The organism is Rhodococcus sp. UFZ-B548 (genome assembly GCF_903819475.1).
Classification (GTDB): Bacteria; Actinomycetota; Actinomycetes; order Mycobacteriales; family Mycobacteriaceae; genus Rhodococcus_F; species Rhodococcus_F erythropolis.
The window spans coordinates 1-49,066 of sequence record NZ_CAIJDS010000057.1; the positions used below are offsets into that span (position 1 = coordinate 1).

Annotated in this window: 55 protein-coding genes, 1 pseudogene and 1 riboswitch; of the genes and pseudogenes, 37 read left to right on the forward strand and 19 right to left on the reverse strand. The window is 61.2% G+C overall.

The features are described from left to right. Nucleotides 1–131: 131 nt before the first annotated feature. Nucleotides 132–347: a BldC family transcriptional regulator gene (locus tag H7C86_RS31340; protein ID WP_019747227.1), complete on the reverse strand. Its 216-nt coding sequence runs from the start codon at nt 345–347 to the stop codon at nt 132–134. 111 nt (nt 348–458) lie between these two features. Between H7C86_RS31340 and H7C86_RS31345 the strand changes: the two genes are divergently transcribed. Continuing rightward, complete coding sequence (locus H7C86_RS31345) at nt 459–866, forward strand: RidA family protein (protein ID WP_019747226.1); 408 nt, start codon at nt 459–461, stop codon at nt 864–866. Between the two features lie 22 nt (nt 867–888). Here H7C86_RS31345 and H7C86_RS31350 read toward each other — a convergent pair whose 3' ends face one another. Beyond that, nucleotides 889–1,158, reverse strand: coding sequence for a DUF4235 domain-containing protein (locus H7C86_RS31350; RefSeq protein ID WP_070387172.1), 270 nt, complete (start codon nt 1,156–1,158; stop codon nt 889–891). 187 nt (nt 1,159–1,345) lie between these two features. Between H7C86_RS31350 and H7C86_RS31355 the strand changes: the two genes are divergently transcribed. Further along, entirely contained in the window at nt 1,346–1,561 is a 216-nt protein-coding gene (locus tag H7C86_RS31355; protein WP_019747225.1) for a hypothetical protein, read from the forward strand. Between the two features lie 7 nt (nt 1,562–1,568). On the opposite strand, the gene H7C86_RS31360 is transcribed toward H7C86_RS31355, so the two are convergent. The 4 genes from H7C86_RS31360 to H7C86_RS31375 all read right to left on the reverse strand — a co-directional run bounded on the left by H7C86_RS31360 (nt 1,569) and on the right by H7C86_RS31375 (nt 4,125). After that, nucleotides 1,569–2,726, reverse strand: coding sequence for an AI-2E family transporter (locus H7C86_RS31360; RefSeq protein WP_029254636.1), 1,158 nt, complete (start codon nt 2,724–2,726; stop codon nt 1,569–1,571). 64 nt (nt 2,727–2,790) lie between these two features. Then, nucleotides 2,791–3,267, reverse strand: a complete 477-nt coding sequence (locus tag H7C86_RS31365; RefSeq protein ID WP_031332956.1) for a hypothetical protein — start codon at nt 3,265–3,267, stop codon at nt 2,791–2,793. A gap of 136 nt (nt 3,268–3,403) precedes the next feature. Next, nucleotides 3,404–3,559 (reverse strand): DUF6131 family protein, encoded by a 156-nt coding sequence (locus H7C86_RS31370; RefSeq protein ID WP_003945564.1) that lies wholly within the window; start codon nt 3,557–3,559, stop codon nt 3,404–3,406. Nucleotides 3,560–3,723: 164 nt separating this feature from the next. Beyond that, nucleotides 3,724–4,125 carry a nuclear transport factor 2 family protein gene (locus H7C86_RS31375; protein WP_182262929.1) on the reverse strand — a complete coding sequence of 134 codons (402 nt, stop codon included), beginning with the start codon at nt 4,123–4,125 and terminating at the stop codon, nt 3,724–3,726. 99 nt (nt 4,126–4,224) lie between these two features. On the opposite strand from H7C86_RS31375, the gene H7C86_RS31380 reads away from it, so the two are divergent. Continuing rightward, nucleotides 4,225–5,565 carry a DUF1254 domain-containing protein gene (locus H7C86_RS31380; protein ID WP_182262930.1) on the forward strand — a complete coding sequence of 447 codons (1,341 nt, stop codon included), beginning with the start codon at nt 4,225–4,227 and terminating at the stop codon, nt 5,563–5,565. Between the two features lie 52 nt (nt 5,566–5,617). Here H7C86_RS31380 and H7C86_RS31385 read toward each other — a convergent pair whose 3' ends face one another. Further along, the gene (locus H7C86_RS31385; RefSeq protein ID WP_020968659.1) at nt 5,618–6,409 is read right to left on the reverse strand and encodes an SDR family NAD(P)-dependent oxidoreductase; all 792 of its coding nucleotides are present in this window, start codon (nt 6,407–6,409) and stop codon (nt 5,618–5,620) included. A 482-nt stretch (nt 6,410–6,891) separates the two neighbouring features. Here H7C86_RS31385 and H7C86_RS31390 point away from each other — a divergent pair, with 482 nt between their 5' ends. The 5 genes from H7C86_RS31390 to H7C86_RS31410 all read left to right on the forward strand — a co-directional run bounded on the left by H7C86_RS31390 (nt 6,892) and on the right by H7C86_RS31410 (nt 11,602). Continuing rightward, complete coding sequence (locus H7C86_RS31390) at nt 6,892–7,749, forward strand: siderophore-interacting protein (RefSeq protein WP_019747219.1); 858 nt, start codon at nt 6,892–6,894, stop codon at nt 7,747–7,749. A gap of 40 nt (nt 7,750–7,789) precedes the next feature. Beyond that, a riboswitch (cobalamin riboswitch) is annotated at nt 7,790–7,971 on the forward strand. A 57-nt stretch (nt 7,972–8,028) separates the two neighbouring features. Further along, entirely contained in the window at nt 8,029–9,042 is a 1,014-nt protein-coding gene (locus H7C86_RS31395; RefSeq protein ID WP_182262931.1) for an ABC transporter substrate-binding protein, read from the forward strand. Beyond that, the gene (locus H7C86_RS31400) at nt 9,043–9,795 is read left to right on the forward strand and encodes a trans-aconitate 2-methyltransferase (protein ID WP_020906482.1); all 753 of its coding nucleotides are present in this window, start codon (nt 9,043–9,045) and stop codon (nt 9,793–9,795) included. Further along, the gene (locus tag H7C86_RS31405) at nt 9,792–10,832 is read left to right on the forward strand and encodes an iron ABC transporter permease (protein ID WP_020906481.1); all 1,041 of its coding nucleotides are present in this window, start codon (nt 9,792–9,794) and stop codon (nt 10,830–10,832) included. The genes H7C86_RS31400 and H7C86_RS31405 overlap by 4 nt, the downstream gene beginning before the upstream one ends. Continuing rightward, a complete protein-coding gene (locus H7C86_RS31410; protein WP_019747215.1) occupies nt 10,829–11,602 on the forward strand; it encodes an ABC transporter ATP-binding protein in 774 nt (257 codons plus the stop codon). Before H7C86_RS31405 ends, H7C86_RS31410 begins: the two co-directional genes overlap by 4 nt. 15 nt (nt 11,603–11,617) lie before the next feature. Here H7C86_RS31410 and H7C86_RS31415 read toward each other — a convergent pair whose 3' ends face one another. Beyond that, nucleotides 11,618–13,978 (reverse strand): arylsulfatase, encoded by a 2,361-nt coding sequence (locus H7C86_RS31415; protein ID WP_182262932.1) that lies wholly within the window; start codon nt 13,976–13,978, stop codon nt 11,618–11,620. Between the two features lie 177 nt (nt 13,979–14,155). Here H7C86_RS31415 and H7C86_RS31420 point away from each other — a divergent pair, with 177 nt between their 5' ends. From H7C86_RS31420 to H7C86_RS31430, 3 genes are all read left to right on the forward strand, one after another. Then, nucleotides 14,156–15,133: an HAD family phosphatase gene (locus H7C86_RS31420; RefSeq protein ID WP_020968653.1), complete on the forward strand. Its 978-nt coding sequence runs from the start codon at nt 14,156–14,158 to the stop codon at nt 15,131–15,133. 12 nt (nt 15,134–15,145) lie between these two features. After that, nucleotides 15,146–16,012 carry a hypothetical protein gene (locus H7C86_RS31425; RefSeq protein ID WP_047889162.1) on the forward strand — a complete coding sequence of 289 codons (867 nt, stop codon included), beginning with the start codon at nt 15,146–15,148 and terminating at the stop codon, nt 16,010–16,012. Nucleotides 16,013–16,087: 75 nt separating this feature from the next. Continuing rightward, nucleotides 16,088–16,351 (forward strand): PPOX class F420-dependent oxidoreductase, encoded by a 264-nt coding sequence (locus tag H7C86_RS31430; RefSeq protein ID WP_308115618.1) that lies wholly within the window; start codon nt 16,088–16,090, stop codon nt 16,349–16,351. A gap of 18 nt (nt 16,352–16,369) precedes the next feature. Here the strand turns inward: H7C86_RS31430 and H7C86_RS31435 are convergent, their stop codons facing one another. Continuing rightward, nucleotides 16,370–17,746: a wax ester/triacylglycerol synthase family O-acyltransferase gene (locus H7C86_RS31435; RefSeq protein WP_020906476.1), complete on the reverse strand. Its 1,377-nt coding sequence runs from the start codon at nt 17,744–17,746 to the stop codon at nt 16,370–16,372. A 369-nt stretch (nt 17,747–18,115) separates the two neighbouring features. Between H7C86_RS31435 and H7C86_RS31440 the strand changes: the two genes are divergently transcribed. The 3 genes from H7C86_RS31440 to H7C86_RS31450 all read left to right on the forward strand — a co-directional run bounded on the left by H7C86_RS31440 (nt 18,116) and on the right by H7C86_RS31450 (nt 20,511). After that, the gene (locus tag H7C86_RS31440) at nt 18,116–18,988 is read left to right on the forward strand and encodes a hypothetical protein (RefSeq protein ID WP_182262933.1); all 873 of its coding nucleotides are present in this window, start codon (nt 18,116–18,118) and stop codon (nt 18,986–18,988) included. A 94-nt stretch (nt 18,989–19,082) separates the two neighbouring features. Further along, entirely contained in the window at nt 19,083–19,847 is a 765-nt protein-coding gene (locus tag H7C86_RS31445) for a hypothetical protein (RefSeq protein WP_259349353.1), read from the forward strand. A gap of 49 nt (nt 19,848–19,896) precedes the next feature. Then, nucleotides 19,897–20,511 (forward strand): hypothetical protein, encoded by a 615-nt coding sequence (locus H7C86_RS31450; protein WP_020968648.1) that lies wholly within the window; start codon nt 19,897–19,899, stop codon nt 20,509–20,511. Nucleotides 20,512–20,786: 275 nt separating this feature from the next. On the opposite strand, the pseudogene H7C86_RS38005 reads toward H7C86_RS31450, so the two are convergent. After that, nucleotides 20,787–21,095 (reverse strand): annotated as a pseudogene (locus tag H7C86_RS38005) (MarR family winged helix-turn-helix transcriptional regulator); the annotation flags it as partial. 62 nt (nt 21,096–21,157) lie between these two features. On the opposite strand from H7C86_RS38005, the gene H7C86_RS31460 reads away from it, so the two are divergent. Together H7C86_RS31460 and H7C86_RS31465 are read left to right on the forward strand one after the other, a co-directional pair. Further along, entirely contained in the window at nt 21,158–22,033 is an 876-nt protein-coding gene (locus H7C86_RS31460) for a haloalkane dehalogenase (RefSeq protein ID WP_142005965.1), read from the forward strand. A gap of 168 nt (nt 22,034–22,201) precedes the next feature. Further along, a complete protein-coding gene (locus H7C86_RS31465; RefSeq protein WP_182262935.1) occupies nt 22,202–22,840 on the forward strand; it encodes a PAS and ANTAR domain-containing protein in 639 nt (212 codons plus the stop codon). A gap of 150 nt (nt 22,841–22,990) precedes the next feature. Here the strand turns inward: H7C86_RS31465 and H7C86_RS31470 are convergent, their stop codons facing one another. Continuing rightward, a complete protein-coding gene (locus H7C86_RS31470; RefSeq protein WP_019747202.1) occupies nt 22,991–23,137 on the reverse strand; it encodes a hypothetical protein in 147 nt (48 codons plus the stop codon). Between the two features lie 185 nt (nt 23,138–23,322). Between H7C86_RS31470 and H7C86_RS31475 the strand changes: the two genes are divergently transcribed. The 4 genes from H7C86_RS31475 to H7C86_RS31490 are packed head-to-tail and all read left to right on the forward strand — an operon-like array spanning nt 23,323 to nt 26,493. Further along, nucleotides 23,323–24,510, forward strand: a complete 1,188-nt coding sequence (locus H7C86_RS31475; protein WP_019747201.1) for a zinc-dependent alcohol dehydrogenase — start codon at nt 23,323–23,325, stop codon at nt 24,508–24,510. Nucleotides 24,511–24,559: 49 nt separating this feature from the next. Next, a complete protein-coding gene (locus H7C86_RS31480; RefSeq protein ID WP_182262936.1) occupies nt 24,560–25,087 on the forward strand; it encodes an SRPBCC family protein in 528 nt (175 codons plus the stop codon). Nucleotides 25,088–25,138: 51 nt separating this feature from the next. Beyond that, nucleotides 25,139–25,714 carry a TetR/AcrR family transcriptional regulator gene (locus H7C86_RS31485; protein WP_019747199.1) on the forward strand — a complete coding sequence of 192 codons (576 nt, stop codon included), beginning with the start codon at nt 25,139–25,141 and terminating at the stop codon, nt 25,712–25,714. An 8-nt stretch (nt 25,715–25,722) separates the two neighbouring features. Then, nucleotides 25,723–26,493 carry a glucose 1-dehydrogenase gene (locus H7C86_RS31490; RefSeq protein ID WP_003945779.1) on the forward strand — a complete coding sequence of 257 codons (771 nt, stop codon included), beginning with the start codon at nt 25,723–25,725 and terminating at the stop codon, nt 26,491–26,493. A 44-nt stretch (nt 26,494–26,537) separates the two neighbouring features. On the opposite strand, the gene H7C86_RS31495 is transcribed toward H7C86_RS31490, so the two are convergent. After that, nucleotides 26,538–27,023 carry an RNA polymerase subunit sigma gene (locus H7C86_RS31495; RefSeq protein WP_021333191.1) on the reverse strand — a complete coding sequence of 162 codons (486 nt, stop codon included), beginning with the start codon at nt 27,021–27,023 and terminating at the stop codon, nt 26,538–26,540. 47 nt (nt 27,024–27,070) lie between these two features. Next, nucleotides 27,071–27,409, reverse strand: coding sequence for a hypothetical protein (locus tag H7C86_RS31500; protein WP_021333190.1), 339 nt, complete (start codon nt 27,407–27,409; stop codon nt 27,071–27,073). Between the two features lie 285 nt (nt 27,410–27,694). On the opposite strand from H7C86_RS31500, the gene H7C86_RS31505 reads away from it, so the two are divergent. From H7C86_RS31505 to H7C86_RS31520, 4 genes are all read left to right on the forward strand, one after another. Continuing rightward, nucleotides 27,695–28,582 carry a class I SAM-dependent methyltransferase gene (locus tag H7C86_RS31505; RefSeq protein WP_182262937.1) on the forward strand — a complete coding sequence of 296 codons (888 nt, stop codon included), beginning with the start codon at nt 27,695–27,697 and terminating at the stop codon, nt 28,580–28,582. A 184-nt stretch (nt 28,583–28,766) separates the two neighbouring features. Continuing rightward, entirely contained in the window at nt 28,767–30,173 is a 1,407-nt protein-coding gene (locus H7C86_RS31510; protein WP_182262938.1) for a serine hydrolase, read from the forward strand. A 257-nt stretch (nt 30,174–30,430) separates the two neighbouring features. Continuing rightward, nucleotides 30,431–30,817: a hypothetical protein gene (locus tag H7C86_RS31515; RefSeq protein ID WP_182262939.1), complete on the forward strand. Its 387-nt coding sequence runs from the start codon at nt 30,431–30,433 to the stop codon at nt 30,815–30,817. A 517-nt stretch (nt 30,818–31,334) separates the two neighbouring features. Next, complete coding sequence (locus H7C86_RS31520; protein ID WP_097387773.1) at nt 31,335–32,504, forward strand: glutamate--cysteine ligase; 1,170 nt, start codon at nt 31,335–31,337, stop codon at nt 32,502–32,504. On the opposite strand, the gene H7C86_RS31525 is transcribed toward H7C86_RS31520, so the two are convergent. Continuing rightward, nucleotides 32,498–32,653 carry a DUF6131 family protein gene (locus H7C86_RS31525; protein WP_003945912.1) on the reverse strand — a complete coding sequence of 52 codons (156 nt, stop codon included), beginning with the start codon at nt 32,651–32,653 and terminating at the stop codon, nt 32,498–32,500. The genes H7C86_RS31520 and H7C86_RS31525 overlap by 7 nt on opposite strands. 145 nt (nt 32,654–32,798) lie before the next feature. On the opposite strand from H7C86_RS31525, the gene H7C86_RS31530 reads away from it, so the two are divergent. From H7C86_RS31530 to H7C86_RS31540, 3 genes are all read left to right on the forward strand, one after another. Beyond that, the gene (locus H7C86_RS31530) at nt 32,799–33,002 is read left to right on the forward strand and encodes a hypothetical protein (RefSeq protein ID WP_003945456.1); all 204 of its coding nucleotides are present in this window, start codon (nt 32,799–32,801) and stop codon (nt 33,000–33,002) included. A 77-nt stretch (nt 33,003–33,079) separates the two neighbouring features. Next, nucleotides 33,080–34,162 carry a M48 family metallopeptidase gene (locus H7C86_RS31535; RefSeq protein WP_019747189.1) on the forward strand — a complete coding sequence of 361 codons (1,083 nt, stop codon included), beginning with the start codon at nt 33,080–33,082 and terminating at the stop codon, nt 34,160–34,162. 201 nt (nt 34,163–34,363) lie between these two features. Further along, nucleotides 34,364–35,398: a hypothetical protein gene (locus tag H7C86_RS31540; RefSeq protein WP_019747188.1), complete on the forward strand. Its 1,035-nt coding sequence runs from the start codon at nt 34,364–34,366 to the stop codon at nt 35,396–35,398. 37 nt (nt 35,399–35,435) lie between these two features. On the opposite strand, the gene H7C86_RS31545 is transcribed toward H7C86_RS31540, so the two are convergent. Next, nucleotides 35,436–36,602, reverse strand: a complete 1,167-nt coding sequence (locus H7C86_RS31545; protein WP_182262940.1) for a MinD/ParA family protein — start codon at nt 36,600–36,602, stop codon at nt 35,436–35,438. A 385-nt stretch (nt 36,603–36,987) separates the two neighbouring features. Next, the gene (locus tag H7C86_RS31550) at nt 36,988–37,332 is read right to left on the reverse strand and encodes a hypothetical protein (RefSeq protein WP_020968637.1); all 345 of its coding nucleotides are present in this window, start codon (nt 37,330–37,332) and stop codon (nt 36,988–36,990) included. 214 nt (nt 37,333–37,546) lie between these two features. On the opposite strand from H7C86_RS31550, the gene H7C86_RS31555 reads away from it, so the two are divergent. From H7C86_RS31555 to H7C86_RS31570, 4 genes are all read left to right on the forward strand, one after another. Continuing rightward, a complete protein-coding gene (locus H7C86_RS31555; protein WP_182262941.1) occupies nt 37,547–38,077 on the forward strand; it encodes a hypothetical protein in 531 nt (176 codons plus the stop codon). Between the two features lie 108 nt (nt 38,078–38,185). After that, nucleotides 38,186–39,616, forward strand: a complete 1,431-nt coding sequence (locus H7C86_RS31560) for a PepSY domain-containing protein (protein ID WP_030537604.1) — start codon at nt 38,186–38,188, stop codon at nt 39,614–39,616. A gap of 25 nt (nt 39,617–39,641) precedes the next feature. After that, nucleotides 39,642–40,142 (forward strand): copper chaperone PCu(A)C, encoded by a 501-nt coding sequence (locus H7C86_RS31565; protein ID WP_019747182.1) that lies wholly within the window; start codon nt 39,642–39,644, stop codon nt 40,140–40,142. Continuing rightward, nucleotides 40,135–41,352 carry a Dyp-type peroxidase gene (locus tag H7C86_RS31570; RefSeq protein WP_182262942.1) on the forward strand — a complete coding sequence of 406 codons (1,218 nt, stop codon included), beginning with the start codon at nt 40,135–40,137 and terminating at the stop codon, nt 41,350–41,352. Before H7C86_RS31565 ends, H7C86_RS31570 begins: the two co-directional genes overlap by 8 nt. Nucleotides 41,353–41,432: 80 nt before the next feature. On the opposite strand, the gene H7C86_RS31575 is transcribed toward H7C86_RS31570, so the two are convergent. Both H7C86_RS31575 and H7C86_RS31580 read right to left on the reverse strand, forming a co-directional pair. Continuing rightward, nucleotides 41,433–42,569: a GIY-YIG nuclease family protein gene (locus H7C86_RS31575; protein WP_021343094.1), complete on the reverse strand. Its 1,137-nt coding sequence runs from the start codon at nt 42,567–42,569 to the stop codon at nt 41,433–41,435. Nucleotides 42,570–42,614: 45 nt separating this feature from the next. After that, on the reverse strand, nt 42,615–43,202 hold the full coding sequence (locus tag H7C86_RS31580; protein ID WP_225320295.1) for a TetR/AcrR family transcriptional regulator: 588 nt from the start codon (nt 43,200–43,202) through the stop codon (nt 42,615–42,617). A gap of 178 nt (nt 43,203–43,380) precedes the next feature. Here H7C86_RS31580 and H7C86_RS31585 point away from each other — a divergent pair, with 178 nt between their 5' ends. From H7C86_RS31585 to H7C86_RS31595, 3 genes are all read left to right on the forward strand, one after another. Further along, nucleotides 43,381–44,946 carry an LVIVD repeat-containing protein gene (locus H7C86_RS31585; protein ID WP_020968633.1) on the forward strand — a complete coding sequence of 522 codons (1,566 nt, stop codon included), beginning with the start codon at nt 43,381–43,383 and terminating at the stop codon, nt 44,944–44,946. Further along, complete coding sequence (locus tag H7C86_RS31590; protein ID WP_060938319.1) at nt 44,943–45,599, forward strand: DUF305 domain-containing protein; 657 nt, start codon at nt 44,943–44,945, stop codon at nt 45,597–45,599. Before H7C86_RS31585 ends, H7C86_RS31590 begins: the two co-directional genes overlap by 4 nt. Before the next feature lie 63 nt (nt 45,600–45,662). Continuing rightward, nucleotides 45,663–46,586 carry a DUF2797 domain-containing protein gene (locus H7C86_RS31595; protein WP_182262943.1) on the forward strand — a complete coding sequence of 308 codons (924 nt, stop codon included), beginning with the start codon at nt 45,663–45,665 and terminating at the stop codon, nt 46,584–46,586. A 7-nt stretch (nt 46,587–46,593) separates the two neighbouring features. Here H7C86_RS31595 and H7C86_RS31600 read toward each other — a convergent pair whose 3' ends face one another. Further along, nucleotides 46,594–47,064 carry a hypothetical protein gene (locus tag H7C86_RS31600; protein ID WP_029254609.1) on the reverse strand — a complete coding sequence of 157 codons (471 nt, stop codon included), beginning with the start codon at nt 47,062–47,064 and terminating at the stop codon, nt 46,594–46,596. Nucleotides 47,065–47,768: 704 nt separating this feature from the next. On the opposite strand from H7C86_RS31600, the gene H7C86_RS37550 reads away from it, so the two are divergent. The 3 genes from H7C86_RS37550 (at nt 47,769) to H7C86_RS38010 (ending at nt 49,032) form a co-directional block, all read left to right on the forward strand. Further along, entirely contained in the window at nt 47,769–48,137 is a 369-nt protein-coding gene (locus H7C86_RS37550; protein WP_020906454.1) for a hypothetical protein, read from the forward strand. 22 nt (nt 48,138–48,159) lie between these two features. Then, entirely contained in the window at nt 48,160–48,615 is a 456-nt protein-coding gene (locus H7C86_RS31610; RefSeq protein ID WP_182262944.1) for a pyridoxamine 5'-phosphate oxidase family protein, read from the forward strand. A 78-nt stretch (nt 48,616–48,693) separates the two neighbouring features. After that, nucleotides 48,694–49,032: a hypothetical protein gene (locus tag H7C86_RS38010; protein ID WP_261779306.1), complete on the forward strand. Its 339-nt coding sequence runs from the start codon at nt 48,694–48,696 to the stop codon at nt 49,030–49,032. Nucleotides 49,033–49,066: the final 34 nt, after the last annotated feature.

A 49,066-nucleotide genomic window follows, 5' to 3' on the forward strand; every position in this document is an offset into this window, starting at 1 on the left:
CACTCTGCGGCGGCGGCGGACAAGGCGACGCACTCATCATCCGCGTCCCCAAGGCGTAATTACTTCATCCTGACCAGACAGGTCGCCGAGCCCTCATCGTGCTCGGCGACCTGTCTGTTTCATGTCGGAGGCTAGTTCGGATCAAGCGTCGTCGAGCGGTTGCGCAACAATGTCTCGATCTCCGAACGTCGGTATCTCCGATGTCCGCCAAGCGTTCTCAGAGTGCCGACCTTGCCCTCCCTCGCCCACCTGGACACCGTGGTCCTGTCGACATGGAACAGTGCGGCAACCTGTTTGGTTGTCAGCCATTCGTCGACAGATGCTGCGTGCTCTTCTTCTCGGCTCATTGACAGTGATTCGTAGCCGTAGCGCGGATGGATGGGTCCGACAATGAATTGGCAACCCCTGGCACGCTGTGAAAGACTCGCTGCAAAACTTTACTATTCCTTGGGGAAAATATGTCGAAGTCGGTAACTCTGATCCGTTCCACATCACTCTCATCGGTCGCTGAATACGCCTATGCAGCAACGGCTCCCGCCGAGGCTCGACTGATCTTCCTGGCCGGATCCTGCCCGTTGAACGAGGACGGCTCCACTGCCGCCATCGGCGACTACGCAGGACAGGCAGCCAAGGCCGTCGACAACCTGAGAACAGCTCTCTCGGACGCGGGCGCGTCCATCACCGACGTGATCAACACCCGCGTCCTGGTGGCGTCGAGCAATCAAGCCGACCTCGTTGCGGCGTGGGAGGTAGTCCGCGACGCGTTCGGTGATCACGACGCCCCAAGCACTCTGATGGGTGTGACCGTTCTCGGTTACGACGATCAACTGGTCGAGATCGAGGCAATCGCGGCCGTCGTCGACTGAACTCGAACCGAACCGGGCGTTCCTACCGGGGATCTTCGTGAGCAAGGGCCTGGTAGCCCTTTGCCCCCGCACGATCCACAGCGGCTCGCACAACAGCGAAGATGGCTCCCTGCAGGGCGGCGGCGATCAGGACTTCCTTACTCGACCTGCTCAAATCTTTTGGCTCGGGCGCATTCTTGTCGTCACCGATGCGCTTCCACACCTGCTGGAAGACGGCACCGGCCAAAAGCCCGCCGAGGACGCTCGTCGCCAGTGAGAGTGGCTTGTACATCGCTTTCGATACTGCGCTCATTGCGCGGATCCTCCATGGTTCGATTCGTACCGCCTGAGCGGGCTGACCGACTCTCACTACCCCACAGGCGAACTGTCGAAACATTGCACCGGCGCGGCGCGAAGTTGACTGTCGCACGTTATGTTCCACGGTTTGCCATTTCGCGGGCCGGGTAGGATCGTCTTAGCGAAAGAAGGTTGTGTAAGTCATGGAAAACTACAGAATCGAACTACCGGACGGTACTACGGTGATGGAAGATTTCGTCTCGGATCGCGCCGCCATCGCATACGCGGTCGATCTGAATCACGGGTGTAGCGAGAAAGTATCGGTATTCCGTATCACCGACGAAGGGGAAACCATCCCGACTCGGATGTGCCCCAAGCCGAATCCTGGTTCGCGGCGTCGCGCGCGAAGCGTCCGATAGAAACCCGTCAAGAAGCGTCGAGGCGGGGGAAGAGCGTTTCTCTTGCGAGCAACAGCAAGGCCGCAGCGACCGGAATCGCCAGCAACGCACCGACAATACCGAGCAACGCTCCGCCCAACAGGACCGCGACCACAGTCACCAACGCCGGGACCGCTACCGTCTTCCCGATGATCTTCGGAACGAGCAGGTAGTCCTCGAGCAGACGTAACGCGATGAAGAATGCAACTGTCGCCAATGCCGTTGGGACAGAGACTGTCAGGGAGACCAGGGCGACGATAACCCCTGCAATCGTGGAACCGACTATCGGGATCAGATCGAGCAGAGCGACCAGCAGCGCCAGGATCAACGGGTACGGCACGTCGAAGATCAACAACCACGCGAAGGTGCACACTGCGGTGATCACGGAGATTAGAACATTGCCGAGGACGTACCCACCCACACCTGCCAGTATCTGATCACCGATGGCGATTGCTCGGGGCCGCCGCGAATGTGGCACCAGCCGATACAGATTCGTGCGGATTCGTGGATAGTCGATCAAGAAGTACGTCGTCAGTACAGCAACGATTCCGGCGTCGGCGACTGCGCTGAACACCGCCCGCCCCGCACCAAGCAAACCCGTCGCGAGCGCAGAACCCGAACCATCCAGTTGTGTGGTGAGGTGCTGCTCGAGGTGATACTTCTCATCGAGGTCGTTGACGATCGGGTACCGGTCACGAATGTGTGTCAGGAGTTCGGGAGCGTGCGATGCAAACTGACGTCCCTGCTCGACCAGCGGGGTGATCGCAGCAACGAGAAACAGCGCCAACATCACTGCAATTCCGAGGAGTACCACGGTGACTGCGATCCAGCGCCGGAAATGTCTCCGCTCCAGCCAGACGATCATCGGTTCGATGCCCACCGCGAGAAACAGCGCGACCACGATCAGGATCAGCATGCCTCGCGCCGCAAGCAGCACTTCGATCACCGCATAAGTCACGGCAACTCCGGCCGCGGCGCTCAGACCGATGAAGAACGGTGACCGACGGTCGAATCTCGGTCCGGGCTCACCCAGCGGCCGGACAGGCGTCGCCAATGCTGCGGCTTCGCGTTCCGCTTCCGCCATCGGATCTACGGCTTGGACTTCACTTTCGGAGTCCGGTGAACGGTCTGCGGAACTGGGATCCATTCAAGCCACCTCACGATCCGCGCGACTTCCCGGCACGGGAGTGAGTACCCGTGCCGTAGTCGGATCAACCTCGAGGCCTCTCCGCTCCGCTTCGGGTCAGTGCCAGCCCGGTTCCCACAACTCCGATGATCGACACTGCGATGGCGATACTGGGCCAACCGTCGCTCTGCCAGTAGACGTCGTCGAGAGTGATCAGCAACGCGGCCTCGTCGACGATGAGCCCGAGTGCAATACCCAACGCGATGCCCATCCATGTTCGTGCGCGAGGGCTTCGGTCTACGAGGCCGAAGATCGCCACCCCGGCCAACAGGAGGATTCCCCACAGGTAATGGTGAAGGTGCGTCCCACCGGCACTGATGTCGCCGACGTCCCTGGTGTCGATCTGGATCAACCAGGTCACCAGACGTGCTCCACCGAACGTCAGTGTGAAGGCCACCCACGCCAACACCAAACCGCGGCGTGATTCGTCAACTTGATTCCATCTGCGAGGAAACCTGAATCTCTCCGCAGGTTTCTCTTCCGCATGATCTCGAGAAAGCATCCTTCATGTTTACCCGACGCAGCTCAGAGCGATACTTTCGGGTGGAGACACCGAAAATCAATTGGAGAACGAAAAAGCGGTACTCGATCTCCGAAGAGATCAGGTACCGCCTTCTCAGCTACTCGCGCAGTATCGATCAATACCAGACTTTTCGTCCGCCCACTGCACGCCCGGTAGCACCGAGGATGGACAAAACTGCACCTACGACGACCAAAATGATGCCGACGGTGGTCAGAATGCTCAACCCCGTGAAAAAGCCGATCAACGCCAGAATAATGCCGAGAACAATCATGTGAGAACCTCATCCGGTATGCGTATAGAAATGATCTACTCAACTGACGCTACTACAAAAACTTCACAATCAAGAAATCCCATAATTGACATCATAAATACGAAACTCGTATTACTACCCAATAATGTCGGCGTTAAAACATTGGTCTTTCTTTTTCTTATCCCTCACGGTTCGATGTCTTCGATCTTGGCCTCGACGGCCGGCGTGATGTGGCTCAACACGCAGCGCCAACGACCGTCTTGCCGGGCGAACACGTCGGTGGTCCACTCGTCGGCGTCGTACTGCCTTCCGTCGTAGTGCGCAGTATTCGTGATCCGCGTGGTGAAAAGCGCAACGTCACCGAAGAAACGCACGCGAGCGCGCCCGACGCGATCCATCGCCGAATGAGTCAGGTCGCCAGAGGCCACGAAGCCCAGAAACTCCGCCTTGGTGGACACCCCGGACTCCGAGACGATCACCCAGTCGTCGGCCATGAAGTCGCCGATCCGTTCGGCGTCGTTCGAGCACATCGCGACGTTCCACTCGTCTGCAGTTGCAGTCAGCACCGCTGTTTCCTGATCCGACATGGCCTCTCCCTCTACCGTCGTCACCCTCGGCGGGTGATGCCTCGACGGCAGGGTTCCCGCAAGGTGGACGTCGAACCGACGAACTACGAGAGGGCAGAGATGACAGACACCAGTCGCACCGAGCTTGCAGCTCAGGCGTACATCTACGGATTTCCCCTCGTTTTCAATCTCGACCAGGTCCATCGGTACGTTCACGACGGTGTCGGAGCGAACCCCGCCGCACCTTTCAACACCTTCAGTCACGCCCGCACACTCGCCGGCCCGGCAGATACTTTTGTCACGATCAACAACGACACCGTGTATTCCATGGCGCAGATCGACCTTTCTGTCGGCCCCGTTGCGCTGCACGTCCCCGATACCGATGGCCGTTACTACGTCCTCCAGTTCGTCGACGCCTGGACAAACAATTTCGCTTACGTCGGGCACCGTGCCACCGGCACCAAGAGCGGAGACTTCCTTCTCGTCCCACCCACCTGGACCGGAACCCCGACCGCCCAGACCACAGTGATCAGATTTCCCACGACCGTTGCATCGATCGTCGGTCGGTGGGCGTGCGGCGGCGACGACGACCTCCCCGCCGTGCACGCCTTGCAGGACGCCACCACCCTGACCGTCGTCGACTCCGCCGGGGCTCCGGCCGGTCTACCGGTCCCCGACTCCGAGGTCAGCCAGGACCTCCTCTTCCTCGAGAAACTCCGCATCTGGTCGCAGGCCTTTCCGCCGGCCCCGCGCGATCGAGAACTCCAGGATTCGTTCTCACCGATCGGAGTCACCGAGCACGGGGCCTCTCCCTATGTATCGCTGTCTGCCGACGACGCTGCGGCGCTCGCAGACGGGTTGACCGACGGAGAGAAGAATCTGCACGAAGCACTCACGCACGGCTCCAGCCCCGAGGCCAACGGTTGGAAGCTGACTTTCCACGCCTTCGACTACAACCTCGACTACTTCGAGGTCGGTGCAATCGACGATCCACAATTCAAGATCGCCGATCCCAGGTTGCGAATCATCGAACGAGCGGCGGCGGCCAAGGGCGGGCTGTGGGGCAACCACCCCTACGAAGCGGCGTACATCATGACCTACGTCGACGATCAGGGAACGCAATTGAACGGAAACCGCACCTACACGATCAGACTCGACCCCACTCCGCCGGTGAGCGCCTTCTGGTCGCTGACGATGTACTCGGTGCCGGACTTCTTCCTCGTGGCGAACCCCATCGACCGATACTCGATCGGCGACCGCACTCCCGGCATCGTCCACGACGCCGACGGTGCGTTGACGATCACAATCAGTCACGAGGAGCCGAAAGATGCCACGGCGAAGGCGAACTGGCTCCCCTGCCCGCGCGGAGACTTCCGACCGGTCCTGAGAATGTACGAACCTTCGCCCGCCGTACTCGATCAGTCCTACGTCGTCCCCGCTATCACTCGCTCGCGAGAATGACGGCTCACGTCTGACGGCCTGCCCCAGGCCAGGCCGTCAGACGGACACAGAATCAGGCGTGAGTGCCGCCGTCCACACGGATCTCCGTGCCGGTGATGAAGGCACCATCGTCGGATGCCAGCATCGCGATAACTCCCGCAACACTTTCCGGCCCGGCCATGGGAGCACCACCGGACTCCAGATCAGTGCTCAGAATTGGCGACAGCTTGCCGAAGAGCGACCAGTCGGTGTCTTCCGGCAGGTACGACGCCGTGGTGTCGGTGATCCCGCTCTTCACACTGCCCGGAGCTACCGCGACGGCGCGCAGACCCTGCTTGCCGTATTCGAGAGCCAGTGCGTGAGTGAAGGACTGGATTCCTCCCTTACTCGCCGCATATGCGGCCATGTACGGGTGCGCGAAGGCTGCGGAGGTGGAGCTGAAATTCACCACCACTGCGTTGCCGGTGGCCAGGAGAGCTGGCAGTGCCTGACGAGTGACGAGGAAGGTGCCGGTCAAGTTCACGGAGATCACCCGATTCCACAAGTCCAGTGAGGTCTCGTGGGTGTGCCCGCCTCGCAATATCCCGGCGGCGTTGACCAGTACGTCCAATCCCCCGAGAGCCGAAATTGCCTGACCCACAACCGTGATGACGGAACTCTCGTCACCGATATCGACGACGACGGTGTCGAGACGACCCTCCGTCGAGGCATGTTCAGCCGACCTCCGGGTGTCTGCCAGACCCTTCTCGGAGATGTCGGCAGCGACCACGCGGCCACCTTCGGCGAGCAACCGCAGCGCGGTGGCCTGCCCGATTCCCGATCCTGCGCCGGTGACGAGAATACGACGACCTTCGAAACGATTCATTGCTGTGTACCTTTCACGAAAACGAGTTGGCTGGTAATCCAGGCTCGGCGGCGCCGACACTCACAACTCACCCGCGAGAAACTTCAGGTACGGGAAATACGCAGCACTGCAACAGGTGTGGCACTGCGAAATCTCAGCGAGGTAATGCTCGCCGAAGTGGCGAATGTCAGACGGATCCGGCCGGTGCGGCCAAGGCTCTTTCGATCCAGACAAGACCAGAGGGGCGGCGGTCGATCGCCTTACGCCCCCGGCGGAATGTCGCTACGCCGAATCGGGCCGTGCGCAGTGCACGGCCGGAATCGAGAGTACAGCGGCGTATGGACATCACAGGCACCGTAGCAGCGCGAGTACAAGTCGCTCAAACGCGTTGTTCGCGACGCAGGTTTGATTCAGGTAATCAGATGTCACTTCTGGACAACTGTGCCGACTTAGGCAGCACTAACCTGATGGCATCTCGAAAACCCGATCCAGGAGCACAGTCGATGACACATGCAGACGCCACGAGCACAACAACTCCCCGGGCGAGCGTCCTACGAACCGCTGACCACAATCGCGGACTCAACGACGTTCTCGCCGTCGTCGAAGCAATGGAGCGACCGAGCGACCACCTGCTGCGGATCACGGCTCGTTTGACGGAGTCGACCGACGATCCGACCTGGTCACGCCCGAACGTCACCGTACGAATGAATCTCGGGCCCAATTTCGACGACGCTTCGCGTGTGTACACGGTGCGTTCCTACGATTCCGCCACCGGATCGATCGTCATCGACGTGGTCCTGCACGGACAGACCAGCCCGATGATGAGGTGGGCAGCGGCGTTGACCATCGGTGACACCTTCGGTCTCACCGGTCCGCGACCACACTTCTTGGTCCCCGACGTTCCAGGTCGACGGATCGCACTTTTTCTGGACGGCACCGCAATACCTGCGCTGTACTCGATCATCGAGCAGCTACCTACCGACGTGGTCGGAATCGGCTGGGTCACAACAGATGACGAGGTCGCTTTCGCCGAACTGCCCGCCCTCCCCGGCCTGGAGCTTCACCGCGTGAGCGCAGATCTCGCCGAGCCCGACGGCCCACTGGCGGTACGAGCACGCGAGCTCGCCGATCCCGCGAGCTACGTCGTGTGGGGAGCCGGTGAACGCAACGAGATGCGCGCAATCCGTAAGCACTTTCGGTCGACCGTCGGACTCGACAAGGACGACGTCGCGATATTCGGTTACTGGAAGCGCGGCATCAGCAACACCGAAATCGACCTCCGTCGGCGCGAGAACTACGAGCGAATCCTCGCCGGCGGTGGAACCCTGACCGACATCGACGACCTGGCCATCGAGATCTGATCGCGTACACCGGCCGACCTGACCGGCCGTGCACTGCGGTGATAAGTTCCTCTGTGCCAGCGGACCTCCACACAGGGGGTCAGGGAATCCGGTGTGAATCCGGAACTGACGCGCAGCGGTGAGGGTGACCGCCCGGGCTTACGCCACTGGATGAAAATCTGGGAAGGCGCTCGGGTGGGGCGATCTCGAGTCCGAATACCGGCTGGCAGCAGGGGTCAACAGGCGCCTGTTCACACGGTAACGGGCTCCGCGAACGAGCCCCTGCGAGAACGAGATTCCATGCGTCTGTCCAGACTTCGCCTACCCGCCGCTACCGTCGCGGCCTTGTTGAGCGCGTCGTTGGTTGCCTGCTCCTCCGACGACAGTGCTGCCCGACAATCCAACTCTTCCGAACAATCGCGCGTGACAGTCCAGAACTGTGGCCGAGACGTCACGGTGGAGCGACCGATCGAACGGGCGATCGCGGTAAATCAGCCTGCGGCCGAAATGCTGTTCGCACTGGGAGTGCAGGACCGGATGGCCGGCTACGCCATGAGCGACGACGACGTACTCCCCGAGTTACGTGAGGCACGCGGTCAGGTTCAAGCTTTCGACACCGAGTTCCCGTCCTTCGAGAGTGTCCTCGAACGCGAACCGGACATGGTCTACACGACCTTCAATTACACGTTCACCTCGGAAGGCATCGCCGACCGGACCAAGTTCACCGACCTCGGGGTCGCGACGTACCAGTCGCCCAGCGAGTGCACCGGTCAGGATGCCGAGCAGAGCAAGGCCCTCACACTCGACGACTTGTACGCCGAAATCGGCGACGTGGCAACACTGTTCGACGTCAAGGACAAAGGAGTCGAGCTGACCGAGAGTTTGAAGGATCGCGCGGCCACCGCCACGGCGTCGCTGGGAGCCGAAAACGTGACGCTGGCGTGGTGGTATGCAGCCACGAAGACTCCGTACTTCGCCGGGTGCTGCGGTGCACCGGGAATCATGACCGACGCGGTGGGCGCGAAGAACGCCTTCGACTACAACAAACAGTACTGGCCCGAAATCGGTTGGGAGAGTGTGCTCGATCGAGACCCGACCGTGCTGGTGCTCGCAGATCTCGACCGCGGCGGAGACGGCGACAGTGCCGCAGACAAGATCGCGTTCCTCGAATCGGACCCGGTCGCCAGCAAGCTCACCGCAGTGAAGAACAAGCGTTACATCATCCTCGAGGGAACGACGATGGATCCCTCGATCCGCAATGTCGGTGGCATCGAACAGCTCTCCGACGGGCTGCGCCAGTTGGGTGTGGTCTAGATGTCCGCGGAGATCAGTGAACTGGTGCGTCAGTGGGACGACCAGCAGGCGGCATACATCGCCGACCGCGAAAAGCGATTCGACGCGATTCTCGACGTTCTCGAATTGCAGTACGCGCACACCCCGTTCACGGTTGTCGACCTGGCCTGCGGACCGGGCTCACTGAGCGCCCGGATCCTCGAGAAGTTCAAGCACGCGAGCGTTGTGGGGATCGATTACGACCCGATGCTGCTGGAAGTCGCCCGTCAGTCGTCGACTCGTTTCGGTGACCGACTGCAGCTGGTCGACGCAGACCTGCTGAGCACCGATTGGCCGACTTCGGTGACTGCACCGGTGCAGGCGATAGTGTCGACAACAGCGCTGCACTGGTTACAACCACAACAGCTCGTCGAGGTGTACCGGCAGTGCCGCGAACTGCTGAGCCCTGACGGAGTCCTGCTCAACGGTGATCACTTCCGCTTCGACAGCCGCTCCCCCGTCATCGGTCGATGGGCGAAGGCTCACGACGAGCAGACGCAACGCTCCGCCTTTGCTGCCGGCGCTCCCGAGTGGGACAGCTGGTGGGAGGAGTTGCGGGCAACTCCCGGCATCGGACCACTGACCGACGAGCGAGAGCGCAGATTCGCCGGACGCGACGCTACCGCGCCCACTGCCGTCGACTTCCAGTTGGCGGCGCTCGCGCAAGCAGGTTTTCGAGAGTCGGGAACGGTCTGGCAACTGTTCGACGACTACGTGGTCTACGGCGTGAGATGACGACAAGAGTTCGCCTGCGTGACAACCCGACGACCGTCACCCTGCTGTGGGTGATCGGTGTTGTCACGCTGGCCGGGTCGGCCGCCGTGGCGATCACGTTGGGGCCGGCCGGTCTGTCGGTCGGTGAGGTGGCCTCGATCGTCGTCGGCCATCTCGGCGGTACCGCGGCGGACGTCACCCCTATCCGCGACGGCATCGTGTGGGATCTTCGTCTGCCACGTACTCTGCTCGCCGCGCTCTGCGGTGCGGGCCTCGGGCTGTGCGGGGCGATCATGCAGTCTCTGCTTCGCAATCCACTGGCTGATCCATTTGTCCTCGGTATCTCGTCCGGCGCCTCGACCGGTGCCGTACTGATCGTGATCCTCGGAGTGGGGTCGGGGGTGATCGGCTTGTCGAGCGGCGCTTTCATCGGCGCGGTGATCTCCTTCGCCCTTGTGTTGCTGCTCGCCCATGCGGCCGGCGGCACGCCGGATCGGGTGATCCTGGCCGGAGTCGCCGCGACCCAACTGTTCTCGGCGCTCACCTCGTTCATCGTGATCACCTCGGCCGATCCCGAGCAGACTCGCGGCGTGATGTTCTGGCTCCTGGGCTCACTCGGCGGCGCCGACTGGCTCGACGTCGCGCTCTGCGCTGCGGTGGTCGCCGTCGGCCTCGTGGTCTGTCTGACTCACTCCCGCGCACTCGACGCCTTTGCCTTCGGCGAGGACGCGGCGTCGTCGCTGGGGGTGAACGTGTGGCGGGTGCGCGTGACCCTGTTGTTGGCAACAGCTTTGATGACGGCGGTGATCGTGAGCGTCGCAGGCGCCATTGGCTTTGTGGGCCTCGTCCTCCCGCATGCGGCACGGGCTCTCGTCGGTCCGAGCCATCGGCGACTGCTGCCCGCGTCCGCACTGATCGGCTCGATCTTCCTGGTCTGGGTCGACGCCGTGGCACGTACAGCCATTGCGCCGCAGGAACTCCCGGCCGGTGTGGTAACCGCGTTGGTCGGTGTGCCTGCGTTTGCCGTCATCCTCTGGAGACGAAAGGCCAGGCCATGACACTCGAAGCGGCCGGCGTCAGCTGGCGGGTCGGCGGGGCGCTCATAGTCGACGCCCTCGACGTGTCCCCCACCGTCGGAAGTACGGTGGGGCTTCTCGGCCCCAACGGTTCGGGAAAATCGACACTGCTGAAACTGCTTGCCGGGCAGAACCGTCCGACAATCGGGGAGGTGACTCTGGACCGAACTCCGTTGCCTGATTGGAAACGCCGAGATGTCGCGCGTCGGATTGCCACCGTCGATCAGCACAGCAACACGGAGATCGACCTGACGGTAGCCGAGGTCGTCGAATTGGGACGCACCCCGCACCGCGGATTGTGGGGCGGGCATTCAGGTTCCGACCGCGACGCCGTCCGCGCGGCGATCGAACACACCAACCTCTCCGGGATGCTCGACCGGTCGTGGCACACCCTGTCCGGCGGGGAACGCCAACGCGTGCAGATCGCGCGCGCCCTCGCTCAGGAACCTCACGAGTTGCTGCTCGACGAACCGACCAATCACCTGGACATCAACCATCAACTCGAATTGCTCGCGCTCGTGCGTCGCCTGCCCACCACCACGATCATGGCATTGCACGATCTGAATCTGGCCGCCATGTTCTGCGATTCGATAGTGATGCTGAACCGTGGCTCCATCGTTGCCCACGGAAGCCCGACCGAGGTCCTCACCGCCGACCTGATAGCCGAGGTCTACCAGGTCGATGCCGAAGTCCGCCTGGACGGTCCCGGCGGAGTACCCACCGTGAGATACCTTCCACCCAGCTCGGATTAGACGCGCGCAGATCTGTCATTCACGCGAGAGCATCGCCACTGCTTCGCGTTCGAGGTCGACGTACGGTTCCCCACTGACGTCGATCGCCACCCGGCTGAGCGTTCCACCGGTAAACGCCCATGGTGAGGTACCCGGGTAGTCGTCGGTCACAGGCTCCCCGCTGTCACGGCCAGCATTGAGCCCTTCGCCGCCGCCGATGCTGAACTTGCCTGGCTGAGTGCGGATTCTGCCCTCACCGACTTTACGATCGCCGTAGTAGAGGCCGAGCACCCCGTGCGCAGTGCCCGGCGGATCCTCACCTTCCTTGTCGAAAGTTGCTGCCAAGATTACATTTTCGCCGATGGGAAGGTCTTCGGTGGCATCGATCTTCTGCTGTTCACTGCCGAGGAAGTTGTACACGTAATGCAGTCGGTTGTCCTTGACGTACAGCGAGTGACCACCGAACCTGCCGCCATGCGAGAACAGCACACCGGCCGCACCCGGTTCGGCCAAGTCGACAACTGCCCCGATCGAGTATGAACGATTACGAAGGTTGACAGCGACGGCTTCCGGTACCTCGGCTCCCCCTGGACGGTAGACGTACCGGTTGCGCGGCGGAGCCAGCTGGGGACGAGGTGTGGTGAGGAGTTCGACACCGGACCGATCATCCAGTGGCAGAGCTTGATTGGCGCCGGCCTCGTGGAACCACAACCCCACGAGCTCGGCGAGCCTGCCGGGTTCTTCGCCGGCAAGGTTCCGGAGCTCGGCTCGGTCCACCTCCGTGTGGTAGAGCTCCCAGGTGTCTTCCGAGAAATGACCCCACCCGCTCAGAGTCGGGTGCGTGGTGACGGCCTTCCACCCGTCACGCCAAATCCCTCGTCCTCCGAGCATCGAATAGAACTGGGTGTGCTTGGCGGTGGGGATGTTGCCTGCGTCGAAGCTGTACCGCATGCTCACGCCTTGGATCGGGTGCTGGGTGTATCCCTTCACCGTGTCGGGCAAGTCGACACCGACGCAGTCGAGCAGAGTCGGGACGACGTCGATGGCATGGTGGTACTGATCTCGAATCTCACCTCGGGCGTCGATGCCCTCCGGCCACGAGATGATGCAGGGGTCGCAGGTTCCGCCGTTGAACGAGTACCGCTTCCACATCTTGAAGGGCGTGTTGAACGCCATCGCCCACCCGTTGGGATAGTGGTTGTACGTCTCGGTGCTGCCCAACTCGTCCAGCTTTGCCAGGTTCTCGGCGAGGTCGTCGGGTACCCCGTTCGCGATTTTGTTCTCGTTGACTGAACCGTCGGGTCCGCCCTCACCACTGGCACCGTTGTCGGAAACCACCACGATGATCGTGTTGTCCAGCTGCTCGATTTCTTCGAGGTATTCGAGCAGGCGTCCGATCTGATCGTCGCAGTGCGAGAGGAAGCCCGCGTACACCTCCGCCATCCGTGAGAACAGTCGTTGCTCGTCAGCGGACAGGGTGTCCCAGGGGCGGGTGAAATCCAGCGGCGGGAACGGTTCGCCGCCAGGTCCGGTGCGGGTGTCAGGAGTGCCTATCGGGTTGAGTGAGGGCAGAGTCGTGTCGTTCGGGACAAGTCCCATGTCCTTCTGCCTCGCCAGAATCTCATCCCGCATGGCTTCGTACCCTGCGTCGAACCTGCCTGCGTAGCGATCGGCCCATTCGCGGGGCGCGTGATGTGGAGCGTGTGCGCACCCGGGTGCGTAGTAGAGAAATACAGGCCGGTCCGGAGCTATCGACTTCACGTCGCCGATGTATTCGAGCGCTCTGTCGGTGATGTCGACGCTGAAGTGATACCCCTCTTCCGGCGTCGACGGCTGTTCGACGGGGTGGTTGTCGTGGACGAGGTCGGGATACCACTGATTGGTCTCGGCACCGAGAAAGCCGTAGAACCGCTCGAATCCGCGACCGACCGGCCAATTCCGTTTCGTGGAAGCAAGATTCATCTCGTCTTCGGCGCAGAGGTGCCATTTGCCGACCATCGCGGTACTGAACCCCTGCTCGACCAGAACCTCGGCGAGCGTGGCACATTCGGGAGGGATGTGACCGTTCCCGCCGGGAAACCCGACCGCGCACTCACTGATGCAAGCCATTCCGTTGGTCGTGTGGTTCCGGCCGGTGAGCAGACACGATCGCGTCGGTGAGCACAGCGCTGTGGTGTGCCACTGCCCGTACCGCAATCCGTTGCCCGCGATGCGGTCGATGTTCGGCGTCTCGATCGGTCCCCCGTAGCAACCCAAGGCGCCGAATCCGACGTCGTCGAGAACGATGTAGAGAATGTTCGGCGTGCCGGCGGCAGCCTTCGGCTGCTCGTACGGGCTCCAGTCGGGAATCGAATCGCGAATATCGAGGTTGACGACGCCTTTGAATGCGTTGGCCATGACCTGGCTCCTTGTAGGTGATCTGAATGCCAGCCTCTACGGCTGCATGGTCAATCGCATACCCCGATTGTGCTCACCGAAGCGCTGTCGCCCGAAATGGGCGATGCCATCTTCGGCAGGAGGTCCGAGTATGAAAGTGCCGGGTCTGTCATCACCTCACTGGAAGCCAGGGACCACATGAGCAGTCAATTCGTTGAAGCCTCCACCTCCGATAACCCTGACCCGCTTCCGAGCTGGCAGGACGGCACGTCGAAACAAGCCATCAGGCGATTCGTCGAACGCGCGACGACTGAGGGAAGTCCGGACGAAATCGCACCGGAAGACCGGATCGCAGTCTTCGACAACGACGGAACCCTGTGGTGTGAGAAGCCGATGCCGATCCAACTCGACTTCATCTTGCGCCGCCTCGTCGAGATGACCAACCAGGATCCGACTCTTCGCAACCGTCAACCGTGGCAGGCGGCCTTCGAGCAGGACTACGCCTGGTTGAACGATGTGATCTCGAAGCACTATCGCGGCGACGACAGCGCACTGAAGGTGCTCGCGGCCGGTGTCCTGGCGGCATTCGCCGAAGTCACAGTCGACGAATTCGAAACCCACGCCGATACCTACCTGCGCACTGCTTCGCATCCCACTCTCGATCGCAAATATTTGCACTGCAGCTATTCGCCCATGGTGGAGTTGCTCGATTACCTTGCGGCCAAAGGCTTCTCCAACTACATAGTCTCTGGCGGCGGACGTGATTTCATGCGGCCGATCAGTCAGGAGGTCTACGGCATCCCCCGAGATCGCGTCATCGGCAGCGGCGTGGCATTGACGTGGAAGGACGACGGCCACAGCGGCACGATCCTTCGTCAGCCCCAAACCGATGTCGTCGACGACGGGCCGGCCAAGCCCGTACAGATATGGAACCGAATCGGTCGACGACCCGTCATCGCGGCCGGAAACAGCAACGGTGACCTACCTATGTTGCAGTTCGCCGAACACCCGAACATTCCGGCACTTCGACTTCTGGTGCTCCATGACGATCTGGAACGCGAGTTCGACTACGTGGACGGAGCCGAGCACGCACTCGACGTCTCGCGCGCAAACGGGTGGACAGTGGTGAGCATCAAAAACGACTGGAAGACAGTCTTCGAACCACTCGCCGAATGACACTATGGACGTGTGACCCTCGATGATGTCGCCGACGAACTCTACGGCCTCGACCCCGGCGAGTTCGTCGAGGCGCGTACAAAGCATGTGAAGGCTGCCCGGGAGGACAACGACCGCACACTGGCCGCGGAGATCGGAAAACTTCGGAAGCCAACCACCGTGGGATGGTTGGTCAATCTCATTTCGCGCAATCTATCCGAAGATCTGGATGCACTTCTCGCGCTTGGCGAATCGCTACGCGACGCCCAACGCCATCTCTCAGGTCAGGACTTGCGACGGCTGACGACACAGAGGCAGCAGGTGGTGCGAAGTCTCGCCCACAAATCCGGTGAGATCGCGGCTTCGCGTGGAAAGAATGCCGGTGAGGATGCGTTACGTGATGTCGCGCAGACCCTCAATGCCGCCCTGTCCGACGAGGAGACTGCCGCGCAGGTACGACTCGGACGAGTTGTGACCGCTGCCAGTTACAGCGGTTTCGGGCCGGCGGGACTTGCTGTAGTGGAGGAGGATTCCGTACAAGATGCCCCTGCGATCCACACCGAAGACAGCGCTCCGGCCAAATCCACTGCTCCGGATCGCAAGGCCGAACAAGCCAAGGCGAAAGCAGAATTGAAGGAAGCCAGGGCAGACCTCGAGAAAATCCGACGACGGGTCAAGGCCGAGACCGCCCAGTTCGAGGATGCCAGGTCAAAGCTGTCCGACCTCGACCGCCGCATCGAAGAACTCCGCGCCGATCTCGAACACGCAGAACAGGAACGACAGTTCGCCAAGAACACAGAGAAGGCTGCCGGTGTCGCGGTTCGAGAGTCCGAGGATGAGCTTCGCGAGGCCGAGCGCCGGGTCGACGAAGCAGAAGAGAGCCTTGACGAGACGGAATGAGTTGCACGTTCGGAGATCTTGACCTCTACAGCAGTTCCCCCGGATACAGCCACGATCGACATCAGCGGTTACAACATGACGGGCAGCCGTAAGTTTCACAATGTCGCGGAGAACGGGCGGGTCGCGTTTGTCGTGGACGACATCGCATCTGTAGATCCATGGCGGGTCAGGTGTGTCGAAATCCGTGGACGGGCAGAGGCTTTGGATGTTACGGGTGCTGGTGCGCATGGTCTCGACGCACCGATCATCCGTATCCACCCCGAACGCATCATCAGCTTCGGCCTCGACGACAAAGAACTGGACGTCCACCAGTTGGTCGTCAACGGACGTGACGTCTGAATGCCCGAATCGAATTGATCAGCCTGCTGCGGCTTCTAGTTCACTCAGTGATTCCTCGAGGTGACCGAGAAGCCGCTGCAGGTGCGGGACATTGCGGCGGCAACCGACGAGACCGAACTGCATGGTGTCCGCATAGCCGATGACGGTGATGTTCATTGCCTGCCCGTCCAACGGAATCGATGCCGGATAGCAGCTCTCGAGCTTCGCGCCGTTCCAGTATCGCGTCGTCGTCGGGCCGGGGACGTTGGAAATCACCAGATTGAAGACTGGGCGCCCAGTGATCAGTCGGGATGAACCAGGGATCAGCGGCAACCCGAGGCCGGCAACATTCAATGCACTGAGCGCCGTGATCTGCAGGGGCGTCAGGCCCGACATCAGGGACTTGGCGCTACTCATCGAGTCGTGAACTCTCTGAAGTCTGGCCGCCGGATCCGCCAATTCGGTTGCCAGATCACACAACACCGCACCAACAGCATTGCCGGAAGCCTCACCCTCATCGCCTTTACGAAGTGATACCGGCACCATCGCGATCAACGGTTTGTCCGGCAACTCGTCCAGTTCGATCAGGTATCGCCGCAGCGCGCCCGCACACATAGCCAACACCGCATCGTTGAGCGTCACGTCTGCAACGCAACTGACCTTGCGCAGGCGCTCGATCGGCCACGACTGTGCGGCGACACGCCTCGCTCCGGTGATCGGGACGTTGAAGATCGATTTCGGGGCAGCAAACGGCAACGGTGCGACGTGGTCCTTCACTGCCGAGGCAGCGGCGTTCACTATCGCAGGGCCCACCCCGACCACATCTTGCACGGTCTCGATCACGGAGCCCACCCGCCTCTGCAGGTCCAGCCCGCGACTGGCTCGAACCCGCCCCGAAGAAGGTCGCTGCGCCCACGGAGGCATCGATTCTCGATCGAGCGGGTCCGACGAGAGGCTGCGGTACCACGCCTGAACAGCAGACACACCATCCATGAGTGCATGGTGCGTCTTCATGTACACGGCAACTCGGCCGTCGGCGAGACCTTCGATCACATACGCCTCCCACAGCGGCCGATGCCGATCGAGCAGCGTGCCGTGGAGCATGGAGGTCAGCTCGAGCAATTCGCGGACTCGTCCCGGCTTGGGCAGCGCGAGCAACCGGACGTGATACTCGAGATCGACATCCGTGTCCTCCGTCCAACGCACCGGCGCGAAGTTCGACAAGAACTGCACCGGCTTGCGGCGGAAGAGGGGGCGAATCGAGTCGACGTCGGTGAGCGAACGGTAGAGCGACCTGGCGAATTCGCCGTCGTCTCCTTCCGGCGGAACGAAAAGCGACAGTCCACCGACGTGCATGGGATGCTCTCGTGACTCCATCAGCAGGAACATCGAGTCGAGCGGCAGCATCAGCGTCATGGCGATCCGTTCTCTCGGGCAGCTGCCCGGAGTACCGATCAGCCGCTGTTCGACAAAGTTACTCGCCCTGACTTCCCACATTGGCGACTCCGACAAAACATTGCCCCCTCGATTTCGACAGGAGTCCGATATTCCCGTCGACGAACGCCTTTTCGGGTCGTAGCACCTCACAGCGATGCGTGGGTGAATGACGAGACACAGAGCACTGCAACAAATTTCAATCCTCACAGCCACAAGTAGTAGCGAAGGCGATCGCAGTAATACTTTTGTCGGAATTGTTTCAAATTGTCTGTACATCCAAGTCACACGTGACTACCGTCACTCATCATCACAATCCCGACTGGTCGGTTGTACCCAAAGGAGAAATACATGTCCCGACGTTCGACGTCGCGTGGGCTTTTCGGCGCACTCGCCACCGCAACTGTGTTCGCCACCGTCACAGCGGTGGGAAGCTTGTCAGCAGGTATTGCAGGAGCCGCCCCGGCAGCGGAGATCCCCTTCGGCGGTTGGGATTCATGTCCGATCGACAATCCCGAGACCAGCACCTGTATGGACGTCACGGTTACCGGCGGAAACATGAAGATCGGCAAGCTTTCCGTCGGCATTCCCGCCGGGGCGATGCGCATCGCAGGCGGAGTTGCCTACCGGGAGAATCCAGAGGCTGAATTCGGATTCGACCAAGTCTTCATCCCACCGAACGACAACAGTCGGGGGATCTACGCCGAACCTATCGACATCCCCGGGGGCGCACTCGGAATCGACCTACCATTCAACAATCTCTTCGGACTGAACAAGGCCTCGGCCACCGTCGAGTCGACGTCTGCACTCCCCACCGTGGATGCATTCCAGCTTGGCGTGAAGCTACCCGTCAAATTGAAGATCGCGAACCCTCTCCTCGGCGGCAAATGCTACCTGGGCTCGGACAGCAACCCCGTTCAACTCAACTTGGATGTGACCGAATACGCCGTCCTCGAAGAGGTTCCAGGTTTCCCGGATACTGCCGTCGTTCGAAACACCGGGCACACCGGACAGCCCTTCGCCGTCCCGACAGCTTCCGGATGTGGCCCGTTCGGCGTTCTGAATCCAATCGTCAACTGGCGCGCCGGGCTTCCCTCGTCCACCACGTCCAACTCCCTCGCCACGACGAGTGACGTCTACAACATCGGTGCCGACAGCCTCAGGCCACAGCTGGCCGGCTCACCCGAACCCGCTGCCGTCATTGCCGAACGTAGCGCCAACTAGCAATCCAACCCACTGCCACAGAACCGTCATCGACGACAGATTGCCACCTCGAAACGGAGTTCACTTGTCCATGCGCACAATACGATTCAGAGCTATGCTCGCCGTCGTCGCAGCGGGAGTCCTCACTCTCGGGGCGGCGTCAACCGCGACGGCGGCCCCGCTGCCCAATGCGCCGTTCGGGGGCTGGGGAAAGTGCCCGATAGCAAATCCGGAGACAAGCACCTGTGTCGACGTCGTCGTCAAAGGCGGCGAAATGAACATCAACGGGCTCAAAGTACCGATTCCTTCCGGCTCGTTGAATATCGCCGGCGGAGTCGCCTATCGCGAGAACCCCGACGCAGAATTCGGGTTCGACCAGATCTTCATTCCTCCCACTGACGGCACCAAAGGCGTCTATTCCAGCCCCATCGAGGTACCAGGAGGAATCTTCGGGCTCGGTATACCGTTCCCCGGCGGCTTGACCACCATCAAGGCAACAGTCGAACCGGTCGCGTTGCCGACAGTCGACGCATTCCAACTCGGTGTCACACTTCCGGCAAGATTGAAGATCTCCAACCCCTTGCTGGGCGGCAACTGCTATCTGGGTTCTGCGAGCAACCCGATCATGTTCAAACTCGGAGTGTCCGAAAATGGTGTCCTGGAGGAAGTTCCAGGATTTCCGGATACCGCCGCCGTCAGAAACGTGACGCACGCCGACCAGACGTTCGCGGTACCGGGCGCATCTGGATGCGGACTGTTCGGCGCATTGAATTGGGCAGTCAATCTTCGCGCCAACGTTCCGTCTTCGAGTGGTCACAACTCGTTGACCACCACAAGCGATGTGTTCAACATCGGCGCCGACAGCCTGCGGACGCAGTAGAGCAAGCACCGGCGACTCACGAAGTATCACCGACAACAAGGAGATATCGATGTCCCATGCAGTTCGCCGCACCACCTTCGTCACAGCTGCCGCAGTAGCCGCGATCGCGGTCGCAGCCGGCACCGCTTCGGCTTCGACCGTCGTCACTCCCGCGGGACAAGCCGTGACTGCCTCGAGCAGCAATCTCAGTATCAAGACTGGCACGATCACGCTTACCTGCTCCAGCACGACGGGATCCGGAACCATCCCAGCGGCGCCGGGTAACTCCACCACCGGCACGGGCGGGATCAACGTAAACATCGGCACCCCCAGCCTGACCGGGTGCAAGGCTAACGGCCTACCCGCTGTGGTCACGACCTCCGGCTCGTGGCTATTGAACGTCTCGGCAGACACCGGATCGGCTCAGGGATCCCTGGTCATTCCTGCAGGAGGCGCAGTCGTCACGATGCCCGGATCCACGTGCACAGTCACCGTCGGGGCCAGCACTATCGGACCGCTGCCATTCGATATTCCCAACCAGCGCGTCGTGGCAAGCAACACCGGCACTGTGAACTACACGCGTACCGGCACCGGGCCCGTCTGCCCCGCCGCGGCCACTGGCACGGCAACCATGTCCGGCACACTGCAGTTCGCATCGGCCACACCGATCAACGTGACACCGTGACGATCGACAGCTAGACAATAGGGCTCGTTGGGGGATCGACGCTTCCGCCGCTCCCCCAACGAACGTCCTATGGACCGAGTCAGCACACGATCACCATCGGTTGCGCCACGAAGCGGACCGGCGCATTATCCATCTCCTGCTTCGGTGGCGTCGAGTAACGCACCGAGGGCGCGGTGGAGCTCGGCCAGTTCCCGCCCACCGGTTTTCGTCAGCACTTCCGTATTCTTTGCATCCAATTGGCGGACAATGTCTTTAGCGAGTTCTATGACTCGTTTCCCCTCGTCACTGAGATCGAGGCAAACGGCTCTCGCATCGCGACTGTCTCGTTCGCTGACAACAAACCCGCTCTTCTCCAACGCTCGCACGAGCTTGGATATGTAGATTCGCTGCAACCCCGTGTGCGCGGCGAGTTCTCGCTGACTAGGCCTCTCCCCCGCACTCACCAGACCATGGAGAGACGCGAGCACCGAATACTGGGCGTGGGTCAACCCGAGGTGGGCGATCGCTCGGTCAACCCCCGCCCGCCAGCGCAAGCCAAGGTGCCACACCAGCGACCCCGTCGTCCATAATTCTCGATCTTGCATTCAAATAGAATACATGGCTACTATCTCAATTAGGGTACATGGAAACTATTTGAGGAGTCGCAATGCCCACAATTCCCGTGCTCGACTCGACTGTGGCCTACCGCTCGTGCGGAGACGGAATACCCTTCGTACTTATCCACGGGAACCCCACATCCTCCTACCTGTGGCGAAACATCCTCCCGCAGATAGGAAATCTCGGCCAAGCGCTTGCCCCTGACCTCATCGGAATGGGCGCGTCGGGCAAACCGCCAATCGACTACGGTTTTCTCGACACCGCCCGTTACCTCGACGCATGGTTCGACCAGATGGATCTCGACGACGTCGTACTCGTCGGACACGACTGGGGCGGGGCACTTGCACTGGATTGGGCTGCCCGCCATCCCGAACGCGTTCGAGGTGTCGCCTTCTTCGAAACGATCCTGCGTCCGATGACCTGGGACGAGCACTTCCCGGGAGACGCACGAGCGCGGGTCGAGGCCCTGAGAGCTCCCGGTATCGGCGAGACCAAGGTACTCGACGAAAACTTCTTCCTCGAAATTGCGCTTCACAGAACAGTTCTCGGAGAGCTGTCCGAAACCGATGCTGAAACCTATCGCGCCCCTTACCCCTCGCCGGAGAGTCGCCGGCCCCTTCTCGAGTGGCCACGGTCCTTCCCCGTCGAAGGAAGTCCCGGCGACGTGAATGCACGAGTGGCGGCGTACAGCGATTGGCTCGCAGAAAGCAGCGAGGTACCCAAACTCCTTCTCACCTTCAGCGGCCCCGCCGAACTTCTCATGATCGGACCTGACGAAGTCGCGTGGAGCCGATCGAATATCGCAAATCTCGAGGTGAAACAGTGCGGTCCCGCAGGACATCTCGCCCCCGAGGATCAGCCTGCGGCCATCGCGGCGGCGATCACCGAATGGACACAGCGGCAACACTGCTTCAGCCGCGACTGAAGTGGGACCGTCGCCACGTACTCTGAGCGCCGGTTTCCCCGACCCATGCGGTAGCGATCCAGACGGTGCTCCGAAATATGGGACCGACACCACCTCCGCCGGATTTGTCCGATATAACTAACTGGCGAGTACGCCGGTTGGGACGAGGTCGAGAACGAGGGGGCGTGTGTGGTGAACGAGGACGGGTTGGGGCGAACGTCGGGATCGGGGGCTCCACACCGGGTGGGCGGCTTTCTTTATCACCGCAACGGCGACCGGTGGGAGTGGTCGGACGAAGTCGCACGGATTCACGGATACGAACCCGACCAAGTGGCTCCGACGACGGAATTGATGCTCGCGCACAAGCATCCCGACGACCGAAGACACGTTGCCCAGACACTGCATGCCATCCGCACTTCAGGCGGCCCGTTCAGCAGCCGCCACCGCATCATCGACACCGCAGGGGACACTCACTCGGTAATCGTCGTCGGCGACAGCGTCGTGGACGAGTCGGGTGCTGTGGTCGGCAGCTCAGGCTTCTACATCGACGTCACCGAAACCCTGGACAGCACGGTGAAAGCATCTGTCGACGTGCTGGTCAACGAAATCACTGCTTCTCGCGGGGTGATCGAGCAAGCCAAAGGCATGCTCATGGTGATCTACGGAATCTCTGCCGATCGAGCTTTCGACATCCTCGTGTGGCGTTCGCAGGAGACCAAAGTGAAACTCAGGGATGTTGCCGAGCAGTTGATAGTTCGCACGCTGGACGATTTCCGGGTCCCGACACTTCTGCGGACCCGGTTCGATCACTTGCTGTTACAGGGTTGAACTTCTAACCCGGCTGAACCACGAACTGGGAGATGCTTAAGGCGGTTCCCGTGGCTGGCTGCTCAACCTCGAGGAACCTCGCCCGCATTGATTCCGGGACGGTCCGATGCGGCCTATCCCCGTTGTTACCCAACGCGGAGTAAAAGGAAACTACTTGTCGTCAGACTTCTTCTCGGAGGTCTCCTCGACCAGTTCAGGCGCCTGTTCTCGCGTTGCCATTCCGCCGTCGCCGCCCTTGTCCACGGGCCCTGGGTGCCCACCCTTGGGCGACTGGTCGTTGTTGTCTTTCTCGGTCATGCGGTCATCCCCGTCATTTGGTCCTGTCAGTCATACGGCGTGCGGCCTTTCAGGAGCCTCGGCCCGCCTCCCTCTCAATCTAACGCTCTCAGCACTTCCCGCAACCCTCACCGGTTTTGTTTGCATTTCAGCGCTTTCGGGCAGGTGACTGCGAACAGCATTTCCGCGATGAGAGGTCGATCCCAGTGCGCGCAGTGACTTGGCAAGGCAAACGAAAAGTAAGCGTCGATACGGTTCCGGACCCGAAGATCGTCGAACCTAGTGACGCGATCATCAAGGTCACCACGACGAATATCTGCGGATCCGATCTGCACCTGTACGAGACTCTGGGTGCGTTCATGAATGCCGGCGACATTCTCGGTCATGAACCGATGGGCATCGTCGAAGAAGTCGGCTCGGAAGTCACGAATCTCGAGATAGGCGACCGCGTCGTGATCCCGTTCCAGATCTCGTGTGGCAACTGTTTCATGTGTGATTCGAGCCTCTACACACAGTGCGAGACGACTCAGGTCCGCGATCAGGGAACGGGCGCAGCGTTGTTCGGCTTCTCCGAGCTGTACGGCTCGGTGCCAGGCGGGCAGGCCGAGTACCTTCGAGTACCGCAAGCACATTTCACACACATCAAAGTTCCCGAAGGTCCCGCGGATTCGCGATTCGTCTACCTCTCCGACGTGCTTCCCACAGCCTGGCAGTCGGTTGAATACGCCGACATCCCGCCGGGTGGGTCCGTGACCATCCTCGGTCTCGGACCGATCGGTGACATGGCGGCCCGCATCGCTCACCACAAGGGATTTCGAGTAATCGGCGTGGACCGTGTACCCGAACGCCTTGCACGCCTTGCCGAACGCGGGATCGAAACCCTCAATCTCGACGACTACGGCAGCAAGATCGGTGACGCAGTCCGAGATGCGACGAACGGCCGTGGAACCGATTCGGTGATCGATGCTGTCGGAATGGAAGCTCACGGGTCTCCGATCGGAAAGCTCGCGCAGCAGTTCGTCGGACTCCTTCCCGATGCTCTTGCCGCGCCTGCGATGCGTAACGCAGGAATCGATCGACTCGGTGCGGTCTATTCGGCCATCGACATCGTTCGGCGCGGGGGGACGATTTCTCTGATCGGTGTATACGGCGGCATGGTTGATCCACTGCCGCTGATGACTATGTTCGACAAGCAGATTCAGCTCAGGATGGGTCAGGCGAACGTCAAGAAGTGGGTAGACGACATCATGCCTTTGCTCACTGATGACGACCCACTCGGCGTCGACACCTTTTCCACTCATCAGCTGCCGCTCGATCAGGCGCCACACGCCTACGAGATCTTTCAGAAAAAGCAGGAAGGCGCGGTCAAGATCCAACTGAAACCGCACGGGTAATAATCAGCACCGATTCCATCCACGTTCGACAGAAAGAACTGAAACCGAAATGGCTCGCGAACTCACCGTCTCCGACAGCGTCGTCGTCAATGTCGACGCGCTTTCTCTCTACGAGCTCATCAGCGATCCCACTCGCATGGGCGACTGGAGTCCCGAAAACCTGGGAGCTACCTTGCGGGGAGACCGCGAAAGCGCTTTCCTGGGTATGGAGTTCGACGGGCACAACAAACGTGGGCGCGCGCAGTGGACCACAAGATGCACCGTCACCGCTGCCGACACCGGGAAACTGTTCGAATTCCGTGTTCACAAGATCGGCCTTGCCACGCCACGAATCTCTGCCGCTATTGCAACCTGGCGGTACCGATTTCAGCCCGTCCCCGGTGGAACCCGAGTTACCGAAACGTGGATCGACGACAGACGGGGCTGGCCGGATTTTGCGGCCGACATATTCGACAAAGTTGCCACCGGCGGAAAGACGTTCGCCGACTTTCAGCGCGGCAACATCCACAAGACGCTGCTGAACATCAAGAGCGCCGTTGAGCAGGAGGTATCCGGCATCGAAGGCAGCACCGGCTGACCGACCGGCACAGCTTGTGGCAGTTTCTGCCACTTTTGGTACAGTGCGGATATGGCAACAGCCCGCCGCACTGCCCTACTTCTCCGCGTCTCGCAGAGTTGCGCTGCCGCTTTCGTCGAACGCGGCGACACTTCGACGACCATCGCGGAGCTCGCCGAACGGGCAGAAATCTCCGAGCGCACCTTCTATCGCTGCTTTGCCACCAAGGAAGAGAGCATCTGGCCGATGCTCGACGAGGGAAACCGCAGTCTTGCCACCGCCCTCAGCGCGCAATCCCGCGAATACGGACTCTCAGCGGCAGTGAAGACGGCCTTTATCGCATCGGTCGGCGAGTCCTTCGAGCCGATGACTCGGTCACTGATGCCCATCATCTTCGGCGACGCGGCGCTCCGGAGAGTTTGGGAATCAGCAACTTTCGAGACGATGGAACTGATCCGCCCAGAAGTTGCACGTCTGATCGATCGGCCAGAAGGCTCGCTCGACACGACAGCGGCTTCGGGCCAGGCAACACTGGCGGTAGTGGCCGCACTGCGCGAGATGGCAGACCTCCGGACCCCCGCACCCAAGGCCATCACCCGCGCGCTCGGCGCGTTCTCGAAGCCATATCTCGCAACACCAACAGGTTAGGAACAATCATGACTCAGGATCTCTCCGGAAAAATCGTTCTCGTCACTGGCGGCGCACGCGGCCTGGGCGAAGCGTTTGCGCGCGGCATCGTCGCGGGTAACGGCCGCGTCGTCATCGGCGACCTACTCGACGACGACGGCCGAGCAGTGGCCGAATCTCTCGGCGACGCAGCACGTTACGTTCACCTCGACGTCACCGATCCGGCGTCTTGGAAGTCCGCCGCCGAGTACGCGGTATCCGAATTCGGCGCGATCAACGGTTTGGTCAACAATGCCGGAATCTCGGCGTCTGGCCAGACGGTCGCCGAAGAACCGCTCGAGACGTTCCAACGCATCATCCAGATCAACCTGGTGTCCGTACACACCGGTATCCACACGGTGGTGCCGTTCATGAAGGCAGCAGGCGGCGGATCCATCGTGAACATCTCCTCGGCCGCCGGCCTGATGGGCATGGCCCTGACCAGCGGTTACGGCGCAGCCAAGTGGGGCGTGCGTGGGCTGAGCAAGATCGCCGCCGTCGAACTCGGTCGCGACAAGATTCGGGTCAACTCCGTGCACCCCGGCATGGTCCTCACCCCCATGACTGCGCCGACGGGCATCAGCCTCGAAGAGGGCGCATTCCCCAACAATCCGTATCGCCGTGTCGGTCGCCCGGAGGAGTTGGTCGGTGCGGTCACCTACCTACTTTCCGACGATGCCTCGTACACAACAGGTTCCGAGATCGCCGTCGACGGTGGTTGGACCGCCGGACCGTCGATCGAATACATCGCCGGCCAGTAAGGCAGGGATCCGTTCCCGCCTGAACCTGCGCATTCCGAACGTCCTCAGGTAGATACCAACGTCTCCCTGATTGCATTCGGAGAACTCAACTTTCGCAGGCGCTGCAGCGCACGATGCAGGTCGAGTGACACCTGGTCGGTCGTACGGGCGAGCGATGTTGCCGTCGCCTCACTGTCGAGGCCGACGATCAACCGCAACACCAGGACATCGCGTTCGACAACCGGGAGCGCTGTTGGAGGTGGGAGCGGCCCACTGCTGAACCGGTCGGATGCCGCCCGAGCAATCGCGACGCTTGTACTCACGTACAGCAGGCGCAGGAAAGGCTGATTCGCCGCCGATCCGTCACAAACTGCCGTGAGAACAGAGATGCATGCAGCATCCGCGGCGGAGTCGGAGACGGCCCGATCAAGCTCGGCACGGCACCGCAGCACAACCATCGGGCGAAACACTGCGTACAAATCGGTCATGGCTTCATGGCTACCGCTCCGTGCCGCGGCGGCCAACATCTCGAGCGAGCCTTCCTGCAACATGGGCTTACAATCTCTCTCGACCCGAAATTCGTCGTGCAGCCGGGGGATCAGCTGGATCCGAACAGTCCGGCGAAGGGGTTCACTGTCGGCGCGGGTGCCTGATCTTGCCCGCCTTGCCATTGGTTCTGATTGCCCCAGTCGTTGCCCTGATTCCAGTTACCACCCTGGTTCCAGCCGCCGTTTCCACCACGGTCCCAATCGTGCGAGTGATCGCCCCCCTGATCTCCGTACCAACTGTTATCGGCCTGTGTTACATCATGATTCACAGTATCTGCCGAGGCCGGTGCGGCGAGCACGGCAATGGGTACGGTCAATACCGCACCCGTCACCGCGAGCTTGGTCCAGAAGTACTTCCTACGTTGTTCCGGTGCGGATAGTCGTGTCATGATCGATCCCTTCTCCGAAGATTTCTCCAGACTCTCTCTGGCTGTCCCGAACGGGGCACACACCAGTGAAGTCCTGCATCCTGGCCGTCCACTGGCACAACCCTGGCAGATTCCTGGCAGGGCTGACTTCAAACCGAACGCCTTGCACTACACAATGTTCCGATGCCGGCTCGTTGTTGTTCGCGCCCCAGTTCCGACCGTTCCGTTCCAGGCGGCAAGGGGTCGCTCGGGCGTAAAGTCGAGAGGGTTCGGCTCAGTCGTCCAGAGCGGAAGGACACCCAGAAAATGCGGAGCGATGGAGATACGTGGGACATCGTCAGTAGCGTCGGACTCACCGCGCTTGCAGTGGCGACCTTCCGCGCATTGGAAAGCGCCCGCTCGGACGCGATCATCGAAGACAAGTTCGCATCGTGGTTCGTAGAAGCTGCAGCGGAGCCGCATTTCACAGCTCTTCTGAAAGATCCGGCACTCCTCGACGACACACCCTTCGGCGGTTTCATGGGATTGCGAACCAGGTTCTTCGACGAATTCTTCTTGTCGTCAACCGAATCCGGAGTAAAACAGGCGGTAATCGTTGCGGCGGGGTTGGATTCGCGTGCGTACCGGCTGGATTGGAACTCAGAATCCACAGTGTTCGAAGTAGATCAACCAAAGGTACTGGAGTTCAAAGCCGAAGTGCTCGCGGCGCGCGACGCCCAGCCGAAAACTGATCGACGCACTGTGCCTACGGATCTGCGCAACGACTGGCCGACTGCGCTCGCGGAGGCCGGTTTCGATCCGAAGGACCCTACTGCATGGTCCGCAGAAGGCCTGCTCGCTTATCTCCCCGGCCCGGCCCACGACGCCCTGTTCGAGCGGATCGACGAACTCTCGGCCACAGGTAGTCGGTTGGCAGTGAACGACTTTCCGGCCGGCACGGACCCGAAGAAGCTGGCGACCATCAGATCCAAGTACTTTGCCGAGAACCCGTTCGGAGACCTGGACATTTCGCAACTGTTCTACAGCGACAAACGATCCGATCCCGGCCGGTGGCTCACTGAACACAATTGGACCGTCCGATGCTTCAGCTCGGTGGAGTTGGCAGATCTGTACGATCGCCGGATTCCTGATCTCCCCGAAGAGATCGCCGCACTGTCGACGCAGCCTTCTTTCCTGGCCGCGACCAAGAACTAACTCGGGCAGTCCTCACGAAAGTTACTCGGGTGCAGCATTTCTCCGTTTTGTCCAGCTTCACTATGCGTGTCACCACGACAAGTAGTTGACGGTACTCGAGGATGAACCGATTCAGTACTTCAGGCTGAGTACGTCTACACCTCAGACGGACGCGCGCCGAAGAGAACGCTGATGAAATGAGTCCATGAAACTCGAACACGCACGCAGGAAGAGTCGCCCGCTCACGCTGGTGGCACTTACCTCCGCAGCGGTATTCGCCCTCGCCGCATGTACTTCCGGGCCGGATTCTGCACAAACCTCGGACAACAGCACAAAGGTCTCCGCCACCGAGACACCCACGACAGTCACGATCCCCGACAGCCCCGTCGGCAAGCAGATCAGCTGGCTTCTCAGTGCGTTCAACACGAGCGCGCCATTGCCCCAGGAAGAAATCGCCGAGCACTTCGGACCCACCGCACCAGTTGTCCTGACGCCTCCGGACTTCGACTCCATCCGAGCCGGACAGCCCTGGACAACAGTGAATTACAAGGGAGGCGATACCGACGGCACCGTTTCCATCACCAGTACCACCGGCGGCGCGTTCGACATAAACGTCGTCGTCGACGGCAGCGGGTTGGTCCTTGGAATGGCGATAACACCGACCAAAGACGATCATGTGCCTGCCGCATCGTGGCAAGAGCTCGAGGCAGCTGTCAAAGCACTTCCCGCGCCGACGAACTTGACCGTCACCGAGGTCACCGGCGGAAAGAACGCCGAAGTCTTCGGTGTCGGCGACACCTCACCACAGCCCACAGGGTCAACGATCAAGCTGTACGTTCTCGGCGCGGTCGCGACGGCTGTCCAGAACGGGACACTCTCGTGGGATCAGAAGCTCACCATCACCGACGACCTCAAGTCGATGCCCGGCGGGACAATGCAGGACCTGCCGTCGGGAACCGAAGTCACGGTCCGGGAGACCGCCGGCAAGATGATCTCGATCAGCGACAACACCGCCACCGACATGCTGATCGCTGCTGTCGGGCGCGAGCAGGTCGAGGCCGAGTTCGCCCCGATGGGCATGGCGGATCCTTCGCTCAACATTCCACTGAAGCCGACCCGCGCACTGTTCCAACTCGGCTGGGGCAACGATGGCGCACAACGTATCGCCTGGCGCGACGGAACCCCGGACGAGCGTCGAGCAATACTGGCGGCACTACCTGGCGGCATGGTGGACATCCCGGCGTCAGCATTCACCACCCCCGCATGGCCTTTCGACATCGACTGGTTCGCCTCGCCCGCCGACCTGCGTGCCGCGTTGGTCTCGTTGCAAGAGATGGCGAAGACCGAGAGCGGCGCACCGGTTCGAGACATACTGGCCGAAGATCCGGCGCTCGGTGACGAGTCCGCGAAATGGTTCACCTACGGCGGATTCAAGGGCGGCAGCTCCATCGGGGTCCTTGCGGGTGCCTACTACGTGGAACACGACGATCGCGCCTGGGTCGTCACCATGCAAACTCATGGTGACGACGCTGCCCTGGTTGCCGATCCGGCTCTGTACTTCGATCCGGTCGACGACGCGATGCTCCTGATCCAGAAGGATGCGACCAGCTAGAACGATAGAAGGTTGAGATTTCGCGACAGTCTCCGACTGGGTTGACAGATGAGGTCCGGATACAGAGAAGCCGCTGTGCTTCCAGTGTCATCCGGATGCACAGCGGCTTCGCCAAGTCTTAGCCCGTGGGGGGCTCGGTCTCGTCCGACGAGAATCCGTCGAAGAATGCGATGACCTTCTGAAGAAGTGCCGCGATGTCGAAATCTTCCAAGCTACCCATTGCGTTCGTCCTTTCGTTTAACACTGGAGGATGAAACGTGCATCTTGCAATTTCCAATGTAAAGCATGAAAAGCATTATTTCTCGACCACGTGGCACCTCGGTTGCAAATATCTCACTCAGCAAGATATGAGCAAATCACCGCAAATAATAGCTCCCACCCGCAATATTTCCACTTTCCACAACCCATTAAATTCCCTAATTCGCAAGTGGGTAAATCTTGAGAAAAATTTCCGGACGCGTCGATTACGAAAGATCCTCCTGGTGAAACTCTCAATCCAAGACCACAAGGCAGAGGAAGTTGCGACACGGATGACACGCAGTTTTCCCGCTTCCAAGAGGCGCCATCCACATACATGGTGGGCATTCGGCGACGATAACGAACCGTTAGCAACACAAACCCAGGCACTTTCTCCCACCTTCTGACTTTCACCCATGACCACTGGATATTCTCGCAGATGAAACGCAATACCAGTTCGAAAATTACATATCTTCAGTGGATACTGTGCACGCGATTAACTGATCAAATGTCTGTTGACTCACCGAGTCCCCACACTTCGCCAGAACTTCACATCCGAATGCTGGACGTTAGTTTAGATGGGTTCGTATTTCTCGAAATCTGCCCGATAAAGGCGGCCCCACGGATAAACCGCGACTGGACCGCCGCAGGCCACCAGGTCACGATCCGCGCCTCGACGAAGGGCGTGCAGGCACCCTCGCATGAGGGTGAAATCGGGGGTGAGACATGCCTTGGGGTCTCGTTTTACCGAGTCCGACACAGTACGTTTTCCCAGGCACGCCAGTCCCCAGATTCATACGGTGTGCAAGGGCTCGTTGACGCTTCCGAGATGTTGGCAAGACCGACCACAGGCCCCGTTCTCCCGACGAGAACGGGGCTTCCTCGGGTCGGTTTCCGCCTTCGACCGACCGGGTAGACGCGAGCATGGGCGCCACCTGCTCGACCGGATCCACCGCTGGCCGCTACGAATCGACGACCCCGACCGTCGGCGTCGAAGAAGAATTCATCCTCGTCGACCCGACATCCTGGCTGCCGTCCACCGACAATGCCGCGGTTGCGGAAACCGCGTCGACACTCGGTTTGGATCTTCAGCTCGAGTTGTCCTGCTGCCAAGTCGAGACCAACTCTCCCGTGTGCCAGAGCATCGACGAACTCCGAACCCACTTGATCGACATGCGTCGGCTCGCGGCGAAAGCGGCCGAGTTGAACGGCTGCAGGCTGTTGGCCGTCGGCGCACCGCTTTCGGGGCCTTCGCGTTTCGAGATCAGCGACTCCCCTCGCTACCGCCAGATGGGCGAACACTTCGGCGCCCTCGCCGCCGAACAAAGTATCTGCGGTTGCCACATCCATGTGGGCGTCGCTGATCAAGTAGAGGCCGTGCAGGTCTGCAATCACGTGCGCATCTGGTTGCCTGCCCTGCTGGCACTGAGCGCCAACTCCCGTATCCACCAAGGAGTCGACACCGACTTCGCGAGTTGGCGGGCGATCCAATGGTCCCGGTGGCCCGTCGCCGGGCCGCCGCCGTACTTCGAGACCGCCGGGGACTTCGACACCGCGGTCGCGAAGATGGTGGATTGCGGCGTGATGCTCGACAAGCGGATGGCCTACTGGGATATCCGGCCTTCCTGCCACCTACCGACCGTCGAGATCCGGGTCTGCGACGTTCAGCCGACGGTCGACGACACCGTATTGCTTGCAGCACTTGTGCGCGCGCTGGTCGCCACTGCACTGCGCGCCGTCGAACGAGGAGTCGTCGCTCCGCGCACTTCCCTCGAGAACCTCCGCCTCGCAACCTGGGTGTCCGCGAAGGAAGGCGTCCTGGGAGCGTCGATCGATCCGGTTACCACACAAAGAATCTCGGCCACGGAACAGTTGCACCGACTCCTGATCCATGTCCGTGACTCCCTCGACGAGACAGGCGAGTACACGAGCGTGGAATCAGCACTGCGCGACAAATGCGTGACCGGCGGCGGCAGCGACTGGCAACAGCGAACGCTTCGCCAGGTCTGCCTGCGGAAACTGATCGCACGTGCGGTTGAGCGCACCGTCCCGACTGGCACGGATACGCATGACGGGTCGACCCCTGATCAGTAGTAATGCCTCCGACCACCGATAGCGTGCCCGGCCGCGCCCAGCGCGTACAGGATGATTCCGATCACCAACAAGACGACACCGATCGTCCAGAGGATCGGAATGTTCACCACGAAACCGATAATCAGCAGGATTACGCCGAGGATGATCATCACAAGCTCCTTCAGTGCGTTCACTCGGGCGGATACGCCCGCCTCGAGCCGCATACATCAGGGATACCCGTCGGCTGAGCGTTTCATACCCACTCTGACCGGGTATTTCGCTGGGCACCATAATATTTGAAGAATCGAGCCCGCCATGATGAGAATTGTGACTCTGATCGTTCTGATCTGGCTGATAGTCGGGGCCGTCGCGGCCGGCCAACGCGGCTACTACAGCAGTTCGCCGACCAACTGCGCCGGCGTCGGGACCATCGCGCTCACGGTCATCGCCGGCCCGCTGAACTACTTCGGCGTCAACCCCAAAGTCACGGATTGCACGCTCCCCCAGCCCACCGAGTGAGCTGCCGGAAATCCGCGCTAAACCGACTAGTCGTTACCCTGGAGGTGAGTCGACACACATCGAAGTGAGGGGCCACCATGACCACTGCACCAGATCGCACCCGAATCGAGTTCCCGGACATCAGCTCGCGTGCGTGGGAACACCCAGCCGATCGGGCCGCATTGGTGACGCTCCGGACGCTTCGGGGGTTCGACACTGTTCTGCGGACGCTGTCCGGACTGCTCCAAGAACGTCAGCACCGCCTCATGTACCTCGCCACGTCAGTGCGAGTCGACGAACGCCAGTTCAGTGACCTGAACGATCTGCGCCGTGACTGCGTCGAGATCCTGCAGGCCGACGAGACACCAGAGCTGTTCGTACTCCAGACCCCGATGGTCAACGCCTTCACCATCGGCATGGACAAGCCGTTCATGGTGGTCACTACTGGTCTGCTGGACGTGATGAACTACGAGGAGCAACGGTTCATCATCGGCCACGAACTAGGCCACGCACTGTCCGGCCATGCCGTGTATCGCACCATCTTGATGCATTTGATGCGACTGGCCGGAACCATCGGATGGCTGCCGGTCGGCGGATGGGCACTGCGCGCGATCATCGCCGCCCTGATGGAATGGCAACGCAAGTCCGAACTGTCCGGCGATCGTGCAGGACTACTGTGCGGCCAGGACGTACACACAGCGATTCGCGTGCAGATGAAATTGGCCGGCGGATCCCGAGTCAGTGAAATCGACATCGACGCGTTTCTTGCCCAGGCCGCCGAGTACGACGCCAGCGGCGACCTCCGCGACGGTGTACTCAAGCTCCTCAACATCGAACTGCTCTCTCACCCGTTCTCGGTGCTTCGCGCCGCCGAACTCAAGAAGTGGGTGGACAGCGGAGACTACGCCGCGATTCTGCGCGGAAACTACCCCCGCCGCGGCGATGACGACGGAGCGAAGATCAGCGACGAGTTCAAGAATGCAGCCAAGACCTACAAGCAGAACTTCGACGAGTCGGAAGACCCCTTGGTCCGGATGGTGCGCGACATCGGTAGCGGATTGGGCGGTGCCGTGGGCGCCGTCGGGAACGGCGTCGGCGACGTAGCGACGGACATCAAGGAACGATTCACTCACTGGCGCAAGAGTTCCGACAGGTCGAAGGGCACTGACGACGCCGATTAAGCAGAATCGGGACCTGCCACCGAAGGCAGTCGGCGGCAGGTCCCGGGTTCTTGGCGTGAAGGTGATGCAGGCTTCCCTCTGCACCACCCTCACGTTCACAGACAGTACCAGCAGTCGAACAAACGTGCGAACTGAAAGCGGTCGTGTCGAATCACCAGTTGTCGGGTACGCGGCATAGGACCACTACAGAAGGGAGCCGACATGCATGCTGGGCGGCTGAAGAAGGTCGGTTCGAGTGACGGCCCGTTTGCCTCCGTGTACTTCGAAGACGTCCGCAACCGGGAAGATGCACGCGAGCGCTTCGAACTCGAATGGCGCTCGATGCGCAATCAACTCACGAAACAGGGAGCATCGGAATCGCTGATCGCGCGACTGGACGAGGTGAAGGACAACCATCACGGCATCTCAGGTCGCGCCGGACGCGCGATCGTCGCCACATCCGAGGCAGTGCTGATCGACGATATTCTGCTCGAACCTGCCGGCTCCACCATCGCGACCTTGGGCGAACTGCCCTACTTGATTCCACTGATCGCACACGGATACGACACCGAACCGTTCCTCATCGCAAAGGTCGACCACACCGGCGCGGACCTGTGCGTGCGCGATGCTCGCGGGCGTGACGTGTACGGCGAAACGGTAGACGGCGACGGCTTCCCGGTCCACAAGGCACACGTGGGCGGCCAGGAGCGGTACACCGACAGCCAAAGCCTCGTGGAGGAGAACATCCGAAAGAACCTGACACAGGCCGTGGAGCGCGCGGCGGCGCTCGCCCGCGAACACAAGGTCGCACTGGTGGTCGTGATCGGAGAAGTACAGTCCCGCAAAGCTTTTGCACAGCTCCTACCGTCGACGCTACGGGTGGTGGACGTCGAAAAAGGTTCGCGTTCAGTCGGTTCGACACCCGCCGAGGTGTCGAAGTCGATTCGTGAACTGATCGACACGCAGCGACTACGCAGAATGGATGCGGAAACCGAACGCTACGTCGCAGAGCAGGGCCGGGACTCCGGCCTCTCCATCGACGGGACCGCACGCGTCCTCGACGCCCTCGAGCAGGGCAAGGTCGAGACACTGCTGCTCACCGATCCCGACGACAAGGAAGTCACCAGTGGAAAGCTGATCGGGCCCGCCGATCGCGTACTCCCCTACATCGCAATCGGGACCGGCACCGAGCTGGTACAGATCGACGAACGCCTCGTTCTCGCCGACGGATACGGCGCGATACTTCGGCACCCCTGAACACCGGCCTGATGATCAGATTCGGGGGCGAGCACGTTCAGCGAGAAGCGTGCTTGCCCACCGAGTCCGGGAAACCATCGGCAATCGCTGCGACGAGTTCCAGATATGCCCGTGCAGTGCGCTTGTTCAACAATTTCAAGTCGATCGGACCGCCCTCACCGAGGTGATCGTCATGGGGCAACGTCTTGACCGCTCGCACTCCACGCTGAGCGAAAACGTCCTCGAGTTGGTCGAGGTCGAGCGAAGACGAACCCGGCCGCGTCGCATTGATCGCCACGACCGACCTGCTCACCAGATCTGCGTATCCGTGCTTGGTCAGCCAACTGAGCGTTGCTGCAGCACTACGGGCACCATCCTGCGCCGTCGGGCTGACGACTACCAAAGCGTCTGCTTCGTCGAGAATTCCGTACATGGCCGAGTGCATGATTCCGGTGCCACAGTCGGTGATGACGATGTTGTAATGCACCTCGAGAATTCGCAGAGTATCGAGGTAGTCCTGCTCGTTGAAAGACTCCGAAGTTTCCGGATCTGCCTCACTCGCAAGGATTTCGAGTCGGCTGTCGCCTTGCGAGGTGTAGTAGCGAACATCGCTGTACGTACGAATGTCACCGTCGGCCAACAGATCACGAACGGTCAGGTGATGTTCACGTCGTTCACGATCAGCCAGAGTCCCCAGGTCGGGATTGGCGTCGATGGCTACGATTCGATCGCCACGGATCGACGCGAACGTCGAACCGACGGTCTTTGCCGCCGTGGTTTTTCCCACACCACCCTTGAGTGAGATGAAAGCAATCTTGTACACGCCGCGCACTGTTCGGTTGGCACGGCGCACCAGAGCTTGATGTTCGAGTTCGGCGGCCGACTGCCCGGTGTTGATCCGACCCCCGGTGAGTTTGAACAACACACTGCCCAAACCGCGTTCGGGTGGACGCTTCGCCCGCTTGATGATGTCCAGATCGTCGACGGACGTCATAGCTCTGGGCGTCGAGGTCCGAAAATCGGTCGGCTCTTCACGACGTTGCTGGCGCATCCGCTGACTGGGCAACGGTTTTGCCGCAGGTTCGTCGAATTGCGGCGTGAAGGTGACGGTTCGAATCGACGTTGCGTAACCGTCGTCGGACGCGTCGAAAAGGCCGTCGCCCTGAGTCGTTCCGGAGTTGTTCCCCAGGACTCCGTTATTCGAACCGTTGTTATCGCTGCGCACCGTTTTCCTAGGTCGAGTTCGGAATCATTTCGGACATAGCCTCTCGGACGCTATCACTCTGGCGGGCTTGCCGTTCTCTGCTCAATACCGTCACGGCACAACAGACCGTTACACCCGCACTTCGATGACTTTGGTCCCCACGCCTGTGCCGATCTCAGCAAATACGAACGTCGTAACGATATGCGGCACAGATATCTTCATCTGCCGCTGAAAACAGCCTTCCGCAATGTCAGGGCAAATCCCTTGGTAACAAACGAGAAAAGGGAGGGTGATCACCTGGGCGATCGCCCTCCCTTCATGGACAAGTGTTCAGCTGCTGCAGAATTCCGCGCTCTCGAACGAAGTGCCCCCAACCCTACGGATCACTCGTACCATTCGACCGCCATCACGGGCAGAGCACACTCTTCACGTATGCACCACTCGGTTTGACGGTGCCGTCCGACCTCACTGCGCCGAAATACGACTCTCGATCCGTCGTTGCCCCGTAAGGCGCGTAGTCGTTGAGACGGTAGAAGATGAGCGGCCCCAACCAAGACTTGGTTTGCTTGTCTGCCATCGCTGCCTGATAGATCTCGAGTTGACGTGCTTCGCTGACGCTGTCGGGAGTCCCACTTGTAGGCGCCCCGAACTCGGTAATCCAAATCTTTTTTGCAGAATCTCCGTTGGCAGTCATGATTCCGCGAAGGCTCGGCCGAACGATCCCGCCGCCCGCGAACGACTCGACACTCATCTGAGACCACGAGTTCCAGTCATGTTCATCTGTAGGCAGCGCCGGATACGAGTACGGATGATGACCGACAGCGTTGAACGATGACCGTGCACCATTCGTATACAGGGATTGCAAGAATGTGAGTGGCGCGACCTGACTGCCGTCGACGGCGTCAAACCGACTCGGCCGGGCTCGACTACTAGCCCTCGTAGTAGCTGCCTGTATCCTTTCGCGTATGACGCCGGGTCCGAAAGATGTCGCGCAGCTGCGCGGCGCTTTCGTGGGCGGTACCTCCGGCGCGGTTTCCGTCGCAGCCCACGCGCTCGGTGGCGGCGGCATGGCCCCGTCCGAGAGCGCGGTGGTGTTGTTGATCCTCGCGTGCGCGAGCGTCGGCGCGGTGGTCACGTCCATCGACACTCGCCGATCCCCTGCCCTCTTGCTCGCCCTCATGCTCGCTGCGGGTCAGGCCATCGGTCACGCGACATTGACCATCGCTTCGGATCATCAACACGGCATACTCCTGTCGCTTCCGATGTTCGCAGCGCACATCGCTGCCGTCGGAGTGTGCGCAGTTCTGATCCGCGGCGCAGAACGCGGGTACGTCGTGGCGGCATCGACGGTGGCGGCAATCGTCGCCGTCCTATTGCGCCCGTGGGCACCTGAACCCTCGCCGTTCACTGCGCGTACTCGATACCGCGCCAAAGTTGTTCTGCGTCAACTTCTCACCTCAGGCCTGGGCACTCGCGGCCCACCGGCATTCGTGTAACTCACCTTCCCTTTCCTCTCACGCACGTGAATACGTGCGCCACTTTGCTGTGCGCCTTTATTAACCGCGGGCGGTTAATAAAGGCGCACAGCGGGATCGAGTACACGCATGTCCGCACCCGAATTGGAGCGCGCACAGACACGCGCTTCCAACGACAGCTCTCCCCCGAAGAAGCAGGTCGGCGGCGCCAGACCGCTGATTCTGCGCCTGCACTTCTATGCCGGAATCCTCATCGGGCCGTTCATCCTCATCGCCGCGCTGAGCGGTGGTCTCTACGCGATGGCGCCCACCATCGAGAAATTCGTCTACAGCGACTACCTCCAGACCGACACCACCGGACAAATCGCGTCGCTGAACGACCAGATCCGTTCCGCCCAGCAGTACCGCCCTGACCTGACCGTCTCGGCAGTACGTCCGTCCCCTGCGGCCGGAGAAACCACGCGGGTCCTGTTCACCGATCCGTCGTTGGGCGAATCGGAGAGGCTCGCAGTCTTCGTCGATCCAGTGCTTGCACAGCCGGTCGGCGAGCTGGCGGTATACGGAAGCAGTGGTTCGTTGCCACTGCGCACCTGGATCTCTCAGCTGCATCGCCACCTTCATCTCGGTGAACCCGGCCGCCTCTACAGCGAATTGGCCGCGTCGTGGATGTGGGTGGTCGCACTCGGTGGCGTCTACCTCTGGTTCCGTCGTTACCGCACCGCCCGGAACGCTCGACTGCTCACGATCGACCGAGCATCCGCCGGACGAAGCCGGACCCTGAACTGGCACGGTGTCGTCGGCATCTGGATAGCAGTTGCATTGGTCTTCCTCTCGGCGACCGGCCTCACGTGGTCGACCTACGCCGGAGAGAACGTCAGCAATCTGAGAACCGCATTGAGTTGGACGACGCCCTCGGTCGTGAAAACTCTCGGCGACGCTCCACCACCGGCAACGGGCGGGCACGAGGGTCACGACATGGCCCCCGCCGCCGCCGGCACGCTGACAGACACCAACGTCGGACGTGTCGACACCGTCCTCGGTATCGCCAGGTACAACGGGATCACCGGTCCGGTCGAAGTATCGATACCCGCGAACGCCGAGACGGCGTTCACCGTCGCCCAGACGCGTCAGCCGTGGGTGTACAGCAACAACACCATCGCAATCGACGGAGCGACGCAGAAGGTCACCGACGAGTTGTGGTTCTCGGATTGGCCACTCGCAGCCAAACTTTCGGCTTGGGGAATCCAGCTCCACATGGGCCTGCTGTTCGGCCTTGCCAACCAGATCGCACTCACCGCACTGGCACTCGCTCTGGTCAGCGTGGTCATTCGGGGCTACATCATGTGGTGGCGCCGACGCCCCACCCGTGGCTCTGACTGGGCAGTCGGCCGGGCCCCTGCCCGCGGCGGGATTCGCAACCTCTCCCCGCTCAGCATTGTTGCGCTGGTTGCGGTAACCGCACTGGTGGGCTGGTTCGTTCCGCTACTCGGCATCAGTCTTCTCGCATTCCTGCTGATCGACGTTTGCATTGCGGCGTTCAAACGCCGCGCCACCACCTGACACCTCACGAATCACGGAGACACACATGACTGTTCGAACAAAGATATTCGCAGCTGTTGCACTGACCGCAGCTCTCGCCTTGACCGGCTGTTCTTCCAACTCCGACAAGGAAACCGAAGCCGCACAATCCATCACAGTTCAGGATCAATGGGTCAAGGCGGCGCCGGAGGGAATGAGTGCGGCGTTCGCCGAACTCGTCAACTCCAGTGACAAGGACGTACGGGTGGTCTCGGCAACCAGTCCCGCGTCATCGCGACTGGAACTGCACGAGGTCGTGACCGGGGACGGCGGCACGATGACGATGCGCCCCAAGGACGGTGGGTTCCTGGTCCCTGCCAACGGGTCCGCCAGCCTCACCCCGGGCGGTGACCACCTGATGTTCATGGACCTGTCCGCGCCGCTGCTCCCGGGCGCAGAAACCGACCTCACTTTGATCTACGACGACGGTTCCAGCACCACGTTCACAGCCCAGATTCGCGACTTCTCCGGTAATCAGGAGAACTACGACCCGAATCACGGTGGCTGAGAACACGAACCCGCCCGGCCGAGCACTCAGCCGGCGGCGCCTTCTCGGAGGAGGTGCCGCCGCGCTCGGCGTCGCGGGAATAACTTGGGGCGCAACCACAGTGGTCGAGCGCAGCGAACACGAGCAGCAAGCAGGCAAGCTGGTGGAACCGTTCTACGGCGTCCACCAAGCTGGGATCGCCACCACTCCGCAAGCGCACGGCACGTTCATCGGGTTCGACCTCTTGCCTGGAGCCGATCGAGCAGTCGTCGTCGGGATCATGAAGATGTGGTCCGAGGATGCGTCACGGCTGACCGCCGGTAACCCGGCGTTGGCCGATACCGAACGGGAACTGGCCGTGGATCCGGCTCGCTTGACGGTGACCGTCGGCTACGGCCCTGGCCTGTTCACCAAGCTGGGATTGCAAGCACGTCAACCGGACTGGTTCGAGCCGTTGCCGAGCTACGAGATCGACCGACTTGACGATCGATGGGGCGGATCGGACCTGTTGCTGCAGATCTGCGGCGACGATCCGGTGACCATTGCTCATGCTGTGCGAGTTCTGACCAAGAACGTCCGATCACTGACGACAATCCGGTGGACACAAAAGGGATTCCGCAACGCTCGCGGCACCACGCCCGAGGGAACCACGATGCGCAATCTCATGGGCCAAGTGGACGGGACGGTCAATCCGGCTCCGGGAACAGTGGATTTCGATTCACTGATCTGGCACGACGGCGCCGGTCAACCGTGGCTGGCGGGCGGAACCTCGTTGGTACTACGACGCATTCACATGGAAATGGATACCTGGGACGAACTCGATCGCTCGGGGCGTGAACTCACCATGGGGCGCACGTTGTCCAATGGCGCTCCGCTCAACGGAACCAACGAATTCGACGAAGCGGATTTCACACTCACGGACAAGTTCGGCATTCCGGTGATCCCGCCAGGATCACACATCGCGCGAGCCCACCAGACGCATGAGAAGGAGCAGTTCTTCCGTCGGGCATACAACTACGACGACGCACCCGAGGGCGGGCAGACCTCGAACTCGGGATTGATCTTCGCAGCATTCCAACGGGACATCGCCGAGCAATATCTACCGGTCCAACAGCGATTGAGTGACTTCGACGCACTCAACGAGTGGACGACGCCGATCGGTTCTGCGGTGTATCTCATTCCGCCGGGATGCACCGAGAACGACTATGTGGGAAGCGGATTGCTCGGCTGACAACCCCGGGTAACGATACTGTGGGGGCGGGATCCGTTCGGATCCCGCCCCCACAACGCCTTCTACCTGAAGTTGTTGCGTTACTTGGACTTACGAGGTCCCGGCATAACCGCCCCCGGACGAGCGGTAGTCAACCTCGTGACCCAACCGCTGACGGGCCACTTCTTCAGGCCGACGTTGTGCGGGGTGACCTCGGTTCCGACGTACTTGGCAGCGAGCTCGTCGTCGACGGTTCCGTTGAACCGCCACAGTTGGCTTCCGTCGGCATTGCGGGTGGACACCTCCCATGACTGAGCGCGGAATGCACCACGAATGATGCTGTCGGCAAACACCAGAACGGGGATTCCGATCTCGGCACGAACAGCTGCACCGGCAGACCACTCGGCGCGCGCGAGTTCGTAGATCTCTTCCGGCGTTGCTCCCGGACGAGCGGAGGCCGGCACGTGGAGGACGATGCTCGGCGTCGGGAGTTCCGGCGCGGGATCGGCCGAGTAGCGCAACGCGAGTTCCTCGACGCGGGTCGCACGGGCGTCCTTGTCCGATGTATCGCCCGCGAGGTTGGTCAGGCCCTCGCCCGCGTCGGTGATTCGCAAGGCTTCCACGATGCCGCGGACGACCTCGTCGGTAGTGGCGGCCGAATCCGTGGCGGCAGCGACCGAGCGGAGAAGAACGAAGTGCTCCACCGCCGAACCCGCGTCGTAGATTTCACGGATGCGGGCGATCTTGGCTGCTGTCACAGCAGCATTCGACTCGGCTGGGCCGTCCGCTCCTTCGAGATTCGCAAGTTCACCGAGCGCTTCGAATACCGGCGCGAACACTTGATTTCCCGTGCCGTGCCCGACATGGAACACCTGATCGTTGCGCGGGTCACGCAGGGCAAAGACGTACTGCCCCAATCTCTTCCCAACCTTTTCGGTGAACGGCTGCGGAGCCGGCTTCCTGACGACGACCTCGGTGGACAGAGTGCGCATCACGGCCAGACGGAGTGCGTCGGGCACGCTGGTGGAACCGGCAGCACCGGAAAAGATTGCCGCCGAAGCAGCGCTGATCGAGGTGAACGTGCGGCCGACTTGCTTCTCGAGAGATGCAGAGACCGTACCGACCGCAGTCAGTTTTGCATCGAGGGTGCCGTCACCCTCGACAAGGAACTCCTTGATCAACGGAGCAACGAGCAGGGTGGAGCCGATAGCGCGAGGAACTGTCCAGACAATAGCCATGCCACGAGCCTAGGCGATCACCTCGAGACGCGAGGCGAACGCGACTCAGCCCGCCGCTGCCGGCCCGGCCAGTCCCTGCACAAGAAGGTTCCAGGCCGAGTGCGCAACTTCTTTCCGCGAGCTCTCGGCAGTCCGTTCCATGATCGCGGCGAACATGGCGATCGCCAGGATCACGTCCTCAGCAGTCACGGACTCTCGTATCTTCCCAGTTCGACGCGCCTCGTCGAGGCGCCCTTCGAGGAGATCGGTCAAACGGGCGCCGGCCGAATTCAGTCGCGAGTCGCCGAAGGAGACCGGCTTGATGACCTCCACGAACACGATGGAGGTAGTGATCTGGTCGACCAACAAACGAAAAAGATCGTCGAGAGTCGAATCCGGATCAGCCGCCAGATCTTGCAGCTCGACGATGTTCTCGTCGAACACCGCGAGTGCGAGGCTTTCGCGAGTGGGAAAGTGCCGGTAGAGGCTGCCCTGGCCGACGCCGGCCGTGCGGGCGATCAGGCTGAGCGGAGCAGCAAATCCCTGGGTGGCGAACACCTCGCGAGCTGCTGAGATGAGCGCCGCACGATTGCGCGCCGCATCTCTCGGCCCTCTGTTGAGAGATCCGCTATTGACGCGGCCAGACGATGTCACGCACACTACGATACCAACCGGACAGCATTGTCCGGTTGGTTGCGGCCCGACACCGGTTCACACCCCGACCCGATCGTCGTGAGCGCTCGAACGCGCGCCTGCCCTCCGTGCTGCCTGTCCTTGAGGTACGTCTGCCCGTGAGATACGAAAGGCAATCCCGCACCGGGAGTTGGACTCGATGAAATCGTTCACGACCATCAGAACCAGATCTGCCATCGCGCTCGTCACCTTGATCACCGTCCTTCCCGTGTGCGTCGCTTCTGCTGAGCCCGCCACTGCCCCGGGCTCGATCCACGAGAACCCGGGTGTCGCTTCCAACGCTGCAAGCCGCGCCGAATGCGGCCCGGGCTCGATGCCCGAGACCGGGTTGCAGGGTGATGTTCCGGCCGAGGACCGAAACAGCGGACGCAGCCGAGACGGGTACAGCTGCAACATGTCTCAGATCGGCGGTTACTCGGGTCGCGGCGGCGGGATCACGTCCACCAACTTCGAACACTGCTCGTACATCGGCAGCTTCTTCCCCGGGAACCTCCTGGGCCCCGCGCAGGGCGTGCAAGTTCTCGACGTGTCGGATCCTGCCAATCCTGCTCTCACCGCCACGCTGACCGAACCTGCGATGCTGGCCGGAACGTGGGAGAGTCTCAAGGTCAACACCGCGCGAAAGCTGCTGGTGGGCACGGGCGTTCCGCTCTTGACCGGCGTCGGCCTGATGTCGGTCTACGACATCTCCGATTGCGCGCACCCGAAACTGCTCAACCCCGGACCAGGAACCGATCTGGGGATGCTGCTGCCCATCACCAATCACGAGGGTGGATTTTCACCGGACGGGAACACCTACTGGTCTTCCGGCACCGCTCCCGGCGTGGTGAGCGCCGTCGATCTCACCGATCCCGCCAACCCGCGTGTCGTCTGGCAGGACCTCATCGGGTTGTCGACCCACGGCTTCGGAATCACTCCAGACGGAAATCGCATGTACTTGTCGAACAATCTCGGCGGAATACATGTTCTCGACATCAGTGAGGTTCAGCGCCGCGTCCCGAATCCTCGGGTGCGCCAACTGTCCCAGCTCTCGTGGACCGACGGTTGGGCCACCCAACACAGCATTCCGGTCACCTACGACGGTTCGCCGTACCTGTTCACCGTCGACGAAGGTGGTTCCGGCGGAGTCAAATTGATCGACGTCTCCAATGACGACGAACCGGCGGTCGTCAATTCGGTGAAGCTCGAGATCAATCTGCCGGAGAATCAAGATGCTGCGCTGGCGTCTGCTGCCGGCGGATCGCTGTTCGCGTACGAATCTCACTACTGTTCGGCCGATCGCCCGGTCGACCCGACGGCGCTGGCATGCGGATGGATCTCGAGCGGGATTCGGGTCTTCGATGTTCGAGATCCCTTCGACGTCCACGAAATTGCGTACTTCAACCCACCCGCTCGGACCGGCGACAATCTCGAACTCGCCAACTCGCCGCACGCTCTCGCCTCGCTCATCGGGGTACCCATTCTCAGCACGCCGGCAATCGCGCAGTCGATCGCGCAAGGCCAGTTCGACCCCGGCCAAGCGCTGAGTTCGCGATCGGGCATGGTCGCTCTCGGCGATATCTCGACCGATTGGTGCTTCTCCCCACCCGAATGGCGCGGTACCACGTTGTGGGCGACGTGCGCCGACAACGGCTTTGTTGCCATGCAACTCGAAAACGGTGTCTACACACCACCCGCTGACCAGAAGACGACCGTGGGATCATGACGGCGCCGCGATCGGTCAAGGCCGTCGCACTCGTGGCTGCGGCACTGATGCTGCTCGTACTCGGCGCAGCATTACGTCCGCTGTTCGCACCCGAGAACCACACGCAGACAGCTGTTCTGAGCGAAACCGAAATCGGATTCGTGCATGACATGGCGGCCCACCATCAACAGGCCCTCTTCATTCTCGCGCGTCTGAGTCCCGATGTGGACCCGGCGGTTACGAGACTGGCCCAGCAGATCGACGATGTTCAGAGAACGGAAATCGGTGTCATGCTCGGTTGGCTGAGGTTGGCCGGTGTCCCGCCGAACAGTAGAACGCCGATGGCGTGGATGGAGGCGTCACCGAGCGGCGCTGGCGACTCTCATCATCACCCGGCAACGCCGGAAACAGAGGCCGACGCCATGCCGGGTATGGCTACGACGGAAGAACTCGAGAAACTGAGCGCCGCTCGCGGGCTCGACGCCGAGGTTATGTTCCTTCAACTGATGGAACGCCACCACCGTGGCGGGATCGCCATGGCACAGGTGGCCGATGCTCTGCTCGAGCGCGGGCCGGTGAAACAGTCGGCCCGCGACATGATCAATTCCCAGAGTCAGGAATCCGGGCTGATGACACTGATGCTCGGACAACGTGGGGCGCAACCACTGCACTGAACCGCATCCGCACTGACTACCATGGGTGTCGACCTGTGAACTACAGAAGGAATCGACACTTCAATGACCCTGCTCGTTCGCGGAATCGAATGGTCGAACCCGACAGCACCGCGGATCCGATGCGTCGACGACACCACTTCCGCTACGACCTTCTTCACTCACGACTCGGTTCTGCGATTCTCCGTCGACGAGGCGAAGGGCCGCCGTTGCCTCGGGTGGCGTGATCTCACCGCCGAAGGTCCGGGACACTCGCCGTGTGACCGCGGGGCCACGGTCGTTACCGGGCGCCAGTGCGATCGATGCCGAAATCGTGAGGGATTCACCACCGTTCATCAGGCACATGTCAGCGGCGCGCACATTCATCCGAACGTGCGCACCTATCTCACGCAACCACAATGGCTCTACGTCGACATCTTCGCCGGCGGTCAGATGAAGGTGGGGACGGCGGCCGAGTTCCGCAAGCATCCGCGAGTCGCCGAACAGGGAGCGGTCTGCGCATTGTTCGTAGCGCGGTCGACGGACGGTTACAGCATTCGTTCCCTCGAAGCCCGAGTTTCGGAGCACTTCCATTTGAGCCAGGCCATACGTACGTCTCGGAAGATCGAAGCGCTGACAGGACCCTTGGATCGCGAGAAGCTACGAAAGTCGTTGCACCACTTCGTATCGTCGATCAAAGACGAGCTGAATGACATCGGATCGGACATCGACGGAATCGAGATCCTGGAGGCTCCCGAAGAATGGACGGCGCCGGCGTGCGCCGACGTTGTCTTCGATGCGGCACCGTTGATCGCGTATCCGCACACTTTCGAGTCCGGGGAACATTCCTTGTACTTGGAGGGCCTTGCCGGTTCGATCGCCTCGCTGCGGACCGACCCCGATCCTGAATCGCCACGCTTCGTCGCGGATGTGTCCGGACTGGTCGGTCGAACCATCACCGTCGGCGAGTTCGAGTCCCCTGGCGTGGCGATTCAGGAATCGTTGTTCTGAAAGTAGGTCAGCAACTTCCCGCGGTCGCTGCGGCGAATCCGCGAGTGACCTCAGCCTGCTCGTCGGCAGACAAGCTCGACCACTCGGGATAAGCCTGGATGGAGGTCAGCATGTCGTTTGCCAATGATTCACGCGTCATACCCATTTCCTCGCCCGACTCGTCAATTGCCGGCTGGTATGCGTCGAGGTACCGGAGAACGTCGGAGCACGCCTGCGCGTAGGTCCGTGGCAGTGCCGAACTCACATTCGGGTCCGACGGGACCTCAGCCGGGACGCTCGAGTCGACCGACGGTGCCTCGGTAGTCGATTCCGACGATGTCGCCGGAGCCTCGGATGACGTCGTCGGTGACGCAGTGGTGGTCGCCGAAGCGGAGGAAGTGAGTGTTCCGACCTCGGTCGGCTTGTCTCCGTCAGAACCGCAGGCAACCAGCGCCACCAGCGAGCAGGCACCGATGAACCCGGTGATCGTTTTCTTCATCCTTCAAGGATGCCAGAGGGCGTCTGGCGCTCGAACGGACCGGCATCGTCGACCGGCGAGAATCGTCCGGGCAGCCTGTCGAATCCGACTGCCTCGTCGGCCCGCCTACAGGATTGGACCATATGCCCCGTCTGCGAACCCATGCTACGGTGACTTAACTGCAAAGTAACTATGGGTGGGATTGTCCGGTCTGCCGCGTTCATCCGGAACGCTCTGATCGGAAATAGTTCGTCTTTAAGGGGCTGGAACGAGTGGGACTTTTTCGTCGACGAGGCTCCCGGGAGGAAGACGACGATCGCGGGCAGAACCTCGATCGCAGCGACCCCGGGTATGCCGCCTGGTTCGCGAACGTCTCCGACGCGGGCGGTCAGCCGGTTCCGTACAAGCGGCCGCTTACCGCGCCGGTGTATCCGCAACTTCAGACGCCGGTGCCGGACTTCGAGACGGATACGAGATGGCCGCTCAGCGCACCCCCCGGGGACGGCTGGCTGCCCGCAGACCGCATCGACGAATTCGAGTCGTCGAGTGGCCGCTCATCTGCACCGAACGGAACGAGCCCACAAATCTCACAAGCTGAACAGTTGCCGCCCAGCCCACTCCCGACACCGCAACCAACGATTCCACCTCGAAATGTACCGATGACTTCATCACCGAAGCATCACCTGGAGTCGCCCCGCGCGACTCTGCCCTACCAAGGAGAAGCAATGAGCAACATCGACAAGATCCTCGGCGAATTGATGCGCATCGACGGTGCCAGCGGTGCAGCCGTAGTCGACGCCGACAGCGGGATGGTTCTCGGTATGAGCGGCAACCCGTCATTCAGCCTCGAGTACGCCGGCGCCGGAAACTCCGAGGTTGTGCGAGCAAAGCTCCGCACGATGAGTAACTTGGGGATTACCGACACCCTCGAAGACATTCTGATCACCCTGAGTAACCAGTACCACCTCATTCGCGTCCTCGAGACGCCCGGACTGTCAACGCTGTTCGTGTACCTGGTTTTGGACCGCGCGCGTGCGAACCTGGCACTGGCCCGCCACAAGCTGGGCGAACAGACACCCAAGATCGAGATCTGACGCTTCCACTCCCTTCCCGGCAATGCCCGGTCCTCGCCAACGGCGAGGACCGGGCATTGTTCGTTCCGCACCGTCGATTGGTGAACGTCGCGCCGGCACCGATACTGGGACAGTGACTATCGCGGATACTCCTTGCGTGTGGTTGACCACCCTTCGAAGCGACGGCTCGCCGCACACGACCCCGGTCTGGTTCTTACTGCGTCAGAACACATTCTGGATACCGAGCGCCGAGCAGAATCGGAAGGTCCGGAACCTGCTGGACGATCCTCGGGTCTCGTTGGCAGTCGACGGATCCTCTCACAACCCGTGGGTCGCACAGGGGCTCGGGACAATTCATCACAACGTCGGCGAGTTCGGCGATCTCCTGAAACTTTTCGGCGAGAAGTACGACGGCTGGGATGCCGCAGACGAAACTCGTGAAGGTCCGCGAGTTCTCGTGTCGGTTCCGGTGACGCGATGGCTACTTCGACCGGACTGACAGACAGTGCCGGTTCAGCCCGAAATGTCGTGAATGACATACTTGTAGTTCATCTCTCGCAGAAATGGACTCTCACACATGGCACGCACGGCACATCACAGGCGCGGCATCACCGGCGTCACCATCGGCATTGCTGCCGTGATCGTGCTGGGAGGTTGCGCCAATTCCAACGCCGACGCACCCGAAACATCTTCTCTCGGTTCGGGAATCGGATCCGGCGTCACGACGACGGTTACGGCCGGAACTTCGGCTCCCTCGTCCGCCGCAATTGAACTGCTGGCACAGATCCCCATCAAGGGACGCGCACCCAAGACCGGATACGACCGCGCACTGTTCGGTACCGCCTGGACCGACGACGTCACCGTCGAGTTCGGCCACAACGGCTGCGATACACGCATTATCTGCACGCAGTTTTGACATATCTCAAAACCTTGCTGGTAGGCCCCCATTG

Excerpts from the sequence above, each read along its gene's own strand:
- H7C86_RS31340 (WP_019747227.1), bottom strand. The coding sequence starts at position 347 with ATGAGCCGAGAAGAAGAGCACGCAGCATCTGTCGACGAATGGCTGACA.
- H7C86_RS31345 (WP_019747226.1), top strand. The coding sequence starts at position 459 with ATGTCGAAGTCGGTAACTCTGATCCGTTCCACATCACTCTCATCGGTC.
- H7C86_RS31350 (WP_070387172.1), bottom strand. The coding sequence starts at position 1,158 with ATGAGCGCAGTATCGAAAGCGATGTACAAGCCACTCTCACTGGCGACG.
- H7C86_RS31355 (WP_019747225.1), top strand. The coding sequence starts at position 1,346 with ATGGAAAACTACAGAATCGAACTACCGGACGGTACTACGGTGATGGAA.
- H7C86_RS31360 (WP_029254636.1), bottom strand. The coding sequence starts at position 2,726 with ATGGATCCCAGTTCCGCAGACCGTTCACCGGACTCCGAAAGTGAAGTC.
- H7C86_RS31365 (WP_031332956.1), bottom strand. The coding sequence starts at position 3,267 with ATGCTTTCTCGAGATCATGCGGAAGAGAAACCTGCGGAGAGATTCAGG.
- H7C86_RS31370 (WP_003945564.1), bottom strand. The coding sequence starts at position 3,559 with ATGATTGTTCTCGGCATTATTCTGGCGTTGATCGGCTTTTTCACGGGG.
- H7C86_RS31375 (WP_182262929.1), bottom strand. The coding sequence starts at position 4,125 with ATGTCGGATCAGGAAACAGCGGTGCTGACTGCAACTGCAGACGAGTGG.
- H7C86_RS31380 (WP_182262930.1), top strand. The coding sequence starts at position 4,225 with ATGACAGACACCAGTCGCACCGAGCTTGCAGCTCAGGCGTACATCTAC.
- H7C86_RS31385 (WP_020968659.1), bottom strand. The coding sequence starts at position 6,409 with ATGAATCGTTTCGAAGGTCGTCGTATTCTCGTCACCGGCGCAGGATCG.
- H7C86_RS31390 (WP_019747219.1), top strand. The coding sequence starts at position 6,892 with ATGACACATGCAGACGCCACGAGCACAACAACTCCCCGGGCGAGCGTC.
- H7C86_RS31395 (WP_182262931.1), top strand. The coding sequence starts at position 8,029 with ATGCGTCTGTCCAGACTTCGCCTACCCGCCGCTACCGTCGCGGCCTTG.
- H7C86_RS31400 (WP_020906482.1), top strand. The coding sequence starts at position 9,043 with ATGTCCGCGGAGATCAGTGAACTGGTGCGTCAGTGGGACGACCAGCAG.
- H7C86_RS31405 (WP_020906481.1), top strand. The coding sequence starts at position 9,792 with ATGACGACAAGAGTTCGCCTGCGTGACAACCCGACGACCGTCACCCTG.
- H7C86_RS31410 (WP_019747215.1), top strand. The coding sequence starts at position 10,829 with ATGACACTCGAAGCGGCCGGCGTCAGCTGGCGGGTCGGCGGGGCGCTC.
- H7C86_RS31415 (WP_182262932.1), bottom strand. The coding sequence starts at position 13,978 with ATGGCCAACGCATTCAAAGGCGTCGTCAACCTCGATATTCGCGATTCG.
- H7C86_RS31420 (WP_020968653.1), top strand. The coding sequence starts at position 14,156 with ATGAGCAGTCAATTCGTTGAAGCCTCCACCTCCGATAACCCTGACCCG.
- H7C86_RS31430 (WP_308115618.1), top strand. The coding sequence starts at position 16,088 with ATGACGGGCAGCCGTAAGTTTCACAATGTCGCGGAGAACGGGCGGGTC.
- H7C86_RS31435 (WP_020906476.1), bottom strand. The coding sequence starts at position 17,746 with ATGACGCTGATGCTGCCGCTCGACTCGATGTTCCTGCTGATGGAGTCA.
- H7C86_RS31440 (WP_182262933.1), top strand. The coding sequence starts at position 18,116 with ATGTCCCGACGTTCGACGTCGCGTGGGCTTTTCGGCGCACTCGCCACC.
- H7C86_RS31445 (WP_259349353.1), top strand. The coding sequence starts at position 19,083 with ATGCTCGCCGTCGTCGCAGCGGGAGTCCTCACTCTCGGGGCGGCGTCA.
- H7C86_RS31450 (WP_020968648.1), top strand. The coding sequence starts at position 19,897 with ATGTCCCATGCAGTTCGCCGCACCACCTTCGTCACAGCTGCCGCAGTA.
- H7C86_RS31460 (WP_142005965.1), top strand. The coding sequence starts at position 21,158 with ATGCCCACAATTCCCGTGCTCGACTCGACTGTGGCCTACCGCTCGTGC.
- H7C86_RS31470 (WP_019747202.1), bottom strand. The coding sequence starts at position 23,137 with ATGACCGAGAAAGACAACAACGACCAGTCGCCCAAGGGTGGGCACCCA.
- H7C86_RS31480 (WP_182262936.1), top strand. The coding sequence starts at position 24,560 with ATGGCTCGCGAACTCACCGTCTCCGACAGCGTCGTCGTCAATGTCGAC.
- H7C86_RS31485 (WP_019747199.1), top strand. The coding sequence starts at position 25,139 with ATGGCAACAGCCCGCCGCACTGCCCTACTTCTCCGCGTCTCGCAGAGT.
- H7C86_RS31490 (WP_003945779.1), top strand. The coding sequence starts at position 25,723 with ATGACTCAGGATCTCTCCGGAAAAATCGTTCTCGTCACTGGCGGCGCA.
- H7C86_RS31495 (WP_021333191.1), bottom strand. The coding sequence starts at position 27,023 with ATGTTGCAGGAAGGCTCGCTCGAGATGTTGGCCGCCGCGGCACGGAGC.
- H7C86_RS31500 (WP_021333190.1), bottom strand. The coding sequence starts at position 27,409 with ATGACACGACTATCCGCACCGGAACAACGTAGGAAGTACTTCTGGACC.
- H7C86_RS31505 (WP_182262937.1), top strand. The coding sequence starts at position 27,695 with ATGCGGAGCGATGGAGATACGTGGGACATCGTCAGTAGCGTCGGACTC.
- H7C86_RS31510 (WP_182262938.1), top strand. The coding sequence starts at position 28,767 with ATGAAACTCGAACACGCACGCAGGAAGAGTCGCCCGCTCACGCTGGTG.
- H7C86_RS31520 (WP_097387773.1), top strand. The coding sequence starts at position 31,335 with ATGGGCGCCACCTGCTCGACCGGATCCACCGCTGGCCGCTACGAATCG.
- H7C86_RS31525 (WP_003945912.1), bottom strand. The coding sequence starts at position 32,653 with ATGATCATCCTCGGCGTAATCCTGCTGATTATCGGTTTCGTGGTGAAC.
- H7C86_RS31530 (WP_003945456.1), top strand. The coding sequence starts at position 32,799 with ATGATGAGAATTGTGACTCTGATCGTTCTGATCTGGCTGATAGTCGGG.
- H7C86_RS31535 (WP_019747189.1), top strand. The coding sequence starts at position 33,080 with ATGACCACTGCACCAGATCGCACCCGAATCGAGTTCCCGGACATCAGC.
- H7C86_RS31540 (WP_019747188.1), top strand. The coding sequence starts at position 34,364 with ATGCATGCTGGGCGGCTGAAGAAGGTCGGTTCGAGTGACGGCCCGTTT.
- H7C86_RS31550 (WP_020968637.1), bottom strand. The coding sequence starts at position 37,332 with ATGAGTGTCGAGTCGTTCGCGGGCGGCGGGATCGTTCGGCCGAGCCTT.
- H7C86_RS31555 (WP_182262941.1), top strand. The coding sequence starts at position 37,547 with ATGACGCCGGGTCCGAAAGATGTCGCGCAGCTGCGCGGCGCTTTCGTG.
- H7C86_RS31560 (WP_030537604.1), top strand. The coding sequence starts at position 38,186 with ATGTCCGCACCCGAATTGGAGCGCGCACAGACACGCGCTTCCAACGAC.
- H7C86_RS31565 (WP_019747182.1), top strand. The coding sequence starts at position 39,642 with ATGACTGTTCGAACAAAGATATTCGCAGCTGTTGCACTGACCGCAGCT.
- H7C86_RS31575 (WP_021343094.1), bottom strand. The coding sequence starts at position 42,569 with ATGGCTATTGTCTGGACAGTTCCTCGCGCTATCGGCTCCACCCTGCTC.
- H7C86_RS31585 (WP_020968633.1), top strand. The coding sequence starts at position 43,381 with ATGAAATCGTTCACGACCATCAGAACCAGATCTGCCATCGCGCTCGTC.
- H7C86_RS31590 (WP_060938319.1), top strand. The coding sequence starts at position 44,943 with ATGACGGCGCCGCGATCGGTCAAGGCCGTCGCACTCGTGGCTGCGGCA.
- H7C86_RS31595 (WP_182262943.1), top strand. The coding sequence starts at position 45,663 with ATGACCCTGCTCGTTCGCGGAATCGAATGGTCGAACCCGACAGCACCG.
- H7C86_RS31600 (WP_029254609.1), bottom strand. The coding sequence starts at position 47,064 with ATGAAGAAAACGATCACCGGGTTCATCGGTGCCTGCTCGCTGGTGGCG.
- H7C86_RS37550 (WP_020906454.1), top strand. The coding sequence starts at position 47,769 with ATGAGCAACATCGACAAGATCCTCGGCGAATTGATGCGCATCGACGGT.
- H7C86_RS31610 (WP_182262944.1), top strand. The coding sequence starts at position 48,160 with ATGCCCGGTCCTCGCCAACGGCGAGGACCGGGCATTGTTCGTTCCGCA.
- H7C86_RS38010 (WP_261779306.1), top strand. The coding sequence starts at position 48,694 with ATGGCACGCACGGCACATCACAGGCGCGGCATCACCGGCGTCACCATC.